General features: G+C 54.9%; 52 protein-coding genes and 3 pseudogenes (2 of these 55 cut by a window edge). 36 read left to right on the plus strand and 19 right to left on the minus strand.

Annotation, left to right across the window (positions count from 1 at the left end):
* Positions 1–453 carry the start of a polysaccharide biosynthesis tyrosine autokinase gene (locus tag THINI_RS01935; RefSeq protein ID WP_002707001.1) on the minus strand. It extends 555 nt beyond the left edge of the window, so the window shows 453 of its 1,008 coding nt (coding positions 1–453); it begins with the start codon at positions 451–453; its stop codon lies off the left edge, out of view.
* A 253-nt stretch (positions 454–706) separates the two neighbouring features.
* Between THINI_RS01935 and carA the strand changes: the two genes are divergently transcribed.
* The 7 genes from carA (at position 707) to THINI_RS01970 (ending at position 7,865) form a co-directional block, all read left to right on the plus strand.
* The gene (gene carA, locus THINI_RS01940) at positions 707–1,846 is read left to right on the plus strand and encodes a glutamine-hydrolyzing carbamoyl-phosphate synthase small subunit (protein WP_002707002.1); all 1,140 of its coding nucleotides are present in this window, start codon (positions 707–709) and stop codon (positions 1,844–1,846) included.
* Positions 1,847–1,859: 13 nt separating this feature from the next.
* On the plus strand, positions 1,860–5,081 hold the full coding sequence (gene carB, locus THINI_RS01945; RefSeq protein WP_002707003.1) for a carbamoyl-phosphate synthase large subunit: 3,222 nt from the start codon (positions 1,860–1,862) through the stop codon (positions 5,079–5,081).
* 16 nt (positions 5,082–5,097) lie between these two features.
* Positions 5,098–5,583 carry a transcription elongation factor GreA gene (gene greA, locus THINI_RS01950; RefSeq protein ID WP_002707004.1) on the plus strand — a complete coding sequence of 162 codons (486 nt, stop codon included), beginning with the start codon at positions 5,098–5,100 and terminating at the stop codon, positions 5,581–5,583.
* Positions 5,583–6,191, plus strand: coding sequence for an alpha-ribazole phosphatase family protein (gene cobC, locus THINI_RS01955; protein WP_002707005.1), 609 nt, complete (start codon positions 5,583–5,585; stop codon positions 6,189–6,191). The genes greA and cobC overlap by 1 nt, the downstream gene beginning before the upstream one ends.
* A 112-nt stretch (positions 6,192–6,303) precedes the next feature.
* Complete coding sequence (locus tag THINI_RS01960) at positions 6,304–7,047, plus strand: adenosylcobinamide-GDP ribazoletransferase (RefSeq protein ID WP_002707006.1); 744 nt, start codon at positions 6,304–6,306, stop codon at positions 7,045–7,047.
* Positions 7,048–7,185: 138 nt separating this feature from the next.
* Entirely contained in the window at positions 7,186–7,428 is a 243-nt protein-coding gene (locus tag THINI_RS01965) for a segregation and condensation protein A (RefSeq protein ID WP_245536560.1), read from the plus strand.
* 2 nt (positions 7,429–7,430) lie between these two features.
* The gene (locus THINI_RS01970) at positions 7,431–7,865 is read left to right on the plus strand and encodes an antitoxin Xre/MbcA/ParS toxin-binding domain-containing protein (RefSeq protein ID WP_002707008.1); all 435 of its coding nucleotides are present in this window, start codon (positions 7,431–7,433) and stop codon (positions 7,863–7,865) included.
* Positions 7,866–7,915: 50 nt separating this feature from the next.
* Here THINI_RS01970 and THINI_RS01975 read toward each other — a convergent pair whose 3' ends face one another.
* The 3 genes from THINI_RS01975 to THINI_RS01985 form a co-directional block, all read right to left on the minus strand.
* Positions 7,916–8,446, minus strand: coding sequence for a GlcG/HbpS family heme-binding protein (locus THINI_RS01975; RefSeq protein ID WP_002707009.1), 531 nt, complete (start codon positions 8,444–8,446; stop codon positions 7,916–7,918).
* Positions 8,427–8,768: a Grx4 family monothiol glutaredoxin gene (gene grxD / locus THINI_RS01980; protein ID WP_002707010.1), complete on the minus strand. Its 342-nt coding sequence runs from the start codon at positions 8,766–8,768 to the stop codon at positions 8,427–8,429. Before grxD ends, THINI_RS01975 begins: the two co-directional genes overlap by 20 nt.
* 99 nt (positions 8,769–8,867) lie before the next feature.
* Entirely contained in the window at positions 8,868–9,140 is a 273-nt protein-coding gene (locus THINI_RS01985) for an EF-hand domain-containing protein (RefSeq protein ID WP_002707011.1), read from the minus strand.
* Positions 9,141–9,406: 266 nt separating this feature from the next.
* On the opposite strand from THINI_RS01985, the gene ilvB reads away from it, so the two are divergent.
* From ilvB to ilvC, 3 genes are read left to right on the plus strand one after another with little or no spacing between them, the layout of a single operon-like run.
* Positions 9,407–11,107 (plus strand): biosynthetic-type acetolactate synthase large subunit, encoded by a 1,701-nt coding sequence (ilvB, locus tag THINI_RS01990; RefSeq protein WP_002707012.1) that lies wholly within the window; start codon positions 9,407–9,409, stop codon positions 11,105–11,107.
* 8 nt (positions 11,108–11,115) lie between these two features.
* On the plus strand, positions 11,116–11,610 hold the full coding sequence (gene ilvN / locus THINI_RS01995; RefSeq protein ID WP_002707013.1) for an acetolactate synthase small subunit: 495 nt from the start codon (positions 11,116–11,118) through the stop codon (positions 11,608–11,610).
* Between the two features lie 36 nt (positions 11,611–11,646).
* Positions 11,647–12,657 carry a ketol-acid reductoisomerase gene (gene ilvC / locus THINI_RS02000; RefSeq protein ID WP_040839863.1) on the plus strand — a complete coding sequence of 337 codons (1,011 nt, stop codon included), beginning with the start codon at positions 11,647–11,649 and terminating at the stop codon, positions 12,655–12,657.
* Positions 12,658–12,737: 80 nt separating this feature from the next.
* Here the strand turns inward: ilvC and THINI_RS02005 are convergent, their stop codons facing one another.
* Positions 12,738–13,919 carry a pyridoxal-phosphate-dependent aminotransferase family protein gene (locus THINI_RS02005; RefSeq protein ID WP_002707015.1) on the minus strand — a complete coding sequence of 394 codons (1,182 nt, stop codon included), beginning with the start codon at positions 13,917–13,919 and terminating at the stop codon, positions 12,738–12,740.
* 121 nt (positions 13,920–14,040) lie between these two features.
* Entirely contained in the window at positions 14,041–16,932 is a 2,892-nt protein-coding gene (locus THINI_RS02010) for a UvrD-helicase domain-containing protein (protein ID WP_002707016.1), read from the minus strand.
* 146 nt (positions 16,933–17,078) lie between these two features.
* On the opposite strand from THINI_RS02010, the gene THINI_RS02015 reads away from it, so the two are divergent.
* The 5 genes from THINI_RS02015 to THINI_RS02035 all read left to right on the plus strand — a co-directional run bounded on the left by THINI_RS02015 (position 17,079) and on the right by THINI_RS02035 (position 22,493).
* Complete coding sequence (locus THINI_RS02015) at positions 17,079–17,906, plus strand: SGNH hydrolase domain-containing protein (RefSeq protein ID WP_002707017.1); 828 nt, start codon at positions 17,079–17,081, stop codon at positions 17,904–17,906.
* 86 nt (positions 17,907–17,992) lie between these two features.
* Positions 17,993–19,549 carry a murein biosynthesis integral membrane protein MurJ gene (gene murJ, locus THINI_RS02020; RefSeq protein ID WP_002707018.1) on the plus strand — a complete coding sequence of 519 codons (1,557 nt, stop codon included), beginning with the start codon at positions 17,993–17,995 and terminating at the stop codon, positions 19,547–19,549.
* A 79-nt stretch (positions 19,550–19,628) separates the two neighbouring features.
* A complete protein-coding gene (locus THINI_RS02025) occupies positions 19,629–21,251 on the plus strand; it encodes a DUF945 family protein (protein WP_002707019.1) in 1,623 nt (540 codons plus the stop codon).
* Between the two features lie 6 nt (positions 21,252–21,257).
* Positions 21,258–22,127: a thioredoxin gene (gene trxA / locus THINI_RS02030; protein ID WP_002707020.1), complete on the plus strand. Its 870-nt coding sequence runs from the start codon at positions 21,258–21,260 to the stop codon at positions 22,125–22,127.
* A 15-nt stretch (positions 22,128–22,142) separates the two neighbouring features.
* Positions 22,143–22,493, plus strand: coding sequence for a YajD family HNH nuclease (locus THINI_RS02035; RefSeq protein ID WP_002707021.1), 351 nt, complete (start codon positions 22,143–22,145; stop codon positions 22,491–22,493).
* Between the two features lie 53 nt (positions 22,494–22,546).
* Here THINI_RS02035 and THINI_RS02040 read toward each other — a convergent pair whose 3' ends face one another.
* Together THINI_RS02040 and THINI_RS02045 are read right to left on the minus strand one after the other, a co-directional pair.
* On the minus strand, positions 22,547–25,621 hold the full coding sequence (locus THINI_RS02040) for an efflux RND transporter permease subunit (RefSeq protein ID WP_002707022.1): 3,075 nt from the start codon (positions 25,619–25,621) through the stop codon (positions 22,547–22,549).
* Positions 25,618–26,709 (minus strand): efflux RND transporter periplasmic adaptor subunit, encoded by a 1,092-nt coding sequence (locus THINI_RS02045; protein WP_002707023.1) that lies wholly within the window; start codon positions 26,707–26,709, stop codon positions 25,618–25,620. Before THINI_RS02045 ends, THINI_RS02040 begins: the two co-directional genes overlap by 4 nt.
* 112 nt (positions 26,710–26,821) lie before the next feature.
* Here THINI_RS02045 and THINI_RS02050 point away from each other — a divergent pair, with 112 nt between their 5' ends.
* The 5 genes from THINI_RS02050 (at position 26,822) to THINI_RS02070 (ending at position 34,417) form a co-directional block, all read left to right on the plus strand.
* Entirely contained in the window at positions 26,822–29,131 is a 2,310-nt protein-coding gene (locus THINI_RS02050; protein WP_154724321.1) for a PKD domain-containing protein, read from the plus strand.
* Positions 29,132–29,295: 164 nt separating this feature from the next.
* Positions 29,296–30,391, plus strand: a protein-coding gene (prfB, locus tag THINI_RS02055) for a peptide chain release factor 2 (RefSeq protein ID WP_002707025.1) whose coding sequence is annotated in 2 segments (ribosomal slippage) — positions 29,296–29,367 and positions 29,369–30,391 — 1,095 coding nt in all. Because the reading frame shifts where the segments join, the coding sequence is not laid out codon by codon here.
* Between the two features lie 2 nt (positions 30,392–30,393).
* On the plus strand, positions 30,394–31,947 hold the full coding sequence (gene lysS, locus THINI_RS02060) for a lysine--tRNA ligase (protein ID WP_002707026.1): 1,554 nt from the start codon (positions 30,394–30,396) through the stop codon (positions 31,945–31,947).
* 1,108 nt (positions 31,948–33,055) lie between these two features.
* Entirely contained in the window at positions 33,056–34,069 is a 1,014-nt protein-coding gene (locus THINI_RS02065) for a rolling circle replication-associated protein (RefSeq protein ID WP_002707027.1), read from the plus strand.
* Positions 34,070–34,078: 9 nt separating this feature from the next.
* Positions 34,079–34,417 (plus strand): hypothetical protein, encoded by a 339-nt coding sequence (locus THINI_RS02070; protein ID WP_002707028.1) that lies wholly within the window; start codon positions 34,079–34,081, stop codon positions 34,415–34,417.
* An 89-nt stretch (positions 34,418–34,506) separates the two neighbouring features.
* On the opposite strand, the gene THINI_RS02075 is transcribed toward THINI_RS02070, so the two are convergent.
* From THINI_RS02075 to THINI_RS02085, 3 genes are all read right to left on the minus strand, one after another.
* Positions 34,507–34,782: a DUF3653 domain-containing protein gene (locus THINI_RS02075; RefSeq protein ID WP_002707029.1), complete on the minus strand. Its 276-nt coding sequence runs from the start codon at positions 34,780–34,782 to the stop codon at positions 34,507–34,509.
* A 378-nt stretch (positions 34,783–35,160) separates the two neighbouring features.
* Positions 35,161–35,583 (minus strand): hypothetical protein, encoded by a 423-nt coding sequence (locus tag THINI_RS02080; RefSeq protein ID WP_002707031.1) that lies wholly within the window; start codon positions 35,581–35,583, stop codon positions 35,161–35,163.
* Positions 35,584–35,596: 13 nt separating this feature from the next.
* Positions 35,597–36,436 carry an SDR family oxidoreductase gene (locus THINI_RS02085; protein WP_002707032.1) on the minus strand — a complete coding sequence of 280 codons (840 nt, stop codon included), beginning with the start codon at positions 36,434–36,436 and terminating at the stop codon, positions 35,597–35,599.
* 114 nt (positions 36,437–36,550) lie between these two features.
* Here THINI_RS02085 and THINI_RS02090 point away from each other — a divergent pair, with 114 nt between their 5' ends.
* From THINI_RS02090 to aspS, 4 genes are all read left to right on the plus strand, one after another.
* Entirely contained in the window at positions 36,551–36,814 is a 264-nt protein-coding gene (locus tag THINI_RS02090; RefSeq protein ID WP_002707033.1) for an FmdB family zinc ribbon protein, read from the plus strand.
* A gap of 144 nt (positions 36,815–36,958) precedes the next feature.
* The gene (locus tag THINI_RS02095) at positions 36,959–37,669 is read left to right on the plus strand and encodes an outer membrane beta-barrel protein (RefSeq protein WP_002707034.1); all 711 of its coding nucleotides are present in this window, start codon (positions 36,959–36,961) and stop codon (positions 37,667–37,669) included.
* Positions 37,670–37,730: 61 nt separating this feature from the next.
* Positions 37,731–38,288 carry an outer membrane beta-barrel protein gene (locus tag THINI_RS02100; RefSeq protein WP_002707035.1) on the plus strand — a complete coding sequence of 186 codons (558 nt, stop codon included), beginning with the start codon at positions 37,731–37,733 and terminating at the stop codon, positions 38,286–38,288.
* Between the two features lie 121 nt (positions 38,289–38,409).
* Positions 38,410–40,179: an aspartate--tRNA ligase gene (gene aspS / locus THINI_RS02105; RefSeq protein ID WP_002707036.1), complete on the plus strand. Its 1,770-nt coding sequence runs from the start codon at positions 38,410–38,412 to the stop codon at positions 40,177–40,179.
* Positions 40,180–40,236: 57 nt separating this feature from the next.
* Here the strand turns inward: aspS and THINI_RS02110 are convergent, their stop codons facing one another.
* Genes THINI_RS02110 through THINI_RS02120 form a run of 3 tightly spaced genes read right to left on the minus strand, consistent with a single transcriptional unit; the run spans position 40,237 to position 44,765 of the window.
* On the minus strand, positions 40,237–41,586 hold the full coding sequence (locus tag THINI_RS02110; RefSeq protein ID WP_002707037.1) for a replication-associated recombination protein A: 1,350 nt from the start codon (positions 41,584–41,586) through the stop codon (positions 40,237–40,239).
* Between the two features lie 4 nt (positions 41,587–41,590).
* Positions 41,591–42,229, minus strand: a complete 639-nt coding sequence (lolA, locus tag THINI_RS02115) for an outer membrane lipoprotein periplasmic chaperone LolA (protein WP_245536561.1) — start codon at positions 42,227–42,229, stop codon at positions 41,591–41,593.
* 16 nt (positions 42,230–42,245) lie between these two features.
* Positions 42,246–44,765 carry a DNA translocase FtsK gene (locus THINI_RS02120; RefSeq protein WP_002707039.1) on the minus strand — a complete coding sequence of 840 codons (2,520 nt, stop codon included), beginning with the start codon at positions 44,763–44,765 and terminating at the stop codon, positions 42,246–42,248.
* 144 nt (positions 44,766–44,909) lie between these two features.
* Between THINI_RS02120 and trxB the strand changes: the two genes are divergently transcribed.
* The 9 genes and pseudogenes from trxB to THINI_RS24900 all read left to right on the plus strand — a co-directional run.
* Positions 44,910–45,872, plus strand: coding sequence for a thioredoxin-disulfide reductase (gene trxB / locus THINI_RS02125; protein ID WP_002707040.1), 963 nt, complete (start codon positions 44,910–44,912; stop codon positions 45,870–45,872).
* Between the two features lie 10 nt (positions 45,873–45,882).
* Positions 45,883–46,635, plus strand: a complete 753-nt coding sequence (aat, locus tag THINI_RS02130; RefSeq protein WP_002707041.1) for a leucyl/phenylalanyl-tRNA--protein transferase — start codon at positions 45,883–45,885, stop codon at positions 46,633–46,635.
* A 20-nt stretch (positions 46,636–46,655) separates the two neighbouring features.
* Positions 46,656–47,306: a YceH family protein gene (locus tag THINI_RS02135; protein ID WP_002707042.1), complete on the plus strand. Its 651-nt coding sequence runs from the start codon at positions 46,656–46,658 to the stop codon at positions 47,304–47,306.
* A 229-nt stretch (positions 47,307–47,535) separates the two neighbouring features.
* Positions 47,536–47,823, plus strand: a complete 288-nt coding sequence (locus tag THINI_RS02140) for a hypothetical protein (protein WP_211206956.1) — start codon at positions 47,536–47,538, stop codon at positions 47,821–47,823.
* 125 nt (positions 47,824–47,948) lie between these two features.
* Positions 47,949–48,461: a glycine cleavage system transcriptional repressor gene (locus THINI_RS02145; RefSeq protein WP_002707043.1), complete on the plus strand. Its 513-nt coding sequence runs from the start codon at positions 47,949–47,951 to the stop codon at positions 48,459–48,461.
* Positions 48,462–48,474: 13 nt separating this feature from the next.
* A complete protein-coding gene (gene queC, locus THINI_RS02150) occupies positions 48,475–49,170 on the plus strand; it encodes a 7-cyano-7-deazaguanine synthase QueC (protein ID WP_002707044.1) in 696 nt (231 codons plus the stop codon).
* Positions 49,167–50,252 (plus strand): 6-carboxytetrahydropterin synthase, encoded by a 1,086-nt coding sequence (locus THINI_RS02155; protein WP_002707045.1) that lies wholly within the window; start codon positions 49,167–49,169, stop codon positions 50,250–50,252. The genes queC and THINI_RS02155 overlap by 4 nt, the downstream gene beginning before the upstream one ends.
* Complete coding sequence (gene queE, locus THINI_RS02160; RefSeq protein WP_002707046.1) at positions 50,249–50,896, plus strand: 7-carboxy-7-deazaguanine synthase; 648 nt, start codon at positions 50,249–50,251, stop codon at positions 50,894–50,896. The genes THINI_RS02155 and queE overlap by 4 nt, the downstream gene beginning before the upstream one ends.
* A gap of 194 nt (positions 50,897–51,090) precedes the next feature.
* Positions 51,091–51,189: pseudogene (locus THINI_RS24900) on the plus strand (transposase); the annotation flags it as partial.
* A 44-nt stretch (positions 51,190–51,233) separates the two neighbouring features.
* On the opposite strand, the gene THINI_RS02165 reads toward THINI_RS24900, so the two are convergent.
* Both THINI_RS02165 and THINI_RS02170 read right to left on the minus strand, forming a co-directional pair.
* Positions 51,234–51,671, minus strand: a complete 438-nt coding sequence (locus tag THINI_RS02165) for a transposase family protein (RefSeq protein ID WP_040838991.1) — start codon at positions 51,669–51,671, stop codon at positions 51,234–51,236.
* On the minus strand, positions 51,619–52,086 hold the full coding sequence (locus THINI_RS02170; RefSeq protein WP_169314578.1) for a helix-turn-helix domain-containing protein: 468 nt from the start codon (positions 52,084–52,086) through the stop codon (positions 51,619–51,621). Before THINI_RS02170 ends, THINI_RS02165 begins: the two co-directional genes overlap by 53 nt.
* A gap of 231 nt (positions 52,087–52,317) precedes the next feature.
* Here THINI_RS02170 and THINI_RS02175 point away from each other — a divergent pair.
* From THINI_RS02175 to THINI_RS02185, 3 genes and pseudogenes are all read left to right on the plus strand, one after another.
* Positions 52,318–53,462 (plus strand): annotated as a pseudogene (locus THINI_RS02175) (ISAs1 family transposase).
* Positions 53,463–53,649: 187 nt separating this feature from the next.
* Positions 53,650–54,339: a response regulator transcription factor gene (locus THINI_RS02180; protein WP_002707049.1), complete on the plus strand. Its 690-nt coding sequence runs from the start codon at positions 53,650–53,652 to the stop codon at positions 54,337–54,339.
* Positions 54,339–56,519, plus strand: a complete 2,181-nt coding sequence (locus THINI_RS02185) for a sensor histidine kinase (RefSeq protein ID WP_002707050.1) — start codon at positions 54,339–54,341, stop codon at positions 56,517–56,519. The genes THINI_RS02180 and THINI_RS02185 overlap by 1 nt, the downstream gene beginning before the upstream one ends.
* Here the strand turns inward: THINI_RS02185 and THINI_RS24905 are convergent.
* From THINI_RS24905 to tnpC, 3 genes and pseudogenes are all read right to left on the minus strand, one after another.
* Entirely contained in the window at positions 56,510–56,848 is a 339-nt protein-coding gene (locus tag THINI_RS24905; protein ID WP_002707051.1) for a hypothetical protein, read from the minus strand. The two genes, THINI_RS02185 and THINI_RS24905, sit on opposite strands and share 10 nt — an antisense overlap.
* A 25-nt stretch (positions 56,849–56,873) precedes the next feature.
* Positions 56,874–57,320 (minus strand): hypothetical protein, encoded by a 447-nt coding sequence (locus THINI_RS02190; RefSeq protein ID WP_002707052.1) that lies wholly within the window; start codon positions 57,318–57,320, stop codon positions 56,874–56,876.
* 38 nt (positions 57,321–57,358) lie between these two features.
* Positions 57,359–57,671: pseudogene (gene tnpC, locus THINI_RS02195) on the minus strand (IS66 family transposase) (it continues 1,314 nt past the right edge of the window).

A 57,671-nucleotide genomic window follows, 5' to 3' on the forward strand; every position in this document is an offset into this window, starting at 1 on the left:
CATCAGGTTGTTGCGCAGTGAGCGGAATGCATGGGCTACCACGGAATCGCTGTCGTTGGCTGTCTGGAAGGCATAATTACCAGCCTTTTTGCCGATGGCGGGCGCCATGCCTAGCAAGGGTAGTGGCAATACCCGCGCCAACATGTCGCGGTTTTTGATGACGGAATCAGAGCCTTCGCGGATAAACCCGGCGATGAGGCCACAGCAAATCCCCAAAATAAAGCTCAAAGTGAAATTTCTGGACAAATCGGGGTTTAGTGCTTCGGCCAGGAACAAGCTCAACAGGAACACTCCCAAGTAGACACCCAGGATGGTTTTTTCCCGCCGTTTGAAAATAACCCGTAACTTGTCCAGCTCTTCAAGCAAGGATGTGTCGGCGTCAAAAGCCGGCACATGTACAAACCCCCCTTCCTGTGACAGATTGGATTTTCTGTCAGGCAGCCCCTTTTGCATGATTGTAACCTCGCGAATCCCCATTAGCCCTAATTTCTCTGATTATACATAAGAAAAAATAATTTGCATGATTGTCGTGCAATGCAGATAGAGGTAAATCATCCGCTTGCATTAATAGATTGTGCTGGAAGCATTAAGTTTCAATGAATCCGTGCATGGACACTCCGACAGGCAGGGAGTAAAATGCCCTCCTACAGATTTCACGGGATGAGCACGCCTCATCCCGTTTCGTATGTAGACTTCGGAGGTCCTTTTGAACAAGCAAGCACTGCTGGTGCTGGAAGACGGGAGTGTCTTTCGCGGGCGTTCTATTGGCTGTGATGGCCAGACCACGGGTGAAGTGGTTTTTAATACAGCGCTGACCGGTTACCAGGAAATCCTCACCGACCCATCCTATTCACGCCAGATTGTTACCCTGACATACCCCCATATCGGTAATGTTGGCGTTAACCCGGAAGATACCGAATCCACCCAGGTACATGCTGCCGGCCTGATCGTGCGCGATGTGCCTGCTGTTTACAGCAGCTGGCGCGCGCAAAAATCCCTGCCGGATTACCTTGCCCGTAACAATATCGTGGCGATTGCTGACATCGACACACGCCGCCTGACCCGTATCCTGCGCGAAAAAGGTGCACAACGTGGCTGCATCGTTGCCGGTGAAAATCTCAATGAAGCCGTAGCCCTGGATGCCGCCCGTTCTTTCCCTGGCTTGAAAGGTATGGATCTGGCCAAGGAAGTAACCGTTGCCGAACCCTACGTCTGGACGCAAGGCAGTTGGCAGCTCGACCCTAACACGCCGCGCGCTTCTACCGAAGTGTCCGCCGAGTTCAATGTGATTGCGTATGATTACGGTGTGAAAACCAACATCCTGCGTATGCTGGTTGACCGTGGCTGCCGCGTGACGGTCGTACCGGCGCAAACACCTGCATCCGAAGTGCTGGCAATGAATCCGGATGGCGTATTCCTGTCCAACGGCCCCGGCGACCCGGAACCATGTGATTACGCAATCACTGCGATTCAGGAAGTGCTGGAAAAGAAAGTGCCAACTTTTGGTATCTGCCTCGGCCACCAGTTACTTGGACTTGCCAGTGGCGCAAAAACCATCAAGATGAAGTTCGGCCATCATGGCGCAAACCACCCGGTACAGGATCTGGATAACAAGCACGTCATGATCAGTAGCCAGAACCACGGTTTCGCTGTCGATGAAACCACGCTTCCGCCCAATGTGCGGGCCACTCACCGCTCCCTGTTCGATGGAACCTTGCAGGGCATTGCACGTACCGACTGCCCGGCCATTAGCTTCCAGGGGCACCCGGAAGCCAGCCCCGGCCCGCACGACGTAGCACCTGTATTCGACCGCTTCATTGACATGATGCGTACCGCAAAGAACTGATTGGTGAGAGATCATGCCTAAAAGAACGGACATTAACAGTATCCTGATTATTGGTGCAGGCCCGATCATCATCGGTCAGGCGTGTGAATTCGATTACTCCGGCGCGCAAGCGTGTAAAGCACTGCGTGAGGAAGGCTATCGCGTCATTCTGGTCAACTCCAACCCGGCGACCATCATGACCGACCCCAACATGGCCGATGCGATCTACATTGAGCCGATTCGCTGGGAAACGGTTGCCAGAATCATCGAAAAAGAGCGTCCTGATGTAATCCTGCCTACCATGGGTGGTCAGACCGCGCTCAACTGTGCCCTTGATCTGGCCCGCAACGGCGTGCTGGAAAAATTCAATGTGGAAATGATCGGCGCCAAGGAAGAATCCATCGACATGGCGGAAGACCGCCAGAAGTTCCGCGTTGCGATGGACGAAATCGGCCTCGAATCCGCCCGCTCCGGCATTGCCCATAGCATGGAAGAAGCCCGTGCCGTGCAGGCCGAACTCGGTTTTCCTACCGTTATCCGCCCGTCTTTCACCATGGGCGGCAGCGGCGGCGGTATCGCCTACAACAAGCAGGAATTTGAAACCATTGTGGCGCGTGGGCTGGACATGTCCCCGACCACCGAAGTCCTGCTGGAAGAATCCCTGCTCGGCTGGAAAGAATACGAGATGGAAGTTGTGCGTGACAGCAACGACAACTGCATCATCATCTGCTCCATCGAAAACCTTGACCCGATGGGCATCCACACCGGTGACTCCATCACGGTAGCCCCGGCGCAGACCCTGACCGACAAGGAATACCAGTTGCTGCGTAATGCTTCGCTGGCGGTGTTGCGCAAGATCGGCGTGGATACCGGTGGTTCCAACGTACAGTTTTCGGTTAACCCGAACAACGGTCGTATCGTCGTCATCGAAATGAACCCGCGCGTATCGCGTTCTTCCGCACTGGCTTCCAAGGCAACCGGTTTCCCGATCGCCAAGGTTGCAGCCAAGCTGGCAGTCGGTTTCACCCTGGATGAGCTGCGTAATGAAATTACCGGCGGGGTGACACCTTCATCATTTGAGCCATCCATCGACTACGTTGTTACCAAAATTCCGCGCTTTACGTTTGAAAAATTCCCTAATGCCGACCCGCGCCTGACTACCCAAATGAAGTCGGTTGGTGAAGTCATGGCGATTGGCCGTACTTTCCAGGAGTCTTTCCAGAAAGCCCTGCGGGGTCTGGAAACCGGTATCGATGGGTTGAACGAGCGTGTTGACCTGCAAGACCCGGATGCCAAAGACATTATCCGTCGTGAACTGACCGAGGCCAGTTCCGAGCGAATTTTGTATGTGGGTGACGCTTTCCGCATTGGCATGACACTGGAAGAAGTATTTGAACAAACCAGCATCGACATGTGGTTCCTGGTGCAAATCAAGGAACTGGTCGATCTGGAAAATGGCCTGAAAGAGCGCATTCTCAACGACATTTCCGCTGAAGAGATGTTTATGCTGAAGCGCAAGGGTTTCTCTGACCGTCGTATTGCCGACTTGACGCATGAAACCGAAAAGGCCGTGCGTTCCGCACGTCAGCGTCTGAATGTACGCCCGGTCTACAAGCGGGTGGATACCTGCGCGGCAGAATTCGCCACCAATACGGCTTACATGTATTCCACTTACGAAGAAGAGTGCGAATCCAACCCGACTGATCGCAAGAAAATCATGGTGTTGGGCGGTGGCCCGAACCGTATCGGACAGGGTATCGAATTCGACTATTGCTGTGTCCATGCCGCACTTGCCATGCGTGAAGATGGCTTTGAGACCATTATGGTCAACTGTAACCCGGAAACGGTTTCCACCGACTATGATACATCTGACCGTCTGTATTTCGAGCCACTGACGCTGGAAGACGTGATGGAAGTCGTTGAGCTGGAAAAGCCGGTGGGCGTGATCGTGCAATACGGTGGCCAGACCCCGCTGAAACTGGCACGCGACCTGGAAGCTTTGGGCGCGCCTATTATCGGTACCTCCCCGGATTCCATTGACCTTGCCGAAGACCGTGAGCGTTTCCAGCAGCTGATCAACAAACTCGGCCTCAAGCAGCCACCTAACCGCACCGCCCGCAGTCTGGATGAAGCTGTGCGTCTGGCGGATGAAATCGGCTACCCGCTGGTAGTACGCCCGTCCTACGTACTCGGTGGCCGCGCGATGGAAATTGTTTACCACGAGAATGAACTGCGCCGCTACATGAATACGGCGGTGTCCGTTTCCAATGACTCCCCGGTGCTGCTCGACCGCTATCTGGATGATGCGGTGGAGGTCGATGTGGACGCCATTTGTGACGGTGAAAACGTCCTGATCGGCGGCATCATGCAGCACATCGAACAGGCCGGTATTCACTCCGGTGACTCGGCTTGCTCATTGCCGCCTTACTCCCTGAAACCAGTGGTGCAGGATGAGTTGCGTGAGCAGATGGTACGCATGGGCAAGGCACTGAATGTCGTCGGCCTGATGAATGCCCAGTTTGCGATCAAGAATGACGAAATTTTCATTCTGGAAGTCAACCCGCGTGCTTCCCGTACCGTGCCGTTCGTATCTAAGGCAATTGGTCGCCCGCTGGCAAAAGTGGCGGCCCGCTGCATGGCAGGCCAGACGCTGGCCGACCAGAATGCATTGAACGAAATCATTCCATCCTACTACTCCGTCAAGGAAGCGGTATTCCCGTTCATCAAGTTCCCCGGCGTTGACCCGATCCTGAGTCCGGAAATGAAATCCACCGGTGAAGTCATGGGTGTCGGCAAAAGTTTTGCGGAAGCCTTCGGCAAAGCCCAGTATGCTGCCGGTGAAAACTACCCGACATCCGGCGTGGCCTTCGTCAGTGTGCGCGAAGCCGACCGCAAGCACCTGAAGGAAGTGGGCGAACTGCTGGCTGCGCAAAACTTCAAAATCGTCGCCACCCGTGGTACGGCGCGTGAATTGCAAAACGTGGGCATCCAGTGCGAAGTCGTCAACAAGATGCGTGAAGGTCGCCCCAATATCGTCGACATGATCAAGAATGAGGAAATTGACCTGATCGTCAACACGACTGAAGGCGAGCAATCTACCCGCGATTCATTCGAGATCCGTCGCGAAGCCTTGCAACACAAGATCACTTACACCACCACGATCGCAGGCGCGCGCGCCTTGTGTAGGGCAATGGCCTATACTGACAGTGAACAAGTATATTGTTTACAGGATTTGCACCGGGTAATAGCACAATAAGGAACCGAAACGAGATATGAGTACCAGACCACCTATAACAGCCCAGGGCGCAGAGCGTTTGAAAGCCGAGTTGCAACGCCTAAAAACCGAAGAGCGCCCGCGCATCATCCAGGCGATTGCCGAAGCACGTGAACATGGCGACCTGAAGGAAAATGCGGAATACCACGCTGCCCGCGAGCAGCAGAGTTTCTGTGAAGGCCGCATCAAGGAGCTGGAAGGCATCTTGTCGATGGCGCAAGTGATCGACGTTGCCGTGGTTGGGGCTGCCAACCCTGGCAAGGTCGTGTTCGGTGCTACGGTTGAGCTGGAGGAAGTCGAGTCCGGCAACAGTATCACCTATCAGATCGTCGGGGACATTGAAGCTGACATCAAGCAGAACCGTGTCGGGGTTTCTACCCCGATTGCCCGCGCCATGATTGGCAAGGAAGAAGGCGATGTGGCAGTGGTGCAGGCTCCCGGCGGCATCCGCGAATATGAAATTATCGAAGTCAGTTACAAATAGTGCCAGACAACAGCATTACTCACATCGGCCTGCTGCAACACGGCGCGGTGGAAGCCGGTGACGTTTTTTGCGGTGAGCTGGAAACGCCCCTCAGCAAACCGGGCTGGAAGCAACTCAAGCAGTGCATAGGGCGCGGCAAGCCGGATTGGGATGCTATCGTCACCTCCCCAAAAATGCAATGCGCGGCATTTGCTGAATGGCTTGCCGAGAAACATGACTTGCCGTTGGTGCGGGATGAGCGCTTGCAGGAAATCCATTTCGGTGCTTGGGAGGGCTGTTCCCCGCAACAGGTCATGGAAACCCACCCCGAGCAATTGGCACAGTGGTGGGCGAACCCTGCCCAGGTGACGCCGGAAGGCGGGGAAAGCTTCGGCGATTTCCGCGCCCGGGTTTTGGATGCCTGGGCGGAATTGCCGCACGCTTACCGCGGGGAGCGGGTGTTAACCGTTACCCATGCGGGCGTCATCCGCGTTATTTTGGCACATGTTTTACTTATGCCTGACGAACGTTTGCTGGCGTTGAACATCGAACACGGCGCATTGACACGCCTGCGGGTATTACGTGACCGTGGTGGCCATTGGGCTAGCCTGTTGTCCCATGGCTGCTGATTGCCGCTGTTCCCTGTTTTGCTTTAGCGGCGCTGGACTTCACCGTGGGGGCTTATAGAAAAACAGGTAAAGGTGGTTTTTTCCGATTTTTTGGGTGCAGGCACTGGCGGATATGATAACAGTATTTTTCCGTTCCCTACTGGTGGCTCTGTCAGTGCTGACACTGCTGCCTGTGCCTGCTGTCAGCAGTTTTTCCGCTGAGGAAAAAGGCCGTGGGTTGATCTGGTTCCCCATTATTGGCGCATTGATGGGGCTGGTGCTGGCGGTGACGGCTTGGAAACTCGAAACCCTGGAACCCATGCTGGCTTCCGTTATCCTGTTGACTGTGTGGATGTTCACCAGTGAATTGCACCATCTGGATGCATTGGCGCGCAGTATCAGTTCCTGGGTATTTGGTGCACGCTGTCAGGTGAAAGGGGAAGCACAGGAGGGCGCATTATCCTCAGTTTCCCCGCACCTTGGGGTGATGGGGGTGATGGCACTGATCATGATGATCAAGTTTGCCGCGCTTTCCGTGCTGATCGAGTACAAGGTCTGGCCCTATATCATGATGGCTCCGGTGGCGGCACGGCTATTGGTCGTTGCCTTGATCGGTTTCACCCCGATCGCGCCCAATGAAGCTGTTGCTCACGAATTTCGTATCGAATTTCCTTATGCTGGCTTGTTTATATGGTTGTTGATGGCCGTACCGGTTGCGCTGGTGGTGGGTATTCCGATGTTTATCATGTTTGTCATGTTGGTGGTTGTGCGCTTTCGCATGAAGCAGACCTGCGGCGGTCTGACCTGGGATTCGATTGGTGCGATGATCGTACTACTGGAAACCATCGGTTTGTTTGCTGCTGCCATCAGTGCCTGATTAGGGGTTTTTAGCCCTAATCCCCACCTTGGTGGTATGGTATTAGTGTTGATGATAGGATACGTTAAACATTTTTACCGGTTTGAAGGCTCCGTCGTTATGTCCGAAGAACATTTCTCTACAGAAAAACGCGTTTTAATGGCAATGCGTAAAACCTTGGCCAAAATCATCCGTGACCTTACACCGTCTGATTCCGCGCTGCGTTACCCTCTGTCAGATGAAACGGTTGAGGATGTCAAAAAGTGTTTCGACCTGATTTCCGCGCGTGAACGTGAGCTGGCTCAGGCAGCAGGTATTGACGTCCGCGACCGGCCACACTTTGTTGATGAGCCACGCACTACCAATGTTGTCCCTATCCAGGGGCTTAAAACCAAGGATTAACCATGTCACAGTTTTCAACAGAAGAAATGCAAGCCCTGACGCAAGCTGTTGTCCGCCACATGGATGAATGGAACATCAGTGGGGAAGAAATGCTGCTGATCTTGGGGCTTGACTCGGAGGTACGCCCCCGTCATCTGGCCATGTACCGTAATGGCGACAAGGCATTCCCACAAACGCCAGAGATGTTGAACCGGATTGAGCATATCGTAGGTATTGCTGATGCCTTGCGCACTACTTTCCCGTTCAGCAGCCAGATGCGCGTCTTGTGGTTACGCAAACCACACCGCCGCTTCCAACGCCGCACACCACTGGCGGTGATGCTGGAAGAGGGTGCGGATGGTTTGATGAAAATCCGTATTGAAGTGGACTGCGCCTACGGCTATGCGATTAATGATGCGCTCCATGCAGCCTCCCAAGCTGGCAAAGCAGCCGCTTAAGAATTGATGGAAAGGCTTGAATAATCAAGCCTTTCTTGTCTCTAAGTCTGTTATTCCATGAATTCGAGGCGTTCAGCCAGCTTGTCGAGGGCTGCTTGGGCGCATTCCGCATCTTTATCGCCACCCGGCGCGCCGCTTACACCGACAGCGCCTAACAGTGAGCCGCCCGCTTCGATTTTAAGCCCGCCGTCCAGCACCATTATCCCGTCAACCTGGTTCATTTCATCCTTGATGTCGGCACGATTGGCGCGGAATTCGCTGGAGTTGACACCCGATAGGATGACTGCGTTGGCTTTTTCTTCCGCAATCTGGGTGGTGAAGCGTGCTGCCAGGGTATCGCGCAGTAATGCCTGTACATTGGCACTGCGGTCAACGATTACGGCGGCGACACTATAGCCTTTTTCCCGGCAGGCCAGCACGGATTCACGGGCAATATCCAACGCCAGTTCCATCGAAATCTGTTTGACCGCAATGGCGTCGGCTGGCTTTTCAGCCGTTTCCTCAGCGTTTGCGCCACCCGCCAAAAATAGGGAGGCGCAAACCAGCAAGGGTTTCAGGCTATCAGGCAGCACTGTCTTCATGGCTGTCACCTTGCACAGCTTCCTTGACCATCTTTTGTAGGTCGCCACTCTGGTACATTTCCAGGGTAATGTCGCAACCGCCAATCAATTCCCCGTTGATGTAAACTTGAGGAAATGTTGGCCAGTTGGCATATTGGGGCAAATCCTGAAAGATTTCCGGGTCTTGCAGCACATTGACGTAGGCGAACTGCTCGCCGCACGCCATCAGTGCCTGGGCGGCGCGGCTGGAAAAACCGCACTGCGGCAATTGCGGTGTGCCTTTCATGAAAATAATGACAGGGTTGTCTTTGACTGCCTGATCGATACGATCCAATGCGCTCATGCCAATAGTCCTCTTTGATGTAGTTCCAATGGATTACATTCTACCTGTTGGCTGAAATAAATAAACGCCAGATTCCATGCGGGATAGTGGTTGGCCACCTTATTGCTTGCGGCGCTTCTTCATGGCCGCGAATTCTCCAGTGTCAATGTAGCCATCAAGGTTGGTATCGACATTGTCGAAAATCCGCCGTGGGTTGATCCTGCCCGATGTCGGGTTGCGGGCCGCGTATTCATCCCAGGAAATCAGGTTGTCGCTATTGGTATCCAGGCGGGCGAAATCTGGGTCGGTGGCGTGTTGCCGGGCGGGAACGCCGGTGGACAGGAGTAAGGTCAGCAGAAGCAGGGTGCTGGTCAGATATGTTTTCTTGTTCATGTTATGCCCCTATTGTCAGTTTGGTTGTGGTTCAACGTGGTTTTATATACAGTTAGCGTTAAAGCGATTATCCGGAAAATTTATTTTTCCATAAACCCAGAATATTATTGTTGTGGATAACGCAAGATGAACAAGCGTCTACTTTGTTTCCATGGTTCGATCCTTGAAAAAAGCAATAATCGTAAACCTTCAGGGGTGTATTTCCGAATAATCCGTATTATGATGCGAATCTTTTCCCTCGCCATTAGCGATTTACGGAGTTTAGTGTGGAACTGACCGGTGCCGAGATATTCGTCGAGTGTCTTAAAGAGGAAGGGGTTGAAACCATCTTTGGTTATCCCGGTGGGGCTGTGCTGTTCATTTATGATGAGCTGTACAAGCAGCAGGATAAAGTCAACCACATCCTGGTAAGACATGAACAGGGGGCTGTGCACGCAGCCGAAGGTTATGCCAAGGCAACCAACAAGCCAGGCGTGGCGCTGGTGACTTCTGGCCCAGGGGCTACCAATGCCGTGACCGGGATTGCCGATGCCTATATGGATTCTGTGCCACTGGTGGTGTTCACCGGTCAGGTGCCGCGTCACCTGATTGGTAATGATGCCTTCCAGGAAGTCGACATCGTGGGCATTACCCGCCCGTGCGTCAAACACAATTTCCTGGTGACGGATGTCAAGGAACTGGCTACCACCATCAAGAAAGCCTTCTATATTGCCAGCACTGGCCGCCCCGGCCCGGTACTGGTAGATATTCCGAAAGATATTACCACGGCGCGTTGTGAGTTCCATTATCCCAAGGAAATCACCATGCGCTCCTACAACCCGACCTACAAGGGCAACAAGCGTCAGGTGCGCCGCGCGATTGACCTGATGCTGGAAGCCAAAAAACCGGTGCTGTATACCGGTGGTGGGGTGGTATTGTCTGGCGCTGCGTATGAGCTGACCGAGTTCACCCATGAACTGGGTTTCCCTATTACCGAGACCCTGATGGGTCTGGGCGCATTCCCCTCCAATGACAAGCAGTTCGTTGGCATGTTGGGTATGCACGGTACTTACGAAGCGAACAATGCCATGCACCATGCCGACTTGGTGATTGCGATTGGCGCGCGTTTCGACGACCGTGTTACCGGCAATATCGAAAAATTCTGCCCGTATGCCAAGATCATCCATGTCGACATTGACCCTGCGTCCATTTCCAAGAACGTGAAGGTGGATGTGCCGATTGTGGGTGATGTTAAACACGTCATCACTGACCTGCTGGAAGAGCTGCGCAGCCGCAAGGAACGCCCTGACGCTGCCGCGCTGGCAGAGTGGTGGAAACAGATCGACGAATGGCGCAAGGCCAACTGCCTTAAGTACAACCAGGATATGGGGGGCGAAATCCGCGCCCAGTTTGTCATTGAAAAGTTCTGGGAACTGACCGGTGGCGACGCTTATATCTGTTCCGACGTAGGCCAGCACCAAATGTGGGCGGCACAGTATTACCGCTTCAACAAGCCCAACCGCTGGATCAATTCCGGTGGCCTCGGCACCATGGGCTTCGGTCTGCCTGCCGCGATGGGCGTGCAGATGGCATTCCCGGATGAAACCGTTGGTTGCGTTACCGGCGATGGCAGTATCCAGATGTGTATCCAGGAACTGGCGACCTGCCTGCAATACCGCCTGCCGATCAAGATTCTGACCCTGAACAACGGCTATCTCGGCATGGTGCGCCAGTGGCAGGAATTCTTCTACCAGAAGCGTTACGCCTCCTCCTATATGGATGCCCTGCCAGATTTCGTCAAGCTGGCGGAAGCTTACGGCCACATCGGTATGCGTATCGAGAAGCCGGGTGATGTGGAAGGCGCGATCAAGGAGGCGCTGGCTATGAAAGACCGTCTGGTGTTCATGGATTTCATCACCATGCAGGAAAACAACGTTTACCCGATGGTGCCTGCCGGTGCGGGCCACAATGAAATGATTCTGGTATAGGTGACAAAATGCGGCATGTAATTTCCATCCTGATGGAGAATGAGGCTGGCGCGTTGTCGCGCGTGGCCGGATTATTCTCTGCCCGTGGCTATAATATTGAATCCCTGACGGTTGCGCCCACTGAGGATGCAACCCTGTCGCGCATGACCTTGGTGACGCGCGGTAGCGAGGAAATTGTCGAACAGATCGTCAAGCAGTTACACAAGCTGATTGACGTGGTGAAGGTCATGGATCTTTACCAGAACTCGCATATCGAACGCGAAATGATGTTCATCAAGGTGGCTGTGGACAAGAACTCCGCCTGCGAAGGGGTTAAACGCCTCGCGGATATTTTCCGTGGCAACATCATCGACGTGACTGACAAGATGTATACGATCGAGCTGACCGGCGACCGTAGCAAGCTGGATGCTTTCGTCAACGCGCTGAAGGAATTCCGCATCGTGGAAGTGGTGCGTTCCGGCAGCATGGGCATTGCGCGCGGCGAAACAGCTTTACGTGTTTAATAAAGTATTTGATTGATTTAAGGTATTAACATGGCACTGAATATTTACTACGACAAAGACGCTGACCTTTCCATTATCCGGGGCAAGAAGGTTTCCATCATCGGTTATGGCTCACAGGGCCATGCCCATGCCTGCAACCTGAAGGATTCCGGCGTTGATGTCACCGTGGGTTTGCGCATGAATTCCCCATCCGTCGCTAAAGCGCAGAATGCCGGCCTGAAAGTGGCGTCTGTTGTTGAAGCGGTGGCTGCTGCCGATGTCGTCATGGTGCTGACTCCGGATGAATTCCAGAGCCAGCTGTACCGCCAGGAAATTGAGCCAAACCTGAAGCAGGGCGCTACTTTGGCGTTCGCGCATGGTTTTGCTATCCACTACAATCAGATTGTGCCACGCGCTGACCTGGACGTAATCATGATTGCGCCAAAAGCGCCAGGCCACACTGTCCGTAACGAGTATGTAAAAGGCGGTGGGATTCCTGATCTGATTGCTATCCAGCAGAATGCTTCCGGTCAGGCAAAAGATCTGGCGCTTTCTTACGCTTCCGCTATCGGCGGTGGCCGTACCGGCATCATCGAAACCACGTTCAAGGACGAAACCGAAACCGACCTGTTCGGCGAGCAGGCTGTGCTGTGCGGTGGTGCGGTTGAGCTGGTCAAGGCCGGTTTTGAAACCCTGACCGAAGCCGGTTATGCACCGGAAATGGCTTACTTCGAGTGTCTGCATGAACTGAAGCTGATCGTTGACCTGATGTACGAAGGCGGTATCGCCAACATGAACTACTCCATTTCCAACAATGCGGAATATGGTGAATATGTGACTGGCCCTGAAGTCATTAACGACCAGTCCCGCGCAGCCATGCGCAATGCGCTGAAGCGTATCCAGAACGGTGAATATGCGAAAATGTTCGTCACTGAAGGCGCGATGGGTTATCCATCCATGACAGCTTACCGTCGTAACAACGCAGCGCACCCGATTGAAACGACTGGTGCAAAATTGCGTGCAATGATGCCGTGGATTCAGAAAATCGTGGATAAGTCCAAGAACTGATCAAGCCGGGAGGAGGGGAGAAGCCTCCCCCCTTCCCAATCCTTGTTCCCGCACGCGGCGGCAAGTCGCTTTCTTGGGTGTTACTCTGCGAATACTGCTTTGGCGGCAGCCACAGCCACGCCGGACTTGATCGGCGCACGCATGTCGGACAGCACCGCATCCAGCGCACCCAGACAGTTGAGCACGTTTTTCTGGTTGCTGGTGGAACCCATGAGGCCGATACGCCAGATTTTCCCGGCTAGCGCGCCCAGACCCGCACCAATTTCCAGGCTGTAACGGTTGAGCAGCTCAGCACGCACGGCAGCTTCGTCCACGCCTTCTGGAATGGTGACTGAGTTCAGTTGCGGCAAGCGGTAAGCTTCATCTACCACGAACTGCAAGCCCATTGCCTCGACCCCAGCCTTCAGTGCCTGATGGTTGTGGGCGTGGCGCGCCCAGGCGTTTTCCAGCCCTTCTTCCTGTAACATTACCAGGGATTCATGGAAAGCATACAGGGTGTTGATCGGCGCAGTGTGGTGGTAGGCGCGTTTGGCCCCACCGCCCCAGTAACCCATCACCAGGTTCATGTCCATGAACCAGCTTTGCACCTTGCTTTGGCGGTTCTTGATGCGTTCCACGGCGCGGGGGCCGAAACTGACCGGGGAAATGCCGGGGACGCAGGACAAGCACTTTTGCGTGCCGGAATAGATGGCGTCGATTTCCCATTCGTCGACCTTGAGGGGCGTGCCACCGAGTGAGGTGACGGCATCGACGATGGTCAGGCAATCGTGGTCATGCGCCAGTTTCACCAGGGTTTGCGCGTCGGATTGCGCGCCGGTGGAAGTTTCTGCGTGCACGAAGGCAACCAGCTTGGCGTCATGATGGGTCTTCAGGGCATCTTCCACCTTGTTGGGGTCAACCGGCTTGCCCCAGTCGTCCATCACCATGATGGGGGTTGCGCCGCAACGCTCGACGTTTTCCTTCATGCGCCCGCCGAATACGCCGTTCTGGCACACGATTACCTTGTCGCCTGGTTCCACCAAGTTGACGAAACAGGTTTCCATCCCTGCTGAGCCTGGTGCGGAAACCGGCATGGTCAGCTCGTTTTTGGTCTGGAAGGCGTATTGCAGCATCCCCTTGACATCATCCATCATGCCGACAAATGCAGGGTCGAGGTGGCCAATGGTAGGGCGCGCCATGGCTTCCAGCACACGTGGGCTGACATCGGAAGGGCCAGGCCCCATCAGGGTGCGGACAGGCGGGTGAAAAGATTTTGCAGTCATGCGTCGGGTCACTCTTTATCTCGGCAAAAACGGGATGATACTACGGGAAAGGGCGTATGCAATACGCCCCTACAGCGGGTGTGCCATGTAGGGGCGTATTGCATACGCCCTTTTTCGGGGGCTAACTTGAGTCTTGTATCTTGTGTAACTCCTGCTCGCAGAGGATTTTCAGCATGGCCAGCGCTTCGTTCAACAACGCACCACGCACTTGCTGGAGTTGCTGTTTGATATGTTCGCGGCCATCATCCAGCCACTGGTCCCAGGATTGCTGCTCCTCATTATCCCACCAGTCGGGTGTGTTTTTAGGCTGATAGGCCAGCTTGTCGAGATTCAGCAGATCGTAAATATTCACCCATTCGCTTTCCACGCGCAGCATCAGGGTTGGGTTGAACAGGTAGTGGCCATGCCTGACACGGTAGAATAGCTTGCGGTTGTAAGGGTCAGGGCGGTACATCTCATTTTTGGCAAATATGCCGGAAATATAGGCGCGCTGCTTACGCTGCGATGTCAACACTTCCGCTGGGAAATGGGTGATGGCGTCGATGATGTCCTGGCTACAATAACCGCCTTTGCCCATCACATTGACTGGCAGAACCCGGTAGAACAGTGCAATCATCAGGTTGAGGAGGAAAAATTCCATGCTGCGCTTGTCCAGCTTTTGCAACTTGCCATCAATCTGGATGCTGAGGCTGTCGGGTTCCAGCAGGCTGTAAATGTCAGCGAGGTGCTGGCGGGCGTATTTTTCATCTTTGCTGGCTTGCTGGAGCGCAATCTGGAAGGCGGTAAAGCCGTTGTTGTTGGTCAGCCCGGTATCCGCGTCGCGTGCCGTCAATTCTTCCACCAGTACGGCATTGCCCAGCCAGGCAGCCACCATCAGCGGCGTCTGGTTGAACGGGTTGCGGAAATCCACCCCGAGGCGGTTGATCTGGTTGCGCAAGGCCAACGGGTTTTTGGCCATGTAGGGCAGGTAGTATTTCTGCTGGAGTTGCTTGATGCCATGGGCCGGATGCCGCGCCGGTTTGAAGTTGGCCAGCCGCAGGTCGCGCAAGAAATAGCGGTCTTCGTACACCAGTGCGTATTCAAACAGGGCGAGGCGGGCTTTGCGGTCGCCTTGCCGGATGGCTTGCTGGTGAAGATGCGCAAGCGATTCGTCACGATAAACCGGCCAGTCAGGCGCTTGTTGCTGGAGGATTTCGCGGCGGATGCGTTCGGCCTGTTCCTGTTTGCCCTGTAATTCGAGCTTGTGGGCTTCGCGTTGCCATTCTTCCAGGCTGGAATCCTGGCTATCGAGATTGAGGGTATCCAGCGCGTCGCGCAGGCCAATCAGATCCAGCAGGCGTTGTTTGGGGTTGGCTTCGATCCAGTACAGGTTGCGCACCGCGCGGGTGAGGGCGACGTACAGTGCATTGATGTAAAACTTGTAGATTTCCAGCGACTTGTCGGTCTTGTCCTTGGCACGGGCATAGCGCAATTCGTCCTGCTGCAAATCTTCGTGCTTAACCCCATGACTGATTTCGCGGAAACGCTTGTCTTCGTCGCTGAGGAAGTTGTAGAGGATGATATTGTCGTATTCCAGCCCCTTGGCTTCCTGGATGGAAAACACCAGCGGGGTATTGAAATGCCGTTGGGCGGCTGCTTTCTGTTCCGCGTGCATCACCACGACGGCAAAGCGGGTGGAAGCGCGGGTCTTGGCGTCAAGTTCGCGGCGGATGTTGTCGCAGTCTTGCAGGAACAGCACTTCGCCTTGCACATGGCCGTTACTGTGCACCAGATAATTGCTTTCGCGGTCAATGGAGCTGAAGCGGGCATTTTTCAACAGCAGGATGCGGTTGGCCAGCTCCGTCACCTGTGGCGCGTTGCGGTAATTGGTGTGCAGGATGCACACCATACCGGTGTCCGCCTGTAATTCCCCATGGGTAAAGAACAGGCTTTTGAGCTTGCTCCAGGAAAAGAAATTGGGGTGGACGATCTGGTTGGAATCGCCGCATAGCACGAAGCCGCTGGGGTTGCGCAGTGCTTTCAGGATCAGATAAAGCTGGATGTTGGTGAAATCCTGCACCTCATCGACCACCACGAAGTCGTAACGCGGGTTGATTTTTTGTAGGTATTGGTGGCTGAGGATGTTGCTGTCATATAGGCGCTGTTCCTGCAAGAACACCAGATAGCGGGTGAAAATGTCGTAGACCAGCGGGCGTTCATCCTCCGGAAAAATCGACTGGCGCACGCCGAGGTTGAGGTATTCCCCCCGCTCCAGATAAGCAGCTTCGACCGAAGGGCCGGTCAGCACACCACGGAATTCCTCGAACAGTTTATGTGCATCCTTGATGGCAAGGCGCGGTAGACGGCTGAGCCAGTCGGCAAAATGACGGAAGTTTACAGGCTTGCCGTTCGGTATTTGGATACTTTCCAGAAATTCGTCGAAGGACAGGAAATCGACCTGCTGGTGCGGGTTGACGTACTGGTGGGCGTAGTACAGGTCGCGGGAATTTTTCACCAGATACGGCGAAAGTGTCACGTACAGCACGTCGCCACGGCAGCCCTTGAGTTTTTCCAGCGTCAGTGCGGTTTTGCCACTACCTGCCGAACCGATGATGACCAGTGGCGGCTCCAGCGCGTAAACGGCCTGCTGGTTTTTATCAAAGGAAATTACCTTGTCGAGCAGGTTGAAGCGTGGGTGTGCCGCGTTGACGTAAGCCAGCACCGGCGGGTTGGCGGGCGCTTCCTCCAATGGGGGGATTTTGTCTTCGTCCACCGTCGTGCCGTGGCGCAGGAAACGTGAACCGGCGTAGTCGTGGCTTTCCAGGTATTCCAGCACCAGTGCGTAGCGTTCGCCGTTATGCCGGTAGAACGATAGCAGCAGGCGGTCGCTGCGGTTAAGGCGCGCGCGGTAAAGGTTGTCGCCGATTTTTTTGACATCCGCCGATTTAAGGTCGTCGGCTTCCATGAAACTGCGCCATTTGGCGAAGCCATTGATGATGTCGGGGTCGAGTTCGTTATACAACAGAATTTGCATGGCGCTATTGTGGCGTAAGGCGTGGCATTCTGGCGAATACAGCCAATCTATGCTGGCAGCAAGGTTTGAATCCCGCCCGGCGTGAACCTGTCCTATAGTCTGTGGTCAAACCTGACCAAACTACGTTCAACAATAAGGAGGTTGCCATGCTTCGCCATGCCACCCTATGGCTTGTCAGTCTGTTCATGATACTTGCCTCTACCAGCGCGCCCGCAGGCCAGTCCGTGCGTGAAAACCTGATTGCGGCGGCAGATGCCAAAGCCAGTGGCGAATACGCCTTTGCCCGTTGCCGCGATTTGAAGGGCAAACCCTTCGACGCTAAAGGCAAGAAAACCGCCCTGATCGTTGGCGACAGCTACGCCTGCGACCTGGTAAATGCCATCGAAGAAAATGCTTATCTGCGAGACTACCAAATAAGCCTGCGCTATATCCCTTATGACTGCCAAACGGTCATAGGGAAGGGGGCAGTCGGCCTCATCGCGGCCAAGGACAAGGCATTTTGCGCAGATCCCAACCATGCTGACAGTCTGCAACGCGCCCAGGAGCAGATCCAGCAAGCCGATCTGGTGATCTTTGCCTCGCGCTGGAAACCGGCGGTGGCAGATGGCTTGCCCAGCACCCTGGGGCAATTAGGCCTGAGGCCGCAACAGAAAGTGGTGGTGGTCGGCAACAAGTTTTTCGGCAAAATTGCGGCGCAGAAATATTTACGGATGGCGGATGATGAACTGAAAACCCTGCGCAATAAGGTCAATCCTGTTGAAGCCAAGACCATCAACGAGAAACTGGCCAAACAACTGGGCAAGGATGTGTTGTTCGTAAACCCGCACCAGTTGCTGTGTGGGGATGAAGCCAGTTGCCCGCTGTTCACCCCTGACCTGCAACTGATTTCCTACGACGGCAGGCATCTGACCCAGGCGGGCGCGCGCCATGTCGGCAAGGTTTTGTTCGGGAACTCGGCGTTGGGGAAAATGTGAGGGCGAATCCACATTTCCTGCATGACCTTTGCACCTGATTCGGGCAGAATCGGCGGCTTTGATGCAAGGATACGATTGCCACCCTTATGAGCCGCCTGCTGCGTTCCAGCGCTGTGATCAGCGCCATGACCATGGTTTCCCGTGTACTGGGTTTGCTGCGCGACATGATTGTTGCCCGCTATTTCCCGGTCGACGGGGCGACGGATGCATTTTATGTTGCCTTCCGCATCCCCAACCTGCTGCGCCGCCTGTTTGCCGAGGGGGCATTTTCGCTGGCTTTCGTGCCGGTGCTGTCGGAATACAAGGAAAAGCAGGATAGGGAAACCCTCAAGGATTTGCTTGACCATGTGGCCGGTTATCTGGGCTTGATCCTGCTGGTGATTACGGTGGTTGGCGTGGTGGCCGCGCCGGTGGTGATGTGGGTTTTCGCGCCGGGGTTTGATGCCAAACCGGAGGCGCGTCCGGAGTTGGCGGTGCAGATGTTACGGATTACCTTTCCCTACATCCTGTTCATTTCGCTGACGGCGTTTGTTAGTGGCATCCTCAACACTTTCCACAAGTTCGCTATTCCGGCACTGACGCCTGCGTTGCTGAATGTGGTGATGATTGCGGCGGCTATTTGGGGGGCACCGTATTTTGATGAACCCATTCTGGTGCTGGCGTGGGGCGTATTTTTCGCCGGGATCGCGCAATTGGTGTTCCAGTTGCCAACGTTGGCACGGCTGGGGTTGTTACCGCGTTTCCGCATCCGCAAAGGGCATGAGGGTGTCAGCCGCATCATGAAGCTGATGATACCGACCCTATTCGGTTCCTCGATTGCGCAGTTGAACCTGCTGATCAATACCTTGCTGGCGTCCTTCCTCGCGGTGGGCAGCATTTCCTGGCTGTATTACTCCGACCGCTTTGTGGAATTGCCGCTGGCGATTGTCGGGGTGGCGCTGGGAACGGTGATCCTGCCCAAGCTGTCGAGTGACCATGCGAAAGCGGATGCTGCGCAATTCCGTCACACCATGGACTGGGCGTTGCGGATGGGCTTGCTGATTTCCATTCCCGCCACTTTGGGGCTGATGCTGTTAGCGGAACCGATCTTGGCGACGGTGATGATGCATGGCGCGTATGGCTGGAAAGATGTGCAGATGTCGGCCATGAGCCTGACAACCTACTCCTTCGGCCTGAGCGCCTTTATTCTGGTGAAAGTACTTGCCCCTGGGTTCTATTCCCGGCAGGATACCAAAACGCCGGTGAAAATCGGTGTCATTTCAATTGTTTCCAATATGTTATTAAACATGTTAATTGTATTGCCCTGGCATTTTTCCGGCACGCCCGGCCCCCATGCAGGGTTGGCGCTGGCCACGGCGCTGGCGGGTTATGTGAATGCAGGGTTGCTGTTTTACAACCTGCACAAGCAGCAAATTTTCGACCCGGAAAAAGGCTGGGGGGCATTTTTGCTAAAAATCACCCTGGCGTGTTTAGTCATGGGTGGCTTGATCTGGCTGGTTTCGCCGACGGATGCCTGGTGGCAGACAGCGGCGGTATGGCCAAAAATCGGCTGGCTGCTGGGGCTGATTGTGCTGGCACTGGTCAGCTATTTCGCGACCCTGCGCTTACTGGGAATGTCGTTTAAACAGATGTTGGGACGTTAGTGCGGCATTGTTTGCTACACTGCGTACCTTGGCTTACTCAAAATAAAATCTACATGCAATCATTCAGGAGCTTCTCCTCATGAAAAAATTATTGTTGTCCGCCCCGGTCGTGTTGTTAGTCGCGTGGGGTGGGGCTAGCTGGTTTATCGGCCAGCAAACAGAGGCATCCATCAAACAGTTCCTCGACCAGCAAAATCAGGCATCTGCCCGTAGTGGTTTGCACCAGGAACTGGTCAGTTATGAAAAAGGGTTATTGAGTTCCAAAGCCATCACCAAAATGACCTTTGATGCGCCTCCTTTCAATGAGTGGGTGGGTGAAGTGCAAGTTATAAATAGCATCCAGAATGGGCCAGTCTTTTTCGGTGGCGGTAGCCCGTTACAGTTCGGCTCTGCCCGCGTCGACACCCAATTGGATATGGATTCGCTGGATGAAGAAAAACGCCAGTGGCTGACCACCGCTTTTGAAGGCAAACCGCCGGTGGAAGGGCATACCGTGCTCGGTTTTGGCGGTAATGCTGACTATGACTTCACCATCAACCCCATGAAGGTGGATAATGGCGCAACCATTGTGACTGACGCCATTACCATGCAAGGTTCCAGTACCAGCACCGCTGACATGCAAGGCACGATCAGCATTACAGCAGGCAAGGTGGAAATTAGGGATGACGCTTCCCAGATCAGCATTCCGTCCGCGCAACTGGAAGGTGAAGTCACCGGCATGGTCGGCGGGCAGGCGCTGGGCAATTTCGACCTCAAGGTTCCGGGTGTTTCCATTCTTGCAGCAGGTACAACCGTGCCGACCACCTTTGACCTTGCCATGCAGACTGGCAGCGATGTGAAAGACAATGAACTAGCCGGTAAGCTCACTATGCAGGCCAGCAATATCCAGGGCGTGGAAGACGCGCTCAGCAAGCTGGATTTCAGCATGGATATGGCCGGGCTGGATGTGGCCGGGCTGGAAGAACTGGGCAAGTTGCAAGCTGATATGCAAAGCCACCAGAACCAGATGGTCTGGAACGCCGATGCCATGGAAACCCCCGAAGGCCAGCAAAAGCAACAGGAACTGATGGAAAAAATCAACCAGACCGCCGAACGGGTCATGCAAGTCGCTTTCGGCAAGGTACTGAAAACCAACAAGAGCCACTTGCATAGCGTGCTGAAAGCGGAAAGTGCCAAAGGCGGGATCAATGCAGACATTGACCTGACCTACACGGGCGAAGGCGTTCCCTCACTGATGGAACTTGCCACTTACACCCCCAACGATTGGGGTCAAATGCTCAAGGGCAAGATCGCACTGGACGCCGACAAGGCCATGTTGCCGGAAGGCTTCGACATGCTGGTGATGCCATACGAGGAGCAGGGGCTGATTAAAATGGAAGGCGGCAAACTCAAGAGCGACATCGAACTGGCGGGTGAAAACGTCACCCTCAACGGCAAGTCAATGCCTTTTGCTGATTTGATGCAAATGCTTGCCCCGCAAGGTACGGGCATAGAAGGCGGCGACCCGGACATGGGCATCCCTGAAGACCTGATGCAGAAGATCGAGCAGGAAGGTCTGACACCAGAAGTCATCCAGTTGCTGGAAGAAAGTGATGATGTGCCACGCGAAACGGTTGAAATGCTCAGGCAATTACAGCAAATTCAGCAAGACGTGCAGGACGGCAAGATGCCGGAAGAAGACCAAAAGGGTACACAGGAGTAAATAACGATGGCCGATTCCCCCTACATCTTTGAAGCGAACCCGCAAAATTTCCAGCAGGTGGTGCTGGAAAACTCTTATCAAGTTCCGGTGCTGGTAGATTTCTGGGCTGACTGGTGTCAGCCATGCAAGACGCTGATGCCGCTGCTGGCGAAACTGGCCGACGAATACCAGGGCGGTTTCATCCTGGTCAAGGTCAACACCGACCAGCACCAGCAACTGGCGCAGCAATTCGGCGTGCGCAACCTGCCCACCGTTAAGGTGATTAAGGAAGGGCGTATTGTCGACGAATTCATGGGCGTGCAGCCGGAAGGTGAAATCCGCAAGATCATCAACCGTCACCGCGTGCGCAAGACCGAGCCGTACCGCCAGCAGGCATTGGCGATGTACGAAAGCGGCGACCTGACAGGCGCGGTGCAATTGATGGAACAGGTCGTGCAGCACGAACCGGATTTCTACGAAGCGGTGATTGAACTGGCCGGTATGCTGATCCAGTCCGAACGGGCGGAAGAGGCCGAATTCATGCTGCAAGCCGTGCCACCAGACGCCATTGAAAACGAAATCCTCAGCCAGTTGCTGGCCGAAGCCAAAAAAGCCAAATTGCAGGCGCAGGTGGTCGGGGTCGACACTTCAGCGTTGGAACAGCGGCTGGCTGAAAATCCCGACGACCTTGCCACCATGCTGGAGCTGGCGAAAATTCGCGTTGCGATGGATGACATCGAAGGCGGGTTGGAGCTGTATTTCACCGTCCACAAGAAAGACAGCAATTTCCAGGATGGGGCCGGCAAGCAGGGGATGCTCAGCACTTTTGAGCTGATCGGAGCGAAGAATCCGCTGGTGAAGAAGTATCGGAACAAGATGTTTTCGTTGATTTATTAAAAAAAGGGGAGAGGCATGAAACCGGAACACGAAGCCATCGTCATCAAGGCACGCAAAAACGCTGATGAACGCGCCAAAGGCTACCGCGAACAGGCGCTGAGAATGTACCCGTGGGTATGCGGACGTTGTGGCCGCGAATTTACTCACGCCAACCTGCGCGAACTGACCGTGCATCACCGCAACCACGACCACGACTACAACCCGCCGGATGGCAGCAACTGGGAACTGCTATGCCTCTACTGCCACGACTACGAACACCAGAAACTGCTGGAAGCCGCCTATGGCGGGTCAGCAGGGACGCAAGGCCCAGCCGCAGCCACCCACAACCCCTTCGCCAACCTGAAAGAAAAAATGAAAAAGAAATAACCTGTCACGTAGGGGCAGACTTCCGTGTCTGCCGTCTTCAACGCCTCAGCGGATCAAGCCTCCGCATGTTTCAACTTGTGGCTCACCTTCCTGAAACCGACCAGGATGTCATCAATAAACGTAAACACCGCCGGTACCACCAGCAAACTCAGGAAAGTGGAAGCCACCAACCCGCCAATCACCACAATCGCCATTGGCTGGCGGAAACTCGGGTCAGCCGCCAGCCCCAGCGCGGTCGGCATCATGCCCGCGCCCATGGCGATGGTGGTCATCACGATCGGCCTTGCCCGCTTGTGGCAGGCGTCCAGCAAGGCAGGAACACGTCCGTTCTGGTCACGTTCCCGCGCCATCACGGCGTAATCCACCAACAGGATCGAGTTCTTGGTCACGATCCCCATCAGCATCAGCAGGCCGATGACCGCAGGCATCGAAAAACTGCTGCCCGTCACCAGCAAAGCGACCAATGCCCCGCCCACCGATAGTGGCAACGCTGCCAGAATCGTGATCGGTTGCAGAAAATCGTGGAACAGCAGCACCAGCACGATGTAGATAAACAGCACGCCGATCAGCATCGCCCCACCAAAGCCGCCGAACAGTTCCGCCATACGCTCGGCATCGCCGGAACTTTGCTGCTCAACGCCGGGCGGCAGGGTTTTCAGGGAAGGCAGTTTCTCCACCATCGCATTGACTTGCCCGACTGGCAGGCCATTCAGTTCCACGTCAATGCTGACGTTGCGCTTGCGGTCGTAGCGGTCGATCTGGGAGGGGCCGCTACCCAGTTGTACATCCGCCACTGCTGCCAGTGGCACGGAACCATTGCGCCCCGGAATCCGCAACTGGCGGATGGTGTCGAGGTCGGCGCGTACTGCTTCGTCGAATTGCACGCGGATCGGCACTTGCCGCTGTGGCAGGTTGAGTTTGGGCAGGCGGGTGGAAAAGTCACCGTTGGTGGCGACGCGCACCACTTGCCCGAGGGCTTCGGTGCTGATGCCGAGTTCGGCAGCGCGGGCGTAATCCGGCTTGATGTGGATTTCCGGGCGTTGCAGGCTTGCGCCGGATACCACGTTGCCGATGCCCTGCATGGTGCGTAGGTCGCGTTCTGCGCCTTGCGCGGTCTTGATCAGCAGGTCGCCGTCATCGCTGGCCAGTACCACCTGCATCTTGTCGCCCGCGCCACCGGAACCAACGGTGAAACGTACCCCCGGCAGCGGTTTGAGGGCTTGACGGATGTCGTTTTCCACGGCGGTTTGCGCCCGTGAACGCTCTTCGCGGGTAGTCAGTTGCAGGGTCAGGGTGGCCTTGCGTGAATCCGTGCCGCTGCTCATGGCGAATGGGCCGCTGCTGACGCCACCGCCGCCGCCCACCATGGTGAAGACTTTTTTCACATCTGGCAGGGGGGCAAGCAACTGGCGAGCCTGTTCGGCAACCGCGTAGGTTTCATCCAGCGTGGTTCCCGGTTGCATTTCCAGCGAAACGGAGGTCAGCGCGGTATCGGCAGGCGGCACGAAGCCTTTCGGCAGCAACGGCACGATTTGTAGGGAGGCGACGAAAATGGCGATGGCGGCTACCAAAGTGATGATGCGGTGTTTCAGGCACCAGGCGACAGTCCGCATGTAGAGGCGCATGATCAGGCCGTCTTTTTGTTCCTTTGGCGGATGTGGCTTGAGGAAGTAGGCCGCCATCATCGGCGTCAGTAAGCGCGCTACCGCCAGTGAGAAGAATACCGCGACGGCGGCGGTAATGCCGAAGGATTTGAAGAACTTGCCGGGTACGCCGCCCATGAAGGCAGTGGGCAGGAATACGGCTACCAGCGTAAAGGTGGTGGCAATGACCGCCAGACCGATTTCATCCGCCGCTTCCATAGCCGCCTGATACGGCGTTTTGCCCATGTGCAAGTGGCGTTCGATGTTTTCCACTTCCACGATGGCGTCATCCACCAGCACCCCGACGACCAGCGCCAATGCCAGTAAGGTGAGGATGTTGAGCGAGAAGCCGAAATATTGCATCGCCATGAAGGTGGGGATAATTGCCAGTGGCAGGGCAGCTGCCGACACCAGCGTGGCGCGCAGGTTGCGCAGGAACAGGAACACCACCAGGATGGCAAGCGCCGCGCCTTCGTACAGCAGGTGCATGGAGCCGGTGTAGTTGGCCTGGATGCGCTCGATGGTGTCGTAGGCTTCGGCAATCTGTACTTGCGGATGGGCGCTGGCAAATTTGGCAATTTCCGCGCGTACCCCGTTCACCACGTCGATTTCACTGGCGCCACGTACCCGCGTGATCTGGAAACCGACCACCGCTTTGCCATTAAGCAGGGCATAGGTGGAACGTTCGGCAACGGTGTCGCGGATATGGGCAATCTGGTCGAGACGTACATGCCGCCCGTTAGACAGCGGGATGTCGATTGCGCCGAGTTCAGCCGCCGTATCAACCCGCCCTAGGGTACGCACGGACTGGATGCCGCCACCGACATCGCCACGTCCGCCGGGCGCATCCTGCTGCATTTGCCCCAAGCGGGTGGAAACGTCGGCAGCAGTGACGCCCATCCCCGTCATCAGGGCAGGGTCAAGTTCGATGCGGACTTCGCGGTCAACTCCGCCAACCCGTGACACTTTGCCTACGCCTTTGACTGCCATTAGCGCACGGGTAATGTCATTGTCGACGAACCACGACAGGGCTTCCTCATCCATGCTGGCGGAGGCGACCGTGAAGGTGACCAGCGGGCTGCCTGCGGTGGTGACTTTGGAAACCACCGGGTCGTTCATTTGTGCGGGCAGGTTGGCGCGGATGGTGTCGACGGCATTGCGGACTTCATTCAGCGCGACCTCGGTATCTTTCTCGATGTCGAATTCGGTGGCAATGCTGGCGCTGCTGTCGGTCAGGGTAGTGCGGACGTGCTTGACGCCGTTGATGGTGGCAAGCTGGTTTTCGATCTTGCGGGCGACTTCGCTTTCCAGCTGTGCCGGGTCAGCGCCTTCCAGCGAGGCATTGACAATGATGGTCGGCAAGTCAATGTCGGGGAAGTTCTGGATGCCCAGCGATTTGAAGCCTTTGACGCCGAGGAAAGTCAGCAGCGCAAACAGTAGGATGGCTGGAACCGGGTTGCGGATCGACCAGGCGGAAACGTTCATGATTTACCCTCTGGTTTGTCACCCAGGCTGCTGGCAGGTGGCTTGTCGACCACTTCCACTGTATCCCCGTCATTCAGGAACGCGCCACCGGTAGCCACCACCTTGGCGTCTGTACTCAGGCCGTCGAGGATTTCCACCTTGCCATTGGCGCGTCGCCCGGTTTTGACGGAACGTTGCATGACCTTGTTGTCTGTGCCGAGTGCAAACACGTAATTTTTACCGTCGCGCAGGATCACGCTGGCTTGCGGCACGGTCAACGCGGTTTCCGAGCCGGTGAGGATTTCGCCCTCAGCGAACATGCCGGGTTTGGCTGGGTTGCCCGGTGGCAGGCTGATGTAGGCGGTGGCGTTGCGGGTATTGGCGTCGAGGGTGGGGGAAACTACGCGCACTTCGCCTTCCACGCTGCCGCCATCCGGTAGGTTCAAGCGGGCTTTCTGGCCGGGCTGCACGCGCCCCATATCCTGGCTGGTGACGGCTGCTTGCCATTCCACGCGGTTTTGGCGTACCAGACGGAACAGTTCGGTACCGGTTTGTACGACTGCGCCGAGGGTGGCGGCGCGGGAGGAGATCACGCCATCATCCGGGGCGAGGATGCGGGTTTGCGCGAGGCGGATTTGCTGGGCTTCCAGCGCGGCTTCCGCCACCGCTTCGCCGGTCAGGTACTGGTCAATCTGCTGGGCAGGCAATGCGCCGCTGCTTTTCAGGAGGCGGGCGCGCTCGGCGTTGGCACGGGCTTCAGCGAGGCTGGCCTGCTTTTGCGCGACATCAGCTTTCACGGCGGCTTGCGCAAGCCGTACCAGTTCCTGGCCTTTTTTCACTTCGTCGCCAATATCCACCAGCACGTCGGTGACGCGCAGGCCGCCGATTTCGGAGGCAATGATGGCTTCGTGCCACGGGGCAATGGCACCGTTGGCGGTGATGCCGGTATTCCAGCTTTCTTCCACCGGCGTGGCAACACTTACCGCCAGCGCAGGCTTGGCGGGCAGGGCATCGGGCGCTTCTTCCGCCCGTACCGGCAGTGAGGGTAGGGCTGCCAGTACAGACGCAAGAAACAATGAACGGATAGCAAGCGCAGTAGAATTCTTCATATTAATGACTGCCAGTCAGTTGTTTGAGGCAAATCTTAAATGACCACTAGTCAGTTGTCGAGTTCTCTGATAAACATGACCTGTGATATTTTTTGGCTGTTATATTTGCTTTGTGATTATTGGTGTTCGCAAATCCGGTGTTCTGTATCACAGATTAATTTATGCGTTGTGGGCTAACATTTGTAACAGGGCTTATCTAGTAACTGGATGTTTACAAAGTTTATCAAAAGGTGCGTTTATGAAACTGGTATCGTCAAGCAATTGGCGGCTTTCAATAGGGGGATTTACGGCGTTATTGCTGGTCACATCGCTGCTGACAGCGTGTGGTGGTGGTTCCGCCAATAATACGGCAGGTAATTCGTCTGCGAGTGGGGATGCTGCGGGTAATGTGGTTGCGGAGAATAATGCGCCAACTGCTGACGCGGGTACGAACCGGACAGCCAATAAAAAAACCTCGGTGACGCTGGATGGCAGCGCCAGTTTTGACCCCGATGGGGAGATTGTCAGTTATGCCTGGAAACAGACGGCAGGCACAGAAGTGGAGTGGATAGATGCCGCTGCCGCAAACGCAGTGTTTACCATGCCAGATGTGTTGGCGGATGAAACCCTCACCTTTGAACTGACAGTAACGGATAATAGTGGTGGCAAAGCCTACAGTTCGGTCAATGTGCTGGTCAGGAACCGGTTGACGGGGTATTTCATTGCCCCACCGGTGGCTGGCCTGCATTATCAGACGCCCACTTTGTCTGGTGAAACCGGTACGAAGGGCGAGTTTGAATATAACGATAATGAACAAGTGACTTTTACGATTGGTGATATTTCCCTGGGTACTGCTTTGGCGGCTCCGCAAGTGACACCGTTTGATCTCGTGGGGATCACGCCGCCGATGGCCGCGGCGGAGGTCGATAAGGCAATCCAGGATTTCTGGAATACCAAAAAGCCAACCCCGCTGGGGGTGGTGGCCAATATTGCCCAGTTCCTCCAGACTGTTGACGAAGACGCCAACCCGGATAACGGGATTGCCATACCTCCCGCCTTGCATGACGTTGCCACCGGCCAAGCGTTGGATTTCAGCAAGATTCCGGTCAGGCCGGGGTATTCCGGGTATTGGCTTGAATGGGATAACCGCTATTCACCGTTATACCGGTTTATTGGCTTGGCAAGGCTCGCCGGTTTGTGGGGTGGTGTGCGCGTGGTGCGTGACCCGTTGTATGCATTGGATTCCCTCTATGCGGGGCTTGGGCTTGTGCCTGATATTTCAGTATTTTCCAAGAAACCAGGAGACCGATCATATTACAATGCCAGTTGGACTTGCGACTATAACGCCAATGGTAGGCAAACCCAATGTTACTATGAATACCCTCCTTCCGTTACTCGTGGGCTGATCTTTAATGGCCGTGCTGACGGTCCTCCTTGGGAATGGGACGCCAACGGTGGCGCTACAAAATACAATCGTTTTACCATGTTTGATGATGGCAAGGGCAAGGGGGGAAGCAAGAGAAAATATAGTTATAGTGGGTATACAGCCATGTACTCATATTATTACCCATATTATTCCCGGACTTGGGCGATGGATCCTATGGCCAACAAAATCACTGAATCTGTTTGGAAGGAGGATGGATCTTTGTCCAGTTATGCCGTCCATTCCTTTGACAGGCAGGGTAACAAAGTGCTGGAAGAATACGACAGCGATGGTGACGGTAATATAGACTCACGTAACGCATACGCCTATACCTATGATGAGCAGGGCAACAAAGTGCTGGAAGAGTTCGATAAAGATGCTGACGGCAATGCAGACTCACGTAACGCTTATGCCTATGATGGGCAAGGCAACAAAGTGCTGGAAGAGTTCGATAAAGATGCTGATGGCAATGCGGACTCACGTAACGCCTATGCCTATGATGGGCAAGGCAACAAAGTGCTGGAAGAGTTCGATAAAGATGCTGATGGCAATGCGGACTCACGTAACGCCTATGCCTATGATGGGCAAGGCAACAAAGTGCTGGAAGAGTTCGACAACGACGCGGACGGTAATGCAGACTCACGTTACACATATGCCTATGATGGACAGGGTAATCAAGTCTTGAAGGAGTACGATAGCAGCGACGCTGACAGCAATGCAGACTCACGTTACATATACGCCTATGACGGCCAGGGCCACAAGGTGTTGGAGGAATACGACAGCGATGCTGACGGCAATGTAGATTCGCGTTACATATACACCTATAACGTAGACGGGATTTTGGTTTTGCGTGAATACGATAGTAACGCTGATGGCATTATCGATCATCGTTACGAAAACGAAAATTTATCGACTGATATTTACATCAAGACTGGTAAATGGGCAAATTATCTAGATTGGGAATGGTGGCCTTATATAGATGATATAGGCAAGAAGCTAACCGGTATGAATGCTTCGTAAAAGTTATATCTCATATCATAAATAAAAATTATCGATAATCAAGCCGAAGCCCGGCTGAACGGACTATGCCCAGCCGGGCTTTGGTTCAGTCCCGTTCTGCGGGCTTTGATTATCCTGCTATGATTGCTATCATCCCCGCTTTTCCCTGGTACTGGCGGAATACAATGGAACTCAACCCCACCTACACCAAGATCAAAGACCTTCAGGGGCGCGTCGACGCTCTGAGGGGGTATCTTTGACTACGAAGTCAAAAGCGAACGACTGGAAGAAGTAAGCCGCGAGCTCGAACTCCCTGACGTTTGGAACGACCCCAAACGCGCCCAGGAACTCGGCAAGGAACGCTCGGTGCTGGACGGCATCGTCGGCGGCATCGACAAGATCACCTCCGGCCTGGCCGATGCCAAAGAGCTGCTCGAACTGGCCGAAATGGAAGACGACGAAGCCAGCGCCAACGCCGTCATCGCTGATGTGGACAGCATCGAGAACGAAGTCAAAACCCTCGAATTCCAGCGCATGTTCTGCGGCGAAATGGACATGAACAATGCGTTCCTCGACATCCAGGCCGGTTCCGGCGGCACCGAGGCGCAGGATTGGGCGGAAATGCTGCTGCGCATGTATTTGCGTTGGGGTGAGGCCAAAGGTTTCAAGACCGAGCTGATCGAAGCCACCGCAGGTGACGTGGCGGGTATTAAGGGCGCGACCATTAGCTTTGAAGGGCCATACGCCTTCGGCTGGTTGCGTACTGAAACCGGCGTCCACCGTCTGGTGCGCAAATCGCCCTTCGACTCCGGCAACCGCCGCCACACCTCGTTTACCGGCGTATTCGTTTCCCCGGAAGTGGATGACAACATCGACATTGACATCAACCCGGCAGATTTGCGCATTGACGTTTACCGCGCCTCCGGCGCAGGTGGTCAGCACGTCAACCGGACGGAATCAGCTGTGCGTATCACCCACATTCCGACCAATACCGTTGTACAGTGCCAGAGCGGGCGTTCCCAGCACCAGAACAAGGACACCGCGATGAAACAATTGCGTGCCAAGTTGTACGAGCTGGAAATGATGAAGCGCAATGCCGAAAAGCAGGCGCTGGAAGACAGCAAATCCGACATTGGTTGGGGCAGCCAGATCCGTTCCTACGTCCTCGACCAGTCGCGCATCAAGGATTTGCGTACCGGCGTGGAAACGGCCAACACCCAGGCGGTGCTGGATGGCGACCTCGATAAATTTATTGAAGCAAGTTTGAAAAGCGGACTCTAAGCATGAGCGAACAAGAACTCCCTCAAGAACATTCCGATGACAACAAACTGATTACGCAACGCCGCGAAAAGCTGGCGAAACTGCGTGAACAGGGTGTGGCATTCCCCAACAACGTGGTGCGCGACAACAATGCCGCTGACCTGCACGCGCAGTACGGCGAACACGACAAGCCGTGGTTTGAGGAAAACCCGGTGGAAGTGACCGTCGCCGGGCGCATGATGCTCAAGCGTTTGATGGGCAAGGCCAGTTTCGCCACTATTTCGGACGTATCTGGCCGCATCCAGCTTTACACCCAGAAAAACGTGCTGGGCGATGAGCTGTTTACCGAATACAGCCACTGGGACTTGGGCGATATTATCTGGGCGGCGGGTACGCTGTTCAAAACCCAGACGGGCGAGCTGTCGGTCAAGGTCAAGGAAATCCGCCTGCTGACCAAATCGCTGCGCCCACTGCCGGAAAAATTCCACGGTTTGACTGACCATGAGCAGCGTTACCGCCAGCGCTACATCGACCTGATCATGAACCACGAAACCCGTGATGCGTTTGTGGTGCGTTCCAAGATCGTCAGTTATATCCGCAATTTCTTCATCCAGCGCGACTTTCTGGAAGTGGAAACGCCGATGTTGCAGGTGATTCCGGGCGGGGCGACCGCACGGCCTTTCATCACGCATCACAATGCGCTGGATTTGCCCATGTATTTGCGGATTGCGCCGGAGTTGTACCTCAAGCGGCTGGTAGTGGGCGGTTTCGAACGCGTGTTTGAAATTAACCGCAATTTCCGCAACGAGGGGCTTTCCACCCGCCATAACCCTGAATTCACCATGATCGAATTCTATCAGGCGTATGCGACCTACCATGACCTGATGGATTTGACCGAAGCGCTGATGCGCGGCATTGCTACCGATGTGATTGGCAGCAGCGAAGTCGTCTATCAGGGTGAAACCTTCGATTTCAGCCAGCCGTTTACGCGTATCAGCGTGCGTGATTCCATCTTGCACTTTAACCCGAATGTCACAGGTGAGCAGATTGACACGCTGGAAGGGGCGCGGGCTGTTGCTACCAGCCTCGGTATTCCGCTCAAGGATAGTTATGGCCTCGGCAAAGTGCAGATCGAAATCTTCGAGAAAACCGTTGAGCATCGCCTGATGCAGCCGACTTTCATTACCGAGTATCCGGCGGAAGTGTCACCGCTGGCTCGTCGCAACGACGCCAACCCGTTCATTACTGACCGTTTCGAGTTCTTCGTCGGCGGGCGTGAGATTGGTAACGGTTTCTCCGAGTTGAATGACGCGGAAGACCAGGCCGAGCGTTTCATGCAACAGGTGGCGGACAAGGATGCGGGTGATGATGAAGCCATGCACTACGACGCCGATTACGTGCGGGCACTGGAATACGGAATGCCGCCGACAGCGGGGCAGGGGATCGGGATTGACCGGCTGGTGATGCTGTTTACCGATGCGCCGTCGATCAGGGATGTGATTTTGTTCCCCCATATGCGGCCAGAAGGATGTGTAGGGCTTGTCCTCGCAGCGGATGGAGCGAAGCGGAACCCGTAAACAGCCTGGTCGCGCAGCAATACCCCCAGCATCATCACCATCATCTGCAAGGGTGATCCTATCAGCTCGTGGGCAAGCTCCATTGTCCACGCTGATGTTTTTATCATCCGCGTATCCATGCCATGACTCCAAAAGGGCTGTCCTAAGCCCGCGCCGCCACAAATGCAAGGTGGAAAACTCCACCATCCGACAGACTAGCCCCTTTTGCGAATTTCGCATAATGCATACCGTGGTAAAATGGTTTAAAAAATCATAGCCATGTTTTAAAAATTCGATTTAAAAGATAATGGCAATGGTTTTAAAAGCCAGATAAATGGATTTCTATTTTCAATAAAACCGGGTTGGCGTTATATGTTCGCGCCTCTTAAAAAGTAGCGGCGGGGAGTATCAGAACAGTTGCACCGTACTTTATTCCGCGTAATCCGGCCTACTGGCCGCGACCATAACGCCAGAATCTGACGCCGTGCGCACCGCTGACTGTAGATGACAGCGGCTAATGCTGACATGCCTTTGATGGATAGTAAGGTTGGGCATGATCGTCACCTGAAAGCTGTCTTTGTGCGCCGTGCGCACCTGCTCGCGCATGTGAGCCGCACTGGTTACCGGTCGGATAGACAAAGGAAAGTGGGCTTGGGACATTCAGCCAGTGGATGATCATGTGGACTGATGGCGTAGCGCCTACCGGCTGCCCTGCCCACAGCGCGCAGTCGACGGAGCGGGGGGGTAGGGTGGCCGGTAGGCCGCTATCCCTTGTCATAAGGCACATATCTGGCCATTGGCCAAAATAAAGCCCCCTGCGTGGCTGCATACAGCTAACTTTTAAGCAATATTGACCTTTCGTCGGTTGCCCCATTGCGGCTAAACTGCCGATTACATTAGTTTTGGTTCGATGCCATAAAGTAAGGCATGGGTGGCTCCCGAGGTGTATCCGGAATAGCCAATATGACACCAGCGTGAACCTACCGAATTGGGGTTCACGGACTCTGCATGGCTTGGGCGTGTGGGGTTTCGCCTTAAGGCGGGCGACTGGGAAGAAAGTAAGGCCGAATTGTTGGAAGCAATCCGGCCTTGTGTCCAAGGCTCAACGTACACTTGAGGCTCCCGAACCGTGCAAACTATAACCCCTGCGGGTTCTGCCCGCAATCCGTCGGGTGACGTGTGGTCTACCGGCGGCGTGTTGTCCCCTGAATCCGCCAGCAAGTTGGATGCCTGGGTTTCCCGCCATTTGGCCAAACCTGCGGAACTCCCGCTGATCCCTCTGGCTGAGGTTCCCCGCTATGTTCCGGGGACTGCTATCCCGATAGCAGGTTACCAGCCCGCCGCCCACGTTCAGGAAACCGTTACCCTCCAGATTGGTGCTCAGGATGTGATTGTTAAGCACAAGATCACCAACGGTTCGTTGCCGAACCATGGGGGAGGGGGCAAACGCGGCAAGATCACCCAATTGTCGAAACCTTCCATCAAGCGTATGAAACTGGCAATCCGTAACGTGCCTGATGGTTCCGTCAAGTCCATGCTGACGCTGACCTACCCGAAGGAATTCCCCTGTGATGGTGACAAGGTGAAACGCGACCTTCGCGCCATGCGTAAATGGCTGGTGCGCCACCATGTCGGCGGTGTCTGGATTTTGGAATTTCAGAAGAGGGGAGCGCCACACTTGCACTTGTTCCTGACGGGTTGGCCGTCGGGCGGCATTGATGGGGTTGCCCGTGCCTGGTATCGGATCGTCGGTTCTGATGACCGTAAGCATCTGGACTGGCATTTGGGCAAGCTGTCCGGGCGTCCGTGCCTTGAGTGGATGCGCAAGCCGCATGTTGCCAGCCTGTACGCCACCAAGTACGCCGCGAAACAGGAACAGAAGGCCGTCCCCGAAGGCTTCACCAACGTGGGCAGGTTCTGGGGTGTGTTTGGCAACCTGCGCCCGGTCTGGCGTTTCGTGGTGGGGCATGGCTACACCTGCGGGAATGCCACGCGCCAACTGGTGAACCACTACAAATGCCGGTTTGATGAACGCGCCCTGCAAGGGCATTGGTTGCACAAGCTGTTTGTGTCCTCTGTCCTGTGGGGTGGTGCTGCTGAACTGGATGAAATCCTTGTCTTTGTGCAATGGACACCGTTTTAGGGGGTGCTGATGGGGAAAAATATCGACCTGTGGTCTGATTGTGAGCGTATCCCGTTGCGGTTTGCCGTCCATGTTGCCCAGCACAATGAAAGGGTGTTTGCCCGCGTTCTGGGTTGCCCGCGTGAACTGCTCACGGAACTGAAATATCACCAGCGCCGGGTGAAGTTTGCCGGGTCGGTTGAGCTTGCGAAGCCTGAATCGTGGGTTTGGGCGCATTCCGCCGGGTTCCGCCGGTTTTCCGGGGTGCTGCCGCCGCCAGAATCATGGGTGTCGGCCTTGAACCTGCCGCCGGATTCTGTTCTGATAGGGGAACCGGATGAAGGTATAAGGCTTATTTCTCTCCGGTAGGATTGGAAAATTCAGGTTCAGTTCCTTATTTTGTTTTTGGTTTCCTGCCTTGACCCTGGCCCGGTGTTCCAGCTTCACCGGGCCAACCCTCATTTTCCGGCCTTGGGCAGTTTCACCGCCAGTTCCTGGTCCTGCCATCGGATCACGATTTCGGGGGAGTCCTGAAGGGCGTCAACCCGCTTTTTGAGTTCCCGTTTCAGGCTGTAGACCTGCAAGGGGCTTCCTGCCAGTTCATGCATCAATTCCTGCCCGAAAATCGACGCCTTCACCATGTCGGGGGTGTAGCGGTTTCCCTCCGGGTCGACCAAAAAGCCTTCCCAGAAAGTCCAGCCATTCCAGCGCTTTGGCAGTACCCAATTTCGCATAATGCATATTATGTCAAATTGACATAATAAACGTGAAATGAAAAAATGAAGCAAGTAGAAAATAATAGCCTATACTTGATGATGTCAAAGGAAGTGTGTGTTCTAACAGGTAAATGGTGTCGCCCAAATGGATGGAAAAGTTTTCACAATGGAATCGTCTGGTTGCTTCGTTACTTATCAACAACGGCAAGCACAATACCAAAACACCCTTACTGCAAAGCATGATGCAATTTCCTGCCCCGTGTGTTCCAGCACAGCAGCAATTGTTAGGGCTCGTCGTCCCCGTTTCCGCAAGTTGTTTACCCAGAAAATGTTTTACCTTTGCCGTCAGTGCAAAACCCAGTTCTGGCACTGACGGGCATTGCACCTGATCGACGTTTACAAACGTTTACAAATGGGTGAATCATCCGGATTCTCGACGCTGCGTACAATCGTGTCGATGAAAGCGTTCAATTCATCCATTGTGATGGCGCTTAATATCTTGTTCATGATGTCAGGGTCAACCTGAGCAATGGTTTGTTTACCGCCCAGCAGTTGCAGGTAAATTCCCGCTGCGCTTTTCGCGCCGCTGTCATCGATCCCTTCCTCCAGCAAGGCTTGGTCTTCTTCGCTCAGTTCGTCGTAAAGGTCATCCAACGCATCCCACAAGTCGTCATCTACACCTTCAGCAATTTTCAGGACGATAGCGCCCTGCATCGGCTCCGCTTCTTGGATATAATCCAGATTGCGCTCCTTCAGCACACTAATGAACTTGTCGGCGACGCTTGAAGTGAAAAACAAATATTCCAGCATTTCATTCATATAGCTCTACAACCTATTGATTTTCCTGGTTTGAAATACGTAGCAAGACCTTGTCCAGCCAACCGGTGGGCAACAGCCGCCGCAATATCCAGAACAGGTGCGCGGGGACTGTCACCCGGTAACGCGCCCGTGGATGGGGGCTTTCCAGCGCATGGATAACTTTTTCCAGCACGGCTTCAGGGGGCAACGTAAATGGTGCTGCCGGCCCTACCTTTTCCAGACGGCGGATAGCGCCCTGATATTTAAGGCGGTGGACACTCTGGTCGATATTGACCTGTTCTTTCAGGGACTGCAAGGCATTGGCGCGGAAACGGCTCTCGATTGGCCCCGGCTCAATCAGACAGACCTTGATGTCGGTATCCGCCAGCTCCAGCCGCAAGGTGTCAGCCATGCCTTCGACCGCATATTTACTGGCGTTGTATGCCCCACGGAACGGCAAAGCGACATAGCCCAACAATGAACTGTTGTAGATGATCCGCCCTTCGTTACGCTGGCGCAGGATCGGCATCAGCATGACCGTCAACTGATGCCAACCAAAGACATTCGCCGCAAACTGTTTTTCCATGGCCTCACGGGAAAGATCTTCCAGCGCACCTGCCTGACCGTAGGCCCCATTATGGAACACGGCGTACAATTCGCTATTGGTGCGCAGCATCAGCTCATAAACTGCATCCTGCACGCTTTCCGGGTCGGCAAGATCCAGTTTCAGGGTCTTGAACCCCTCCCCTTCCAGCCGCTCGACATCCTCATCCTTGCGGGCGGAGGCGAACACCTGGTAGCCACGTTCACGCAACCCTTTCGCCACACAATAGCCAATACCGCTGGAACAGCCGGTTATCAGTACATTACGCATGTTTCCTGCATCCTCGCCAATATTAAGTGGAGGAATGTAACGTGATTCATTGAATTCAGGCAATCCCAGCCCTATCATTACTGGGTTCTAATATACGGAAACGGGATTGAAAACATGCCTATTTACGCTTACCAATGCAATGCTTGTGGCCATGAACTGGAAGCCCTGCAAAAAATGTCGGATGCGCCCCTCACCGACTGCCCATCCTGCAACACACCCGCGCTCGCCAAAAAAGTGACAGCAGCAGCGTTTCGCCTAGGCGGCAGTGGTTGGTATGAAACTGACTTTAAAAGTGGCAGCAAAAAAAACCTTGCCAGCAATGATGCCCCCTCCCCTGCTTGTGGCACGGGAGCCTGCCCTGCCTGCAAAGCAGATTAGCTCCCCGTTTTAGCTTGCCGGGCGCAATGCCCGGCATTCCCGCCACTCATCGGAAAAAAAGCGGTGTTCATTGCATCCCCACTATCGCCCGGAATAAAATAATCTCGCTTGCTTAATTAGAACAATAAAAGGGTTATAAGCATTATGAAACAATCCATTCTCTTGGCGGCTGTGCTGGCTGTTTTCTCTACTTCGCCCGTGTTTGCGGGTGGCTCCCTGTTTGGTGGTTCTGACTCTGATAGTGACGATACTTTCAGCGAAGATGGTGCGGGCGCGATGTATGGCGGCGTCAGTGTTGGCCAGTCCAGTGATGGCGCTTGCGAAGCCAACAATACCCTGATTGATGGCATCAACGCCACCACCCAAAGCCTGCTCGGCACTAGTGTTGTCAGTAACTTTGGCTGCCCTAACACTACCGCATGGAAAGTCTATGGCGGCTACAAAATTGCCCCCAACCTGGCGGTGGAAGGCGCCTATGTTAACTTTGGCGACGCGGAATCCACGGCTACCGTGGCGGCCTTACCCCCAATCAACAACAACGCCAATCCTGTCACCACCACCACCTCCGCTACTGGCTTTGGTGCTTCTGGCGTTGCTAGCGCCCCGGTTACCGATGAAATCAACCTGTTCGGAAAAATGGGCTTTTTGGCCTGGGAAAAAGAAAACAAAGCCAGCAGCACCGTGCTGGGTATGAACGAAACATTAACCCAGAAAACCGATGGCGTTGACCTCTCCCTGGGCGCAGGTGCCGAATATAAGATTGATGAAAACTGGGGTGTGCGTGGTGAAGTTGAGCATTTTGATGGTCTGAATGCCAACCTTTACTCTGTTGGCGCGACTTTCTCAACATTCTAACCCCCTATAATCCCCCTCCCAGTTGGCGTGGGGGGATTTGCAATAACGAGGAAACTACCCAATGAAACGACTCCTCCCCTGCCTGTTTAGCCTGATATTGCTGCCTACCGCCGTACTGGCTGAAGACATTTTCATGACAGATGAAGAACCCGGCCAGTTTTACGCTGCTTACAGCCTGATGAAATCCGAAGCCGAATGCAGCTATCAGGGTGCGGCCTGCGATAGCACCGGCTGGAAGTTGTTGGGCGGTTACAAGTTTAATGACAACCTTGCAGTGGAAGGCGGCTATTACGACATATTCAGCAATGATAGCCTCAACTCAACCACAGGCGCGAAGTCAGTCGTGAATGGCTCTGGCTTGGCGGTGTCAGCAATTGGCTCCCTGCCCATCAACCCAGTGGCCTCCGTATCCGGCAAAGTTGGCATCATGGCCTGGGAAGCCGAAGGCAGTACCAACGGCGTGACCACCTCAATGATTGACGGTACGGATGTCCTGACCGGTATTGGCCTCGGTTACAAATTGAATGGCAATTGGCAGTTGCGTGGTGAATACGAACACGTGGGCGGTGACCTGGAAGCCAATATGTATTCTGCCGGAGCAACATTCTCCACCCTGTGATACTACGCACACTCGCCTGAATCCGGCTTGCGTATAATGCTGCCAGGGCTTAACATTCCCGCCTTTATACGACTCAGAACTCCCGATTCAGGGAGCGGAATGAAATAAACAGGAATAAACAATGCGTAGCCATTATTGCGGGCAGGTGGATGAAGCCCTGCTGGATCAGCAAGTGACCTTGTGTGGATGGGTAAACCGCCGCCGTGACCACGGTGGGGTCATTTTTATCGACTTGCGTGACCGTGAAGGTCTGGTACAGGTCGTTTTCGACCCTGACCGAGCCGATGTTTTCAGCATTGCCGAGCGCGCCCGTAATGAATACGTATTGCAAGTTGTTGGCAAAGTCCGCCGCCGCCCTGCCGGTACCGAAAATGCCAACCTGTGCAGCGGCCAGATCGAAATCCTCGGCCTGGAACTGAACGTCCTCAACGCTGCCGAAACCCCTCCATTCCAGCTTGACGAAGATGGTGTCAACGAAGAAACCCGTCTGACCTACCGTTATATCGACCTGCGCCGCCCGGAAATGCAGAAGCGGATGCAGACCCGTGCGAAAGTGACCGGTTTCCTGCGCCGCTTCCTCGAAGACAACGGCTTCCTCGACATTGAAACGCCGATGCTGACCAAGGCTACCCCGGAAGGTGCACGCGACTATCTGGTTCCCAGCCGTACCCATCCGGGCAGTTTCTTCGCCCTGCCCCAGTCACCGCAGCTGTTCAAGCAATTGCTGATGATGTCAGGTATGGATCGCTACTACCAGTTTGCCCGCTGCTTCCGAGACGAAGACCTTCGTGCCGACCGCCAACCCGAATTCACCCAGCTCGACATCGAAACATCCTTCATGGATGACAACGCCATCATGAGCCTGATGGAAGCCATGATGCGCGCAACCTTCAAGGAAACGTTGGGCGTGGAACTGCCTAACCCGTTCCCACGTATGCCCTACTCCGAAGCCATGCACCGTTTCGGTTCCGACAAGCCGGATATGCGCATCCCACTGGAATTCATCGAAGTCAGCGACCTGATGGAAAGTGTTGAATTCAAGGTGTTCTCTACCCCAGCCAAGGACAAGGACAGCCGCGTAGTGGCTATGCGCCTGCCTAACGGTGGCGAACTGTCCCGCAAGGAAATCGACGACTACACCGCATTCGTAGGCCGTTACGGCGCAAAAGGTCTGGCCTACATCAAGGTCAATGATGCTTCGACTGGTCGCGATGGCCTGCAATCCCCGATCCTGAAATTCCTTCCGGATGAAACCGTGACGGGCATCATGGAACGCACTGGCGCGCAAACCGGTGACCTGATTTTCTTCGGTGCTGACAAGGCGCGTATTGTCAATGACGCTCTCGGCGCACTGCGCGTCAAGCTGGGCCACGACCGTGGTCTGGTGGAAGGCGAATGGGCAGCACTGTGGGTAGTCGACTTCCCGATGTTCGAGTGGGACGACAAGGAAAACCGCTGGGTTGCCCTGCACCACCCATTCACTGCGCCGAAAGGTACGCCGGAAGAACTGCTGGCCAACCCCGGCGAGGCGCTGTCCATTGCCTACGATATGGTGCTGAACGGCACAGAATTGGGCGGCGGCTCCGTGCGTATCCACAACATGGACATGCAGAAAGCGGTGTTCAAACTGCTGGGCATTTCCGATGAGGAAGCACAGGAAAAATTCGGCTTCCTGCTGAACGCGCTGAAATACGGCTGCCCGCCGCACGGCGGTCTGGCTTTCGGTCTCGACCGCCTGATCATGCTGATGACTGGCAGCCAGTCTATCCGCGATGTCATGGCATTCCCTAAAACCCAGACGGCGGCCTGCCCGCTGACCGATGCGCCTGCGGAAGTCAGTACCAAGCAGTTGCGTGAGTTGAATATCCGCGTGCAACTGCCCCAGAAATAAGGGTAAAAACTGTTACCCTCCACCTCTGGGCAGGAGGAGGGTAAACTTCAAGGGGCTTCAAGCACGTCCCTTCGACGACCGTAACCTTGCCAGCTTCTCCCGAATCTTCAACTCCAGCCCCCGCTCCACCGGCTCATAATAACGCCGCCCTTTCATTGCTTCAGGGAAATAGTTTTCCCCCGCCGCATACGCATCTTTTTCATCATGCGCATAGCGGTAACCCTTGCCGTAATCCAGTGCCTGCATCAGTTTGGTGGGGGCATTGCGCAGATGTATCGGCACATCCAGCGTGCCGGACTGTTTTGCATCCACCTTTGCCATCTTGAATGCGGTATACACTGCGTTGCTTTTGGGTGCACAGGCCAGATACGCCACAGCCTGAGCAATCATCAGTTCACCTTCCGGGCTGCCCAGCCGTTCGTAGGCATCCCAGGCATTCAGTGCCAGTTGCAAGCCACGCGGGTCAGCATTGCCAATGTCTTCGCTGGCCATGCGCACTACCCGGCGGGCGATGTAGAGCGGGTCACAGCCGCCATCCAACATCCGGCACAGCCAGTACAACGCTGCATCCGGATCAGTTCCACGCACGGACTTGTGCAAGGCTGAAATCTGTTCGTAAAACAGGTCACCACCCTTGTCGAAACGGCGCAGCGACTCGGCCACCACTTCTTGCACCGTTGCCTCGGTGATCTCTGCGCACTCAGTGGTTTCCTCCGCCAGATCAGCCGCAATTTCCAGCCAGTTGAGCGCGCGCCGCGCATCCCCATCGGCAGCCGTAGCCAGCGCATCCAGCACAGCGTCACTGGCCTGCAAACGCATTTCCCCTAAACCCTTGGCGCTATCCTGCAAGGCACGCTTCAATACGGCAATAATGTCCGCTTGTGTCAGGGAACGCAGCACATAGGTGCGCACCCGCGATAACAGCGCATTGTTGAGTTCAAACGAGGGGTTTTCAGTGGTAGCGCCAATAAACAGCAGTGTACCGTCTTCAATGTGCGGCAAAAATGCATCCTGTTGCGCCTTGTTGAAACGGTGGACTTCATCCACGAACAACACCGTCTTACGCCCAAACCGCTCACGGTTCTGGCGGGCGACTTCGACAGCAGCACGGATTTCCTTTACCCCCGCCAGTACAGCGGAAAGTGTGAGAAATTCGGCATTCCAGTAATGGGTAATCAGCCGCGCCAGCGTGGTTTTGCCGGTTCCGGGCGGCCCCCAGAACAACATTGAATGCGGGCGGGATTCTTCAATGGCACGCCGTAGCGGTTTGCCAGGCGCGAGAAGGTGGAGTTGCCCAGCGTACTCATCCAGAGTCGCCGGGCGCATCCGCTCAGCCAGTGGCGCAAAGTCCCCTTCCCCACCTGTGTGGGAAGGGTTGGGGATGGGGGGAAAGAGTGAGTCCCCCATTCAATCAGGAAGGCGTGCCAACCACATCCACACCCTTGGGCGGGGTGAAGCTGAAGCGGCTGTTATCAATATTAATGTTGGTGCGCACCCCCTGGAATTTGATGTAGGTCTGCTGGCCGAACTTATCACCCAGAATCATTTCTTCAACACCGTTGTTGCCAACGCCCAGATCCATGGTGGTGAAATCAGAATCCTGCTTTTTCGGCGTCAGACGGAACCATTCCAGCGTACTGTTATCCGCATCCATAGCCTGCACGCTGAACTGCTTGTCGACCGGCTGTTTCTGGAGCAGCATGGCAACTGGCGCGGCGGAAAGTGCCTTGTTCATCGGTTTGACCGTTACCTGATCCAGTTCCACGTCATATACCCACACGTTTTTGCCGTCAGCAACAATCTCGTGCTTGTCGGGCGCGGCGTATTCCCAGCGGAATTTGCCAGGGCGTGACAGGAACACATTGCCGCTGGAGGATTGGCGCAGTTCGCCCTTGTCATCAATGACCTGCTGGGTGAAAGCCGACTGCATGGTGTTCACCTGGGTGAAAAACTCGTCCAGCTTTTCGCGCCCCCCTGCCCATGCCGAGCTGGTCATCAGGCCAGTCGCCAACATTACCGCCAGTGTTTTTGCCAACATTGTTTTCATCATTAACCTCTGAATCCTGTTAATCGCGTGGAGGTGGGGCCGCAGCCAGTACGTCACGGGTTCCGTTACTCAGCACCGGGCTGACTACACCTGCACTTTCCATGTCTTCTATCATCCGCGCCGCACGGTTATAGCCCACTTTGAGGCGGCGTTGCAGATAAGAGATCGACGCACGCCGGGATTCGGTGACGACCGCCACTGCTTCATCAAACAGCGGGTCTGACTCGCCTTCCCGTTCGGCCAACGGCTCCAGTCCGGGTATCGCATCGGATGAAGACGTGGTATCTGCTAAGACATCCTCGATGTAATCAGGTTCCCCTTGCAGCTTCAGGTAGTTGGCAACATCTTCGACTTCGCGGTCAGTCACCAGCGCGCCATGTACCCGCAACGGCAGGGATGTACCGGGCGGCATGTACAGCATATCGCCATAACCGAGCAGCTGTTCCGCCCCACCCTGATCAAGAATAGTGCGCGAGTCTATCTTGGTGGAAACCTGGAATGCAATTCGCGTCGGGATATTGGCTTTGATCAAACCGGTGATGACATCCACCGACGGGCGCTGGGTCGCCAAGATCAGGTGGATGCCGGAAGCACGCGCCTTCTGCGCCAATCGCGCGATCAGCTCTTCCACTTTCTTGCCGACCACCATCATCATGTCGGCGAATTCGTCCACGATCACCACGATGTAAGGCAATGGCTTGAGCGGTTGCGGATGGCCATCGACGGAGGTCAACGGGTCGAACAGCGGATCCATGATCGCATCACCCCGATCCTGCGCCTCACGTACTTTTTCGTTGAAACCGGCAATATTGCGCACCTTGAGCTTGGACATCAACAGGTAACGCCGTTCCATTTCCGCCACGCACCAGCGCAGCGCGTTGGCAGCGTGTTTCATGTCGGTCACGACCGGTGCCAACAGGTGCGGAATGTCCTCGTAGCTGCTCAGTTCCAGCATTTTCGGATCGATCATGATCATGCGCACGTCATCCGGCGTAGCCTTGTACAACAGGCTCATCAGTACGGCGTTGACGAACACCGACTTCCCGGAACCGGTCGTACCTGCCACCAGCAAGTGTGGCATACGCGCAAGATCAGCCACCACCGGATTACCGGCAATGTCCTTGCCCAACGCCAAGGTCAGCGGGGAATGGTTTTTCTTGTAAACCGGTGCGCCCAGCATTTCGCTGATCGTGACCACATCGCGGCGGTCGTTGGGGATTTCGATACCGATGGTAGGCCGCCCCGGAATGACTTCCACCACGCGCACGCTGGCCACGCACATATTGCGCGCCAAATCTGAGGCAAGGCCGGAAATCTTGGAAGCCTTGGTTCCATCCGGCAGTTCCAGCTCAAAACGGGTAATCACCGGGCCTGGGTCTTTGGCCACCACCTTAACATCCGGTACGCCGTAATGGCCGAGCGCTTCAACTAGCTTGTCCGCCAGTTCGTTCAGACGTTCCTTTGACTGCGTGACACGCTCGTGCGGCGGTGGGTTCAGCATGGTTAAAGGCGGTAACAGCTTCAACTGGCCACTTTTCTTGCCAGATTTGGTGCGTACCCCATCAGCAAGGTCACGCACACCCGCAGTGTCATCTGTTTTGCCGCGAATATCAGGGGATGGCTTGGCTGCTTCAGGAGCTTCCTGTCGGCCATGCGGCATGGAAGAAAAATCCGGCACATCCAGTTTTGGATCCTGGCGTCCAGGGGCGTTCAAGTCGGTCAAATCAACACCACTGCCCAGTTCCGGACTTCTGTCAGGAAGATGCTCCCCTACCCGCTGGTTCACCCACTCGCCAGCCTTCCCCAACATCCCGCCACCGCCTTGCAACCCACGGTTAAGTACGTCGGACAATCGTCCGAAAACGTTTCCGGAAGCAACGCTGGTTTTTTCTTTCGTGTTTGGCTCGTGCGCGCTGTCATCCTGCATGGCCTGTAGCTTGTTGAACAAGTTTAACATCCAGTCGCCAACCTTTTCCGTCACCTGCGCCCAGGAAATATCCCCCACAATCGTGATGCTGCCCAGAAACAGGGAGAGCAAAAACACGACCGAACCAAAGAAGCCGAGGAATGAACTCTTGAACAGGTTGGCAACCACTTGCCCCAGCATCCCGCCGCCGATGCCATCCGGTTCCGGGTAAGGCACAAACAGCAAGTTCGCTAACCCGGCCCCCGATAGCAGGGTAAACAGCGCCCCGATGCTGGTGATGACGTCATTGATGCCCCCTACCGGGTTGTTGGGGTTTTTCATATACGGCCCCATCCGGAAGGCTGTCAACCCCATGACTATCAGTACGATAGGTAACAGATAAGCCAGATAACCCAGTAAGCCAATCAGGAAATCTGCCATCCAAGCGCCTTTACAGCCCGCCAGGTTTTCACATGGCCCCACATGGTTGCTGTTGCTGTGGAACGGCCCCGGATCCACGTCACTGTAGGAAAGCAAGGCCAACATGATGACTGCGGCGATGCCTAAAAAGATGATGACACTGGCCTGTTGTAAACCCAGGCGTTTTTTTTGATTGAGAATAACCTTAGCCAAACCAATATCCCTGTCTGTTTGATCCCGATATTATAAGGACTGTTTTTCCGATTACTACTTTACCCGGCCCGGCATGTCACATAGCATTACCCGATTCGGAATGAGCGGGGTGCTGCTCTCCCCGTGATGCAAGGAGAATTATACATGAACACGACGAAACATTGCCGCTTACTCATCCTCGGTTCCGGTCCGGCTGGCTACACTGCTGCCGTTTATGCCGCCCGTGCCAACCTTAACCCGGTGCTGGTGACTGGCCTACAACAAGGCGGGCAACTGATGACTACCACCGAAGTGGACAACTGGCCGGGTGATGATGCTGGCGTCATGGGGCCGCAACTGATGGAACGGATGCAAAAACACGCGGAACGTTTCGACACCGAAATCATTTTCGACCATATTAATAGTGTAGATTTGCAAAAACGCCCATTTACCCTGAATGGTGACAGCGGGCAGTATACCTGTGATGCGCTGATTATCGCCACTGGCGCATCTGCCATGTACCTGGGGCTGGAATCCGAAGAAAAATTCAAGGGCAAAGGTGTCTCTGCCTGCGCCACTTGCGACGGTTTCTTCTACCGCAATCAGAAAGTTGCCGTGATCGGTGGCGGCAATACGGCTGTGGAAGAAGCGCTGTACCTTGCCAACATCGCCTCAGAAGTCGTGCTGGTACACCGCCGTGATGAACTGCGTTCGGAAAAAATCCTGCAAAAGCACCTGTTTGAAAAGGCCGAAGAAGGCAAAGTTAAACTGATGTGGAACCATGTACTGGATGAAGTGCTGGGCGACAACAGCGGCGTCACCGGAATGCGCATCAAGCACGTCCGGAGCGGTGAAACCCAGGACATTGACCTGATGGGTATTTTCGTCGCCATCGGCCACAAGCCAAACACTGCGATTTTTGAAGGCCAACTGGAAATGAATGGCGGCTACCTCAAGGTACAAAGTGGCACCGAAGGCAACGCCACCCAGACCAGCGTGGAAGGCGTGTTCGCCGCTGGCGACGTGATGGATCACGTCTACCGCCAAGCCATCACCTCAGCCGGAACTGGCTGCATGGCGGCGCTGGACGCCGAAAAATACCTGGACCAACTGGCCAAAAGCAAATAGCGAGGCGCTATTGTTACCACGCTCCCTCAGCCTGACCCTGCTCAACGCCAGCTGGCCGGATGAACCCTTCCCGCCGGTTGAGCTGGCGTGGGAAGAACCCAACGGCCTGTTGGCAGTCGGTGGGGATCTGAGCCTTACGCGCCTGAAAAATGCTTACAAGGCAGGTATTTTCCCCTGGTTCGGGCCGCGCGAACCCATCTACTGGTGGTCACCCGACCCGCGCACGGTGCTATTCCCGGACAACATCCGCATCACCCGCAGCTTGCGCAAATCGTTGCGAAACAAAGGTTACCGCATCACCTTCGACACCTGTTTTGCCGAGGTGGTGAATGCTTGCGCCGCGCCACGCGCCTACACCGCCGAGACCTGGATTACCCACGAAATGCACACCGCCTACTGCCTGCTGCACGCAGCGGACATTGCGCATTCGGTGGAGGTATGGAACCCAGCGGGTGAACTGGTTGGCGGCTTGTATGGCGTGGCAACCGGCGGGGTATTCAGTGGCGAATCCATGTTCAGCCGCGAACCGGATACATCAAAAATCGCCATGGTGGCACTGGCCTGGCACGTACAGCACTGGGGTTTCAAGGTCATCGACTGCCAGATCGAAAACCCACACCTGTTAAGTATGGGGGCGGAAAACATTTCCCGTGCTGATTATATCAGCATTCTCCAGGCCAACCTGCACGTTCCCCCGCCACCGCGTTGGGAAGCCGATGCCCGCGCAGACCTTTCACACTGGGAACCCAACCAGACAACATAAACAAGCAACCGGGCAACAGCATGTACGACGACGAACCACAAAAGCCACCCTTCAGCGCCGAAGAAATCCGCATCCTCGGCTGCCTGATGGAAAAACAACTCACCACACCCAACAACTACCCTCTGACTTTCAACTCATTGGTGCAGGCTTGCAACCAAAAAAGCAGCCGCGAGCCAGTGATGAACCTGACCGAAGGCAAGGTCGGGCATATCGCCAAAAACCTGGTGGAGGAAGGCTGGGCCATCATCCAGAACAGCGAACGCGCCCAACGGGTTGAACACAAGGTCAGCCGCCGCCTGCAATTGAACCAGAAGCAGCAAGCCATCCTCGCTGTATTGCTGTTACGCCGCCCGCAAACCCTCAACGAAATCAAAACCCGTACCGAACGCATGGCCGATTTCACCAGCACCGATGAAATCCATGACATCCTTGACGCTTGGATTACCGCCGAAAACCCGCTGGCCATCCGCCTGCCTGCCGGTACTGGCAGACGCGAAGACCGCTACTTCCACACCCTTGGGGCGGAAAATCTGGATGACTTGCAGGAAGAACCGGCCACCTATACCACCACGCAATCCACCGCTGAACGGCAGGACTGCTGCTCCCGGCTGGAAGCCCGTATCGCCGAGCTGGAACAACGACTGGCGGCATTGGAAAACCAGTTGCTTTAATCCGTGGCACAAAGCTTGCTACAGTATTTGGTAATCAACTTATCGGTGGCAACAAGGTTTCCATGCCTACAAACCTGCTGACAGGACAACTGACTATCCGCCTACGCTGGCGGCAGGGCAAGGTTACGGCAGTACATATCTGCTCCAGCCGCCTGCGCCTCGGCATCCGCTTTTTCGCCGGAAAGCCGGTTGATTCTGCCCCCAAACTGGTCGGTATGCTATTCAGCCTGTGTGGTACTGCGCAATCTGTCGCTTCTGCCCGCGCTGCGAACAAGCATTGGGGCAGCAAGCCAGCCACGAAGCCGAGCAGCAACGCGAATTCGACGTGGCCAAGTGCGAGGAATACGCCCGCCGGGTCAACCCGAATATCGGGATCCTGCACGTATCTGCCACCAATGGCGAAGGCATGGATGGCTGGATCGACTGGTTGCAACAGCACCGTAAGGGGCTGGTCGAGCAACAGATGCAGGCGCTGGAAGGCAAGATGCAAGCCCTCCGCAACTCGCTTTCCACGTAAAGGATAGGCATGAACGTGCGCCGGTCAGCGTGCAACATATCGTGCGCTCATTTGACCCGTGCATGGTTTGCACCGCGCACTGAGCTGCTACAATCGGGCCAACGACAATCAATTGAGGAGTCACCATGCAAACATCTCTGGTACTGACCGTGCTTGGCCCTGACCGCTCCGGTCTGGTCAAATCCATATCCGAAGCTGTCAAAGCGCATCAGGGCAACTGGCAGGAAAGCCGTATGGTGCATTTGGCCGGGCAGTTCGCCGGCCTTGCCCACGTTACCTTGCCAACCGAACAGGTTGACGCGCTGAAACAGGCACTGCAAGCCCTGCAACAGAATGATCTGCAAATCCTGGTGCAGCAAGCCGAAGTTACCGCGCCCCGTACCGTAACCCCTTTGACGCTGGAGCTGCTTGGTCAGGATCGCCCCGGCATCATCCACGATATTACCCACCAGTTGGCCAACCTCAACGTCAATATTGAAGAGCTGGAAAGTGAACAACGCCCTGCCCCCATGTCCAGCGAACTACTATTCTACGCCAACCTGCGGCTTGGCCTGCCGGAGGGCATTACCCCGGAAGACGTCCAGGGCGCTTTTGAAAACATGCCTGACCCACTGATGGTCGACCTGACATTTGCCTGATGGATAGTAAACGATGAACAAGGCGGTTGTACTCCTCAGTGGCGGACTGGACTCCACCACTGTTCTTGCCATAGCCCACCAGCAAGGCTTTGAGCCGTATGCACTCTCCTTCTGCTATGGCCAGCGCCACAGTGTGGAACTGGAGTCCGCCCAACGGGTAGCAAAAGCCATGGGCGTGAAAGAACACGTCATTGCTGACATTAACTTGCGGGCTTTCGGCGGCTCTGCCCTCACTGCCGACATCGACGTGCCCAAAGGGCGTGATACTGCGGCAATGGAAACCAGTATTCCGGTGACCTATGTCCCGGCACGCAACACCATTTTCCTCTCCTTTGCCCTCGGCTGGGCAGAAGTACTGGAAGCACAACACATCTTCCTCGGCGTGAATGCGCTGGACTACTCCGGCTACCCGGATTGCCGCCCGGAATTCATCGCCGCCTTCGAGAACATGGCGAACCTGGCCACCAAGGCCGGGGTTGAGGGGCAGCAGCTCACGATCCATGCGCCGTTGATCAACATGAGCAAGGCCGACATCATCCGCAAAGGGCTGACGTTGGGCATAGATTACAGCCTCACCAGCAGTTGCTATGACCCCGGCGAACACGGCAAACCCTGTGGCCAATGCGATTCCTGTTTGTTGCGTGCAAAAGGTTTTGCGGAAGTCGGTGCAACCGACCCATTGCTAGAAAAATTCGGGATACAGGCATGAACGAAACCCTGTTTTACGTCGCTGCCGCTCCCTTTGAAGCTGCTTGCCGGGTCGAAAATGCGCAAGGCTCACCACTACCAGCAGGACACCGCGCCCGCCGCCTGCACGGCCACAGTTTCCTTGCCAAGGTGCGGGTGCAGGGTGCGCAATCGGTCGGATCGCTGCACCAACAGTTGGTGGAATGTGTTGCGCCGCTGGATTACAACGACCTGAACCAGTTCCTCTCCATTCCCACCGATGAAAACCTCGCCCGGTGGGTACGCGCCCACATGGCATTACCGGGCATGGCTTCCGTCGGCGTGCAAAGCACCCTGCACCAGGGTGCTGACCTTGACCTCGCCGACAATGCCCACATCTGGCGACGTTTCCGCTTTGAAGCAGCGCACCGCTTGCCGAACGTCCATGCCGGACATCAATGCGGGCGCATGCACGGGCATGGTTTCGAAGTCATCCTGCACGCCAACCAGAATCTGCAAGCGCAAGACATGGGCGTGGACTTCGACCGGCTGGAAGCCGTGTGGCAACCACTGCATGAACAACTCCACAACCATTGCCTGAACGACATTGCGGGGCTGGAAAACCCTACCAGCGAAATGCTGGCCGCGTGGCTGTGGGATCGGCTCAAACCCGAACTCGACGCGCTTTCGTGGGTGAGCGTGTACGAAACTGTTACTGCTGGTTGCCATTACGATGGGCAACACTACCGCATCTGGAAAGACCAGCGTTTTGAAAGCGCCCTGCGGCTGGAACACACTGTTCCCGGCGACAGTGTGCGCCGCCTGCACGGGCACAGTTACCTGCTGCGTTTGCACCTGACATCCCCGCTAGATCAGGTCATGGGTTGGACCGTCGATTATGGTGATGTAAAAGAGGCTTTCACCCCTATCTACAAGCAGCTTGACCATCATTATTTAAATGACTTAACCGGGTTGGAACAACCTGACCCTGCCAGCGTCGCCCGCTGGATACACTCGCAAGCCAGTACCAGCCTGCCGCAGCTTGACCGCATTGACCTGTATGAAACGCCTGGCTGCGGCGTGGTGCTGTCGTGGGGTGAACATGAGCCGGGGTTGCCGGTGTGAGCAGGACATACTCCGTCAAGGAGATTTTCTACACCTTGCAGGGTGAAGGCTTTCATGCTGGCCGCCCTGCCCTATTCTGCCGCTTTGCGGGCTGCAACCTGTGGTCAGGGCGTGAGCAGGATCGGCACAAGGCACAGTGTGATTTCTGTGATACCGATTTTGTCGGAGTGAATGGGGTAAACGGTGGCAAGTTTCGCTCTGCTGACCTACTAGCGGCACGGATTGAACAGTTGTGGCTGGCAGGCGTGCAGCAGGACGTGAACCGTTTCGTGGTCTTCACCGGTGGTGAACCATTGCTGCAACTGGATACGCTACTGATTGACGCCCTGCACACTCGCAGCTTCGAGATTGCGGTGGAAACCAACGGCACCAAGCCTGCCCCGTCCGGTATCGACTGGATTTGCGTCAGTCCCAAGGCCGATGCTCCGCTGGCGCTGACGCATGGCAATGAACTGAAACTGGTGTACCCGCAACCACTGGCAATGCCGGAACGCTTCGCCGAACTGGATTTCGGGCATTTCTACCTGCAAGCAATGGATGGGTCGCAACAGGCACAGAACACGCAGACGGCTATTGCCTACTGTATGCAGCATCCGCAGTGGAAGCTAAGCGTACAGACGCACAAGCTGCTGGGAATTCCATAACAGCATTCACGCTGGTAACAACCCTTCCACCAACAACTATCCGACTGAAAGCAAACTTTCCATTGATAAATCCCAAAACTCATTCAATTTCGTTAAAGGCTCATTATGTGTTTCGGGGTCTTGCCACATGAACCTTGAAACCGCTGGTAGAATCCCCAACTGATAAGCATCCGACAAGCCAGTGAGGTAGCCATATGGGCAGTTTGATCAGCATAGCCAGCCTGACCAGTGATGAAGCTTGCTACCAGCAAGTGCGTGTGTTGCGCTGGCCTGACGGTACGGTGTGCCCACATTAGACATTATCTGAAAAACCCATCCTCTCCGTGCATCAGCTGGATCAATCATTTCTAACCCGTGATGCATTCCTGAAGTTGTGCAGCCCGCAGGCGAGTTCCATCACCAAATCATCAAAGCCATCCTTCCAGTTCCTGAACACGTCCTTGACACAACGGCAGCGTTTGACGCCGCTGATGACATGCTCGACCACTACCCGCGTCCGTGAAATGGCCTGGTTACGCCGCTTTTCTTCACGGGTCAGTTCGCCGCCACGGGGTTTCTTTTTGGGTTCAAACAGCGTGATGCCTTCACCCATCTGATGCCCCTGAAAGCCGGAATCCCGGTAAACCTCATAACCATCAGGCACTTGTGCCTGTTCTTCGTCCGCAATCCGCTTGTCATGCACCTTGCCGCTACGGGTTTTGCCCAGATACTTGATGTCACGGTCATCCAGCCCGGCAATCAGGTTGTTCTTCACCGTATGGGCTTTTTTTTCCACTGTACCAGTCTTCCTGCACGTCCGGGTCAAGCGGGCGTTGGATACGGCGTTCCGTCCCGTCGATCCCGACTGCCTGCACCGCTTCGGTTTCCAGGCGTGCCAGCAGTTCTTCCGGCAACCGCGCCGGACGATGCCCCATTTGCTTCAGGGCTGCCTGCAAGACCGGCGATAGCCGGTGAACCCAGGAGTTGGCGGCACTTTGCGTCAAACCAAATGAATAGGCCAGCACTTCCTGTAACGGGTAAGTCTTCAGGTAATACAGGATGAACAGCAGTTTGTCTTCTGCCAAGGCCAACTGGCCGGGTTTTCCCCGCTTTTCATCCGCATTTTTCCCTTCCTCCACCAGGCTGCCCCGGTAGGCTTCATGGAAGTACGGCAACAGACGGTTGAACTCACCACTGTTTAACCCCATCATGGCCATAAACGTTTTCTGCTTGCCTTTCAGCGCTTTGTGTATTCAACCATCCCCGCACTGACTATCAACATTGTCCCATGATAGGTTTAGCTGAATTTTCTGCATTGATTTGTGAAATTTCTCTATTAATGGATAAATACAGTTTTTTAGATAATGTCTAATGAGCCTCGCATTAAAACGCTATTGACAAACTGCTGTGCCGAGGGTTAGCTGCGGGTATTTTGGTAGCCCATGAAACTCCACCCAACCGCCGCTATTGTTGACCATTTTGCCTCCATCCCTGACCCACGTCTGAACCGCCGTAAGCGGCACAAACTCAGTGACATCTTCTTCATTACCCTGTGCGCAGTGATTTGCGGGGCGGATGACTGGGCTTCCATTGAGCTGTTCGGCAAATCCAAACGAAAATGGTTCACGGAGGTGTTGGGGTTGCAACACGGCATCCCGTCACACGATACCTTTGGCCGGGTTTTTGGCCTGATCGACACACAGCAGTTCAGTGAATGTTTCAGCCGCTGGGTGGCTGACCTGTCCGACCTCAGTGATGGCGAAATCATCGCGATTGATGGCAAATGCCTGCGCCGCAGCCTGGACAGTGCTTCGGACAAAGCGGCCATCTACATGGTCAGTGCCTGGGCGACCCGGAATCAATTGGTGCTGGGACAACAGCGGGTGGATGATAAATCCAACGAAATCACTGCCATCCCTAAACTATTGATGCAACTGAACATGACAGGAGCGGTAGTGACGTTGGATGCGATGGGTTGCCAAACGGCCATTGCCAGGCAGATCATCGACCAGCAAGCCGATTACCTGCTCAGCCTGAAAGGCAACCAGGGCACGCTCCATCAGGACGTGAAGCTATTTTTTGAATCGGCCAACACCTGCCCACCCATTGGCCATACCCGTTATGACGGCGGGCATGGACGGATTGAAACCCGCATCGTGCGGGCTACCTCCAACATTGGCTGGTTGAAGAAAGACCATCCCATTGGACAAAACTGACCAGCATTATCGCTGTCACTGCCATCCGTGAATGCAAGGATAAGACCACTGAAGAAACCCGTTACTTCATCAGCAGCATGGATGCCTCCAACCCGGAGCGGCTGGGACAGGTCGTGCGGGCACACTGGGGCATTGAAAACAACCTGCACTGGGTGCTGGATTACGCTTTCCGCGAAGATGACCAGCGGATGCGTTCCGGCAACAGCGACGCCAACATGGCTGTCGTCCGCCACATTGCCCTCAATCTGGTTAAAACTGACAAAACCATCAAGGTCGGTGTGAAAAACAAACGCCTCAATGCCGGGTGGGATGAAGATTATCTGCTAAAAATTGTCACCGGCAGACTGGGGGCTACCAAGATTAAAATTTAGACCATTGTAAAACAAGATGTTTTTAATGCGATTGCCCTGGGCATATTGCACCATCAATCGAGTAGATTTACATTTGGTCGGCTACTACACTGTACTTTATCTGGAGCAATTTCCATGTAAATGCTATCTACATACACTATACAAAAAAACGTTTAGACCAATCTTCCGCCCAGGTAAGGATACCGCCATGCAACAGGCATTGATCGTAGAAGACGTACCCGAAACCAGCGAGTGGTTGCATCTTACCTTACAAAAAGCATTCCAGCAGATACATTCCTTCCAGGCCGACTCGTGCAGGCAGGCACGGCAAATACTGCAAGCCCATTGCATCAGCCTTGCACTACTCGACATCAACCTGCCGGACGGCAGTGGTATCGAGCTTGTACCATGCATCCGGGAACGCTGCCCAGACGCCTACATCGTCATCACGACCATTTTTGATGACGAAGAGCATATCCTGAAAGCCCTCAAGGCCGGGGCGCATGGCTATCTGCTCAAGGACTTGCCCGAGCGCTTGTTCATCCAGAAACTGCGCGGCATCCTCAATGGCGACCCGCCAATTTCACCCAGTATTTCACGGCGTATCCTGCAATATTTTTCTGCAGAAAGGTCTGTGCCACAGACTCAGGCCAATAACATGGATATACAGGCTGACTCCAGGCATGAGGCCATTTCCCTCAGCCCGCGTGAGCGGGAAGTCTTGACGCTGGTTGCCAAAGGTTTGAGCCGCCCGGAAATTTCCAGCCTGCTGGGGCTATCGACCAATACGGTGGCGCGTTACATCCGTGACGTTTATCAGAAGCTCAATATTTCCAGCCGGGCGGAAGCCGCCGTGGAAGCCTGCCGGATGGGGTTGGTCAGCACGGAACTGCATTGATGGCATGGGTAAAAATTGCCGCATTCCTGTTCACCCCCGCCAACCTGCTATTGGCCGTTTTGCTGTTTACCGCCACGACGGTGGGCATGGCGACACAAGTGTTGATGCAACAACCGTGGACAGGCATTCGGGCCAGCCCTGCCAATAACGGTACTCTTGTCATCAACGCCATCGACGCCAACTCCCCTGCATCGGCAAAATTCACGGTGGGTGAAACCTTGCTTGGCCTGCAAGCTGACGGGAAGGTGCTGGCGGTCAGCCCTCTGCTGAACAGCTACCCCCCGCTCTCCCCTGCCACCTTCGCCCAGCAGGAAGCTTTTTACCAGCAACAGGAAACCTTGTTCAAGGCACTTACCCAAGGCACTGAAGCCCGCTTTGTGACAACTGCGGGAAAAACCGTTACCTTGATACCTGCGGCGCAGACGCCTTTGTCTGCCATTCCCTGGGTATTCTGGCTATTGTGCCTTGTGAACCTGACAGCCCCTTTGGTTGGTGCCTTGGTATGGGCATACCGCCCCTACCAAAAGGAATCCCTGTACCTGGTGCTGCACGGCTTGTTTTATTACGTCTTTGCGGTCAGCGGCTCGGTTGTCATTGCTTCGGAATTCTGCCTGAGGCCGGATACGCTGCGGCAGGACCTGTTACTGCAAGTAATCGGCATCAATTTCGCTGCTGCCCTGATCATGGTGATCTTCTGCTACACGCCCAAACCACTGGTGCGGGGGGCATGGTTGTTCTGGCTCATCCTGGGGGTTACTGCGCTATCGACAGCCAATTATCACTACCAATGGTCAGAAACGCCGGGGCATATGTTCTATATGCAATACCCCATCCTGTACATGATCGTGGTTTCCGTCATTACCCTGCAACTGCGCCGCCTCCATCACCAGCCGGTGGAACGGGCAAGCCTGTTCGCCCTCACGGTCGCGTTCATGTTGCCAAACGCAATTATTATCGCGCTGCATGTCATCCCCATTTTGCTGGGCATCCCGCCAGTGGTTGGCAACATTGCCGCGCTGCTGTTGTTTGACCTTATGGCTGTAGGGCTTGCGGTTGGCATCCTGCGTTACCGCCTGTTTGATATTGAGGTTTGGTGGTTTAAGTCCATGTTGTGGGTCTTGGGCGGGTGTTTGGTGGCTGCCCTCGATTTGGCGATTGCCACCCTGTTCCACACACCAGACCGCTTTGCGCTGGCCATTTCAATCATTCTGGCAGGTTTTCTGTATTTTCCATTACGGCAATGGCTGCTGAACAAAATCATCCCGCTGGAGCGGCTCAGCGTACAAGACTACCTGCCGGGATTCAGCGCCAAAATGTCGGATGCCATCAGTAAGGAAAGCTTTGAGGAACACTGGAAAAGCTTCCTGTTACAGCACTTCTCACCGTTGCATATGGAGAGCAGGATGGAACAAATAGATACCAGCCGTTTATCCGACAATGGATTGCATCTGTACGTACCCAGCCTTGGCAATCAGCACTCCTATCGTTTGAGCGGCAAGCAGCGTGCAGCCCGCCTGTTTAACAAGAAAGATGTGAAAAACACCGAATCCTTACTCATGATTGCGCGGATGGCGAGCAATGCAAGTGAAACCCGCCAGCGGGCGGTAGTGGAGGAACGGCAGCGTATCATGGGCGACCTGCATGACAGCGTGGGTGCGCAACTGATGACCTTGATGCACAAATTGCCTGACCCGGAACACAAGCAGGCGGCACGGCTGACCCTCATGACCTTGCGGGACACCATCCGCCTTTCGCAGAAAACCTGCCCGCTCAAGCTGGTAGATCATGTGGCGGACTGGCGCACCGAAATTATGGAACGCACCGAAGCGGCAGGGGTGGAGTTGATCTGGCAGCAGGGGGAATTGAGTGGCTATCAGCTTAGTGCCAAACAGGTGCTGGAATTGACGCAGGTTATCCGTGAGGCTGTCAGTAATGCGCTTAAACATGCGCAACCGGAAGTACTGGAAATGGGTATTTCAGTTAAGGATGGTAAACTGCATGTCTGCGTCATGAATGATGGGAGGGTATCCCTGCCTTCGACATGGCAGGCGGGAACCGGGTTGAATAGTATGAAAAAGCGGATACATGGGGTGAATGGGAATATCCAGTTCCGGCTGACAACCTTACCGAAAACCAAAATGCAGGTATTGCTGAGTGTGCCATTCTTGAATCATTCATGATTTTCAACAAGTGTGCATCTGTTGCGTAGATACCAGACGGTGATCAGTTCGAGTATCAACCCAATTGGTATTATGAGAAGTACAGAAGCATCCAAGCCCCATTTCCAGCCTTGTTCGTTTACTTCATAGCTATTTGCGAATATCAAGACAAACACGCATAAACAAACATAAATAACCAGGAAGGTCGAAACCAAGCCTAGAGGAAACGGGGAGTATTTTAATCTGGCCTTGCAACCAGGGCACTGGATTCCAGAAGAAAAGCCAGATTTCAAAATAGTAATTGCGTCAATCTCACCCTTGCAGTTTGGACATGTTTTTCCTTCGTTCATGACAAATATCCTATCCAAAAAAGCCCTACCAATTCCGGCAAGTAATCTGCGTAAACGTCCCGCATGACGGCTGGTCACAGACTTCCCTGGTACTAATGATCCGGGTCTTTTGGCCTGCTGTAATATTCCTCGGGCCGGAAAAGCTTATTTGCCTGGCATAGCCTTCCTGCACACAAAAAGCTTGCGCTGCCTGCGCCCCGCATCCGTTTACCCAGCTATAGCACCAATCCAGCAGGGTGTTATAGCTGCCGTACTGGATAGGGTATTGGTAGCGTTTGTTGATGACCTGATCTTCACGTTCATCACAATTTTGCCACTTTCCTGCAAAATCACGGGCATCTCCGTTATTTTCACTACTGTGCCATGCATCCGCGCTGACCACTTTGGGTAGAACGCTGACAACGCCGGTAATGCCAGGTATATGGGCATCACACAGGGTCATGGCCAATTCGTAGTTACGGCGCTTTTGCATTTTTTCGACGGCTTCACGGTAAGCGCCGTTAAATCGCCCTACTTGCCCTTGTCAAAAAAAGGGACTTTTTTCGCACATTTCTCCAGCGGCACATTCCATGGCAGGAGGGCCTCCCATTTTTCCAGGGTGTCGGCCTGGGCGATATGCTCCAGCAGATAGCGGATATAGGCATACGGTTCGAGGCCGTTGGCCTTGGCGGTTTCAATCAGGGAATAACAGGCGGCGCTGGCGCGCGCGCCATGCGGGGTGTCGGCAAACAGCCAGGCTTTGCGGCCCACGGCAAAGGGGCGGATGGCGTTCTCCGCCAGCACATTGCTGATATGCAGGTCGCCGCGTTGGCAGTAGCCACTC

It is taken from the genome of Thiothrix nivea DSM 5205, assembly GCF_000260135.1.
In the GTDB taxonomy this organism is placed as follows: Bacteria; Pseudomonadota; Gammaproteobacteria; order Thiotrichales; family Thiotrichaceae; genus Thiothrix; species Thiothrix nivea.

Excerpts from the sequence above, each read along its gene's own strand:
- THINI_RS01975 (WP_002707009.1), bottom strand. The coding sequence starts at position 8,446 with ATGAAGACAGTGCTGCCTGATAGCCTGAAACCCTTGCTGGTTTGCGCC.
- THINI_RS02190 (WP_002707052.1), bottom strand. The coding sequence starts at position 57,320 with ATGCAAAAGCGCCGTAACTACGAATTGGCCATGACCCTGTGTGATGCC.
- THINI_RS02155 (WP_002707045.1), top strand. The coding sequence starts at position 49,167 with ATGAACGAAACCCTGTTTTACGTCGCTGCCGCTCCCTTTGAAGCTGCT.
- carB (WP_002707003.1), top strand. The coding sequence starts at position 1,860 with ATGCCTAAAAGAACGGACATTAACAGTATCCTGATTATTGGTGCAGGC.
- ilvN (WP_002707013.1), top strand. The coding sequence starts at position 11,116 with ATGCGGCATGTAATTTCCATCCTGATGGAGAATGAGGCTGGCGCGTTG.
- THINI_RS01960 (WP_002707006.1), top strand. The coding sequence starts at position 6,304 with ATGATAACAGTATTTTTCCGTTCCCTACTGGTGGCTCTGTCAGTGCTG.
- THINI_RS02035 (WP_002707021.1), top strand. The coding sequence starts at position 22,143 with ATGAAACCGGAACACGAAGCCATCGTCATCAAGGCACGCAAAAACGCT.
- THINI_RS02100 (WP_002707035.1), top strand. The coding sequence starts at position 37,731 with ATGAAACGACTCCTCCCCTGCCTGTTTAGCCTGATATTGCTGCCTACC.
- lysS (WP_002707026.1), top strand. The coding sequence starts at position 30,394 with ATGAGCGAACAAGAACTCCCTCAAGAACATTCCGATGACAACAAACTG.
- THINI_RS02090 (WP_002707033.1), top strand. The coding sequence starts at position 36,551 with ATGCCTATTTACGCTTACCAATGCAATGCTTGTGGCCATGAACTGGAA.
- THINI_RS02135 (WP_002707042.1), top strand. The coding sequence starts at position 46,656 with ATGTACGACGACGAACCACAAAAGCCACCCTTCAGCGCCGAAGAAATC.
- murJ (WP_002707018.1), top strand. The coding sequence starts at position 17,993 with ATGAGCCGCCTGCTGCGTTCCAGCGCTGTGATCAGCGCCATGACCATG.
- THINI_RS02145 (WP_002707043.1), top strand. The coding sequence starts at position 47,949 with ATGCAAACATCTCTGGTACTGACCGTGCTTGGCCCTGACCGCTCCGGT.
- THINI_RS24905 (WP_002707051.1), bottom strand. The coding sequence starts at position 56,848 with ATGAACGAAGGAAAAACATGTCCAAACTGCAAGGGTGAGATTGACGCA.
- greA (WP_002707004.1), top strand. The coding sequence starts at position 5,098 with ATGAGTACCAGACCACCTATAACAGCCCAGGGCGCAGAGCGTTTGAAA.
- THINI_RS02040 (WP_002707022.1), bottom strand. The coding sequence starts at position 25,621 with ATGAACGTTTCCGCCTGGTCGATCCGCAACCCGGTTCCAGCCATCCTA.
- THINI_RS02170 (WP_169314578.1), bottom strand. The coding sequence starts at position 52,086 with ATGATGGGGTTAAACAGTGGTGAGTTCAACCGTCTGTTGCCGTACTTC.
- queC (WP_002707044.1), top strand. The coding sequence starts at position 48,475 with ATGAACAAGGCGGTTGTACTCCTCAGTGGCGGACTGGACTCCACCACT.
- THINI_RS02075 (WP_002707029.1), bottom strand. The coding sequence starts at position 34,782 with ATGCGAAATTGGGTACTGCCAAAGCGCTGGAATGGCTGGACTTTCTGG.
- trxB (WP_002707040.1), top strand. The coding sequence starts at position 44,910 with ATGAACACGACGAAACATTGCCGCTTACTCATCCTCGGTTCCGGTCCG.
- THINI_RS01985 (WP_002707011.1), bottom strand. The coding sequence starts at position 9,140 with ATGAACAAGAAAACATATCTGACCAGCACCCTGCTTCTGCTGACCTTA.
- THINI_RS02010 (WP_002707016.1), bottom strand. The coding sequence starts at position 16,932 with ATGCAAATTCTGTTGTATAACGAACTCGACCCCGACATCATCAATGGC.
- THINI_RS01965 (WP_245536560.1), top strand. The coding sequence starts at position 7,186 with ATGGCAATGCGTAAAACCTTGGCCAAAATCATCCGTGACCTTACACCG.
- THINI_RS02110 (WP_002707037.1), bottom strand. The coding sequence starts at position 41,586 with ATGGGGGACTCACTCTTTCCCCCCATCCCCAACCCTTCCCACACAGGT.
- THINI_RS02005 (WP_002707015.1), bottom strand. The coding sequence starts at position 13,919 with ATGACTGCAAAATCTTTTCACCCGCCTGTCCGCACCCTGATGGGGCCT.
- THINI_RS02015 (WP_002707017.1), top strand. The coding sequence starts at position 17,079 with ATGCTTCGCCATGCCACCCTATGGCTTGTCAGTCTGTTCATGATACTT.
- THINI_RS02080 (WP_002707031.1), bottom strand. The coding sequence starts at position 35,583 with ATGAATGAAATGCTGGAATATTTGTTTTTCACTTCAAGCGTCGCCGAC.
- THINI_RS02185 (WP_002707050.1), top strand. The coding sequence starts at position 54,339 with ATGGCATGGGTAAAAATTGCCGCATTCCTGTTCACCCCCGCCAACCTG.
- THINI_RS02025 (WP_002707019.1), top strand. The coding sequence starts at position 19,629 with ATGAAAAAATTATTGTTGTCCGCCCCGGTCGTGTTGTTAGTCGCGTGG.
- grxD (WP_002707010.1), bottom strand. The coding sequence starts at position 8,768 with ATGAGCGCATTGGATCGTATCGATCAGGCAGTCAAAGACAACCCTGTC.
- THINI_RS02085 (WP_002707032.1), bottom strand. The coding sequence starts at position 36,436 with ATGCGTAATGTACTGATAACCGGCTGTTCCAGCGGTATTGGCTATTGT.
- trxA (WP_002707020.1), top strand. The coding sequence starts at position 21,258 with ATGGCCGATTCCCCCTACATCTTTGAAGCGAACCCGCAAAATTTCCAG.
- THINI_RS01970 (WP_002707008.1), top strand. The coding sequence starts at position 7,431 with ATGTCACAGTTTTCAACAGAAGAAATGCAAGCCCTGACGCAAGCTGTT.
- aspS (WP_002707036.1), top strand. The coding sequence starts at position 38,410 with ATGCGTAGCCATTATTGCGGGCAGGTGGATGAAGCCCTGCTGGATCAG.
- THINI_RS02045 (WP_002707023.1), bottom strand. The coding sequence starts at position 26,709 with ATGAAGAATTCTACTGCGCTTGCTATCCGTTCATTGTTTCTTGCGTCT.
- THINI_RS02095 (WP_002707034.1), top strand. The coding sequence starts at position 36,959 with ATGAAACAATCCATTCTCTTGGCGGCTGTGCTGGCTGTTTTCTCTACT.
- THINI_RS02180 (WP_002707049.1), top strand. The coding sequence starts at position 53,650 with ATGCAACAGGCATTGATCGTAGAAGACGTACCCGAAACCAGCGAGTGG.
- lolA (WP_245536561.1), bottom strand. The coding sequence starts at position 42,229 with ATGATGAAAACAATGTTGGCAAAAACACTGGCGGTAATGTTGGCGACT.
- THINI_RS02070 (WP_002707028.1), top strand. The coding sequence starts at position 34,079 with ATGGGGAAAAATATCGACCTGTGGTCTGATTGTGAGCGTATCCCGTTG.